Source organism: Pseudomonadota bacterium (assembly GCA_026388255.1).
GTDB lineage: Bacteria > Desulfobacterota > Syntrophorhabdia > Syntrophorhabdales > Syntrophorhabdaceae > JAPLKB01.
On sequence record JAPLKC010000010.1, the window covers coordinates 1 to 57,341 of the forward strand.

Here is a 57,341-nt window from a genome sequence, read left to right on the forward strand (position 1 = left end):
ACACCGGATGGTATATCAGTTTATATTAAGATTACCGGTTTTACCGATGGGCGGCCACCCGTAATTCAGTTTAAGAAAAAGTGAGGTATTAAAATGGAATGTCCAAGCTGTGGTTATGCAGAAATAGAAACAAGAACTCAGGATGAAAAACTTTCCTTCGGAAACCAGTCGTTGACCCTTCATGGGATGAAAGGTGAGTTCTGTCCCCGATGCAATGAAGGTATATGGGATGAGGAAAGTTACCGGCGTTATACGGAAGCACAGGCGGCATTGGTGCGTGCAGTGAAAGGAGATGTGAGCGCGGATATCAGGCGCATTCGAAAAAAACTGAAGCTTACGCAGGCCGAGCTATCTGAAGTTTTTGGTGTAGGCAAGCTTGCATTTTCACGTTATGAGAGGGGGGAAACGCGCCCTTCGGTACCGTTAATAAAACTTCTCAAGCTGGTAGAACGGCATCCCGAACTAATGATTGAAATCCGTGCATCTAACCAAGCTGTATCCTCAGCCACAAAATAGCACCAAAATATCTTCCAGAAAAACAAAGGCCCTCAAACCATTGCTGGTTAAGGGCCTTATAGAAAAAAACTTATAGGGTCAGGTCTTGTTTTTTGCAGGCACCTTGAATCTAAGCGCGCGTTCATCGCTCTCCATATAAAATCAATTGTGTTCCAATTCCTTTAAAGCTTCAAGCAAAAACTTTTCGGCAGCGCCATCGAATACTGTTTAAAACATGGTATGCTACTGATGAGGGCCGAAGGTAGATAGCAGGAAGGAGTCCTTGATTGCTACTCTTATTCACAGTATGGGATTATGCTTATCACGTCTGATGGACATGTTGACGCACATAATCCGCAGCCTGTGCAGATGTCTTCATTTATATGTGCCATAGGTATGTCAGAGGATGTTTGCGGTCCGAATATTGATATAGTCTTTTTTTGTATATTAATTTCTATTGCATTTTGTGGACATGCAGATTTACAGGAGCCGCAGCCACTGCAACGTTCTTCATTTACTTCAGGCAATACGCGTTCTTCTTCCACATCGAGGAGCATCTCCCCGAGGGCTCCAAGTATCTCACGTGACTCCCACCTTTCTGCGCGAGGGTGTCTGATAAAACCTACATGATATCGCTTTCTTCCCCACTTGGTAGGCGACCACCTGAGCTGAGGCTCAGATCTGTATAGGGAGAGGAATTCCCGGTTTTTAAACAGGTCTTTGTAGTCGTCAAAACGTATAATCTTGTCGGCGTCTATGGTCAGTTCTCTCTTGAGGCCAGTAATGGCGGCCCTGCCCTCTTCAAAGGAAACTGCCTCCCCTTCTTCAAGATGAATGAATATAATGCCTTCACGCCTTGCCTTTTCATAAATCAACTCACCATACGAAGGCATAACCATGTTTTTCGTCAGCACATAGACTTTTTTTCCATCTTTTCTGAGATCCCGCGCCATATCTAAAAATTTAGCGGAAACATACTCATAGAACATTGCTGAGCCTGCATCTTCCGTTCCAAGGTAAAAGAGGCATGTTGAAAACTCATTATCAATATCGGCAAAAACAGGTTCGGATTCTTTATATATCTTTTCTTGATTCCTTACGATTTCCGACGGGAAATCCTCACCCCTGAGTGTAAGTATGCCTGCGCCGAATCCCGTAAGAATAGCATCTTTAATATTCATAGGCTCAAGGGCGCCTCCGGATACATAGACCCCTTCCACATCCGTTGTTAATGGTGTCTCTTCCTTTACAAATCCATACTCGTTGAGGGAAAAGCCGAATAATTTACCCAAGGTCACAAGCTGTGGATTTGGACGTAGACCAATCCCGAGGACCACGTAATTAAAACGCTCCTCTTTGAGATCATCTCCGGTGAAATACCGGATCGTAACACCCTCTTCATCCTCTTCGAAGTATCTTGAATTTGCTCTTATGAATGTAACACCTGCGTCCCTGTATGCCTTTTCCATATAAAATTCCTGGCCGAAAAACCGGAGGTCATTGTAAAAGACCTTGATCTCGGGTTTTGTCCTCTGGAGGGTCCATTTAATCTCGCGTATGGTGTAAGAACAACATACCGATGAACAAAGGGGGTACTCCTTTGAACGGGAGCCCACGCAGAGTACAAAGCCGATCTTGTTAAAATCATCGGGAAGCTCCCCGTTGCGCTGGTCTATAAGGGCGTCGTATTCAAGGCTTGTAAGCACCCTCTTCCCTTTATATTCAACCGGATCATAGGGGATGAGACCTGCGGTTATAATTATCTTATCTGCTTTTATTACTCTATCATTATAGGTTGTTACAACATATATTTCATCTAATTTATCAACAGTCTTAATGTTAGTACCTGTTATTACATCAATATTATTGTTATCTCTGATCTCATCAAAAAATGTCTTAAACCCTACCCGGCAGTTCGCGATGCGCGCCATGAGGCCACCCGGCTCAGGAGCACATTCGAGTATGGTAACATGATGACCTTCTTTTAAAATAACCTTTGCCGCTGATATGCCGCTTATACCGCCGCCTACTATCAATACATTCATAACGCGTTATTATCTCCCGTCAAATAGAGTAGAAGGTCTGTGAGATAGATGATTTTCCTTTTTGTTGAAAAGGTTTTAAGGGCCATATGACATAGGGGGCAGAATACCACCATGACCCCTCTGGATTTTTCCAGGATCAACGTAGAAAGCTTCTCTGTGGCCCATTTGTTGGCAAAGAACTGGTTGCCTCCGCAGCACCGGTCTTTAATCTTCTCACCTTCGATCTCTCCGCCAAAAAATGTTATCAGATCTTCCATAACGGTTTTGTTCCTTATGGCCGTCTCTTCCGGACGCAAAAGCACGCATCCGTAATAAGGCGTAAAAACCTTTCCCTTCAGGTCCCGCATGGCATTCAGCGATACCAGCGCTTCCTTGTCGAGAAGTTCTAAGGGGTTCAATATTTCAAAATTGGCATCTGAATTAGCTTCTTTCAAGTTTTTGTAACAGGCAGGGCACGGCGCTACGATCTCCCTGCACATGCCTTCAGCTTTTTTCAGGTTTTCCCTGGATAGCCCGATAAGCTCATTACGGTCGCCGTATTCCAGGGCGCCACAGCAATTCCAATCAGGAATCTCATTAAGACTGTGACCGAGCTTTCTAAATATAGCCCGTACTCCCTTATCGAGCTTACGGGCGGAACCGGTCAGGGAACATCCGGGATAATATCCGTAATTCATCACATCCTGCCTTTATTGCCGTTCAAATCGTTTGAGCCGTTCAACCCATGCGAATTGTTTAAGCTGTTTGATCGATTTAAGCGTTTTACCTTATGGGGCAAATGGATACTCATGTATTCTGTCCATTTTGCCATATGTTTAACATACCCCTCTTTGAGTAAAAAGGGTATTGCCATCAAAAACACGTAGGGCTCGTATACCCTGCCCCATATGTTGATGGACCCTTTGAATGCCTTTTCAAAGGGCGAGGCCACAGAAAGGCTTTCCCGCAAGGCCCGAACCACATCCGGTATTTTTATCCGCCACGGACACGCACTGGTACAGCGGTAACAGTTGGTGCAATAACGTACCAGTAGATGATCCCTGTCCACCTCTTGCTCAAGGAACAAACTGACGAGGAGGTCCTGGGGGTTTATGTTCATCTCAAGGTCATTGACCGTACAGACTGAAGCGCAAATCTTGCATCCGAGACAGACCGAGAAATCCTCTTTTTTATAGCCAGCTAACTCTATAATGTAATCAGTCTTCTGCATCTTTTAACTCGTCCTCAAGAAATGTAAGGTAAGGTATCTCCTCGTCGAAACTCTTCCCTGACATGTATGCGAACATGCCCTGTAGTCTTTCCGATATACCCTTGAAATATTTTGTTAAAGGGATGCCCTGAGGACAGGCCTCTTCACAGGCACCGCAGCCTACACAAGTCTGTGATACATGGAACATCCGTATTAAATGAAAAAGTTCCTTCCCCTGGGGCATGGCAGCAGAACCTGTCCGTAGAATCTTGTTCAGGAATGCATCGCCTTTTGGCAGATATTCGTCGCCGTTGAAGACACAATCGATGCAGTAGCAGACAGGACACATATCCCTGCAGTTTTTACACATAATGCATTTTAAAAAGTCTTTTGAAAACTCTTCCATATCGGTTCGGAACTTCTCTGTTTTTACGGTTGCGTTTATGGACATTTCAGCAGGGGCATCTCCAGCTTCGCCCTCTATAAGCGAAAGAAAGGTCTCACCCTTCTCAGTATAGGGGGATGCCCACATAAAACCGTTTTTGTCCAGCCTGATGCCTGCGTCTCCCACAACCCCTCTTCGTTCACTGCAAACCCTGCAAGCCCATCGCATTTTTTCAGGTTCCTTGAAATAATCCTTTATTTGTGCTACCTCTGTTGGTATATCGTCCGTCTTTTCTTTTGAAGATACAGCCCCGAAACAATCGACAGAAACGGCAATGATATCCTCACATTCAATCTGTGTCAGCTTGACCAGTTCAATATAAGCTCTGATTTCGCAAGGTCGAAGAATGAGCATGATCTTTGTACCCTTGGCGAATAAACGGCGCAGGTATAAAGCCCCGTTTATGCCGAATGATGTATTTATAAGCGAAAAATGATCGAGGTTGCCTTTAAATATCCGATGGCCGATGTCGTCCGCTCCCTTTTCAAAACCCAGGACCAGATGCTTTTCGACCTCCAGAAACCTGTTGAGGGCATTTTCGATTTTGCCGTTATTAATTTGTTTTCCCTGCATTTTTCTTTTCCTTTATTTCGTTATACATACCTGTAACTTTTTCCACGAAACGTCGCGCCTCGGCTGCGCTTACCCAGAACAGGCGTAGCTTGTCTTTCATCGAAAATGCGTCAAACATCTCTTTCAAGGCAGCTATTTTTCTCCGTGTAAAGTAATTGCCTTTTATAAAATGACAGTCACCCGGATGGCATCCGGCAACAAAAGCACCATCAGCACCTTCAAGGATAGATTTAATGACAAAGGCTGGATCCACCCTGCTTGAACAGGGAACCTGAACCAGCCTCACCCCATCGGGGTATTTCATCCTTAAACTTCCGGCCATCTCGGATGCCTTGAACGTGCAGAAAGAACAGGCGAAACCTATGATTTCCTGGTTCTTATCGGTTTTGTCTTCAGACATGATACCTCCCTTTAGTGAATAGCTTTCCCTATTGGCTTTGTTGCTTACTATTCACTGGCTTCCTGTTGTTCACGATTGCATTCCTTTTCTCTTGTTTCTCTCTATTCACTATTCACTGCTCTTACACTGCTTCCACCAAAGCGCTTATCTCGTCATCTATTACGTTGTCAAGGTACCCCCTCAATCCTATGGCCGATGAAGGACATGTTGCATTACAGAGCCCACAGCCCATGCATGCAGCCTCCTCCACGTGCACAAGCCTCTTTGTTTCATCAAACTTTATTGCCTTTGCAACACATGCCTTTTCACACATCCTGCAACCGCTGCATCTTTTCATATCAACAAAAGCAATAAAGGGCTCCACAAAGGCATAGCCAAGATTCAGAAAACCGTAGAGCTTTGTTGCCGATGCCCTGCCATGGTTGATCGATTCTTCAATATCCTTGGGCCCGGAACATGCCCCTGCAATAAAAATCCCTTTTACTGCCGTATCATAGGGTCTGAGTTTCACATGGGCCTCAAGGAAAAATTTGTCCTTATCAAGCGTGATCTTAAGTAGCGACGAGATCAACCGGTTGTCTTCAGGAGGCGACATACCGATGGAGAGCACCACAAGGTCAAACTCCCTCTCAAAGAGCTCATTAAATAGCGTATCCTCTCCCCTGACAAGTACACCCTTGGAACCTGGGATGATTTCAGCGATATTGCTTCTTGTGAACAAGACACCCTTTTCCTGCGTATCCTCAAAGAATTCTTCTCCGCCTCGCGGATGGGCCCTCACGTCCATATAAAATGACTCAACGTATGAATCCTTATATTTCTCTTTTACTGTGTCAGCGACGCGAAGCGCATTGATGCAACATACCCTTGAACAGTATGGTTTCCCTATCTGCTCATCCCTTGACCCCACACAGTGGAGTATGGCTATTCGCGGGTTCTCGGGAAGGGACAGGGCATCGATGCTTCTTTCAAAATCCATAGTGGTAATGATCCTTTTATCTATACCGTATGCCAATTCAGGCTTTATTTGGGGGTCAAAAGGTGAAAACCCTATGGCCACGATAACTCCGCCGGCGACTATCCTTTTTTCACCTGCCCGGGTTAAGAGCACTGCCTCGTAGTTCCCGAAGGAGCCTTCAAATGAGCTGATAGTCGTTGATGTAAAGATCTCCACATTCTCTCTGCCTTGAAGTTCCTTCTCCATTTCCTCAATAATTAACGTACCGTCTTCTCCAATGGGCCATATGTTTTTAAGATTCCTGGTGTGGCCGCCAAGTTCCGCCTCTTTTTCCACCAGATAGACCTGCATACCCATCTTTGAGAGAAAAACGGCTGCGCTTAAGCCTGAGACGCCTCCGCCAATGATAAGTGCCGACTTGGTCACATCTACCCGTTTTTCTTCAAGGGGAACATAGTGTGACGATGAATAAAGCCCGGCCTTTATAAGTCTTATTGCTTTTTCCGTATTCTTATCAACATCATCTCCAACCCAGGAACAATGCTCTCTGATGCCCACCCTCCTTAAGAGAAAAGGATTCAAATCGGACTTTTTCAAGAGGTCTTTAAAGAGTTCCTGATGGAGCGAAGGGGTGCATGAAGCAATAATAACACGGTCAAGGCCGTGTTTTTCGATGCTGTCCTTAATCATGTCCTGACCCGGCTCGGAGCATACAAAAGGGTAATCCTCTGATACAGTTACACTGGGGAACATCTTGAAATATGTACTCAGCTTTTTCACATCAACAGTATGTTTAATATTATGCCCGCAATGGCAGATAAATATACCGGTCTTCATGTCAAAAGTCTCTGAATTTTATAAGTCATATAGGACTTATAAAAATCTTTTTCTTTATTTTTTTCACTATTCACTGATTTATATACTCCAGGCATCGTGATGCCGCCTCTCCGCCGGAGGCAACTGTGTCGGGTACATCCTTAGGGCCTGAGGCCATACCGCAGACAAAGATACCATCCACATTTGTCTTTGAAGGGGCTATCGAGTTACACTTGATAAATCCGTACTCATCCCTCTCTATGTCCATCATGCTGCAAAGTCCCGCCGTTTCCTTCCGGGGCCTTACTCCTGTTGCCAGTATCACAATGTCCACCTCGATCTCACGCAGCTCGCCGCTTAACATGTCTTCTACCTTCACCAGGAGACCGTTTTTGCCCTGCGTTACTTCTCCGGGAATGCCTCTTATGTAAAAGGTACCACTCTCCTGGGTACTCTTGTAGAATTCTTCATAACTTTTACCATAGGCCCTCACATCGATATAGGAGACGTAAATCTCCGAATCCTTTATCCTGTCCTTCACTATACTGGCATGCTTTGCCGTGTACATACAGCACACCCTTGAACAGAAACGGGCATTGCTCTGCCTGTCTCTTGATCCAACACACTGTATAAAATAAAATCTCTTCGGGGTCTTTCCCTTTAAGAGAATCTCACCTTCTGTAGGTCCTGTAACCGAACAAATCCTCTCAAATTCTATTCCTGTCATAACACCTTCAAGCGTGCCGTAACCAAATTCCTTTTTTTCAGTCGGGTCATATAGGTCAAAGCCAGGCGCAAGGACAATGCTGTCAAACTGCATGTCCACAATTTCGTCTTTCATATCGTAGTCGATGGCCTTCACATCGCAACGCCTCTCACACTCCCCGCACTGGATACACCCCTCTATCTGACCGGCAAGACATCGAGAGGCCTCCGCTATTGCCTGGTCAGGATTATAGCCCAAAGCTACCTCGTTAAAATCAGCAATTCTCTGTTCCACCGGCCTCTCAGGCATGGGGATCCGCTCAATTTTTTTGATTCTTCCGGCAAGCTCTGCCACCTCATTTCCGGATAATTTCTCCGGTTCTTTTTTCACCTTGTATGTTGTTAATTCTTCTCCTCTCAAATAACTGCTTATGGAGAGTGCAGCCTTCTGGCCTGCAGCGATAGCATCAACAACATAAGCCGGGCCTGTGACAACATCACCACCGGCAAAAATGCCTTTTATATTGGTAGCGCCTGTTGCAGGATCTATTTCTATGGTACGGCTTTTGCTTAAAGACACCCCGGTCTCTTCTGCGAAAGAGATTTGTGTTGTTTGTCCGAGAGCCGTAATTACCATATCCACTGGCACGGGAAACTCAGACCCATTTACGGGAATTGGACGTCGACGACCGCTCGCATCAGGTTCGCCAAGTTCCATACGAATACATTCCATTCTTGAGAGCGTTCCATTGTCGGCATAAAATCGTACAGGCGTCACAAGAAACTGTATCTCTATGCCCTCGTTCAAAAGGGCTTCTATCTCTTCATACGCTGCGGGCATTTCGTCGCGGGTCCGACGATAGATAATGCTCACGTTTTCACAACCAAGCCGTTTTGCTGTTCTCGCACAGTCAACGGCTGTATTGCCCCCGCCTATGACGGCAACACATTTACCTATTGTGAGCAAATGGTCTATATTTACAGCACGAAGGAATTGTATGCCATCAATAATGCCGGAAAATTCTTCTCCTTCCACGCCTGGAAGTAACCCTTCGGGAGCGCCGGTACTGATAAAAACAGCATCATAATCGTTTATCAATGAGTCGATGCCCTTGCTTTTTCCGACCTCAACACCACATTGAATTGTAACACCCAGCTTCTCGATATAGTCGATCTCTTTTTTCAGTTCCGCCTTCGGCAATCTGAATTCCGGTATGGCATACCGCAACATTCCGCCCGGTTCCGGGAGGGCTTCAAAAACAGTTACATCATGCCCTTCAAGAGCAAGATCATGGGCGCAGGCAAGCCCTGCCGGTCCGGCCCCTATGACAGCCACTTGTTTACCTGTCTTTTGAATCTGAGGCATCACAAGGGAATTTGGATCAAAGCAATCAACAGCAAAACGTTTCAGATCACGAACGGCCAGAGAAGAATCAAACTGTCCCCTGTTACACGCCTGTTCGCAGGGCGCATAGCATACCCTGCCGCATACCGAAGGAAAGGGGTTTGTCTGCCTGATAAGCATATAGGCATCTTCAAACCTCCCCTCACTGATATGTTTGATGTATCCAAGCACGTTTGTATGGATGGGACATGCATCCATACAGGCAGCCTTGCACGGCCGGTCTTCCCGTTTATCAACAGTAGCCTTATTTGGTATGGCTTGCGGGAAGGGGATATAAATTGCCTTCCTCTCGCCGGTCCCCATGTTGAATTCGCTCTTCATTACTACCGGACACCCCGGAAAGCATGTGCCGCAGGCGGTGCACTTTTTGATATCTACGTAACGGGATTTCTTTAAGACAATAACTTCAAATCCGTTCCCGCTTTTCTTCACAGCCACCGGCTTTGCCCACGAAAAAAGGTCTATATTCTGGTGGAGGGCCACCTCTACCATCTTTGGCGAAAGGGTGCATGTGGAACAATCCAGTGTAGGGAAGGTTTTATCGAGCTGAATCATCCGTCCCCCTATGGATGGACCTTCCTCGAGCATGGTCACTTGAACGCCGCAGGCCGCAAGCTCAAGGGCAGCAGTTATGCCGCCAATGCCCCCGCCAACAACAAGTACCCGTTTCTCTTGAGAATATGTATCATTCATTCCGCAATCCGAAGTCAGAAATCTGCAAATTCAAATTATCCTTTCACTATATCTTTCAACTTATCCCGGAGCTTGTTTGCATCGCCGATTACGCCATAATGGGCATACTGGAATATGGGCGCTTCCGGATCTTTATTAACTGCTATAATACAGTCAGAATCTTTCATACCGGCTATATGCTGGAATGCCCCGCTTATGCCCATGGCGAGATATACTTTGGGTTTAACTGTTTTGCCGGAAGTACCGACCTGTTGTGCCTTGGGAAGCCACATTTTATCAATAACAGGTCGCGAGCCGGACAAAGTTGCCCTCAGCAGTCCGGCAAGCTCCTGATAATCGTCTATCTCGTCCTTATTCCCAATCCCTCTTCCCACGGAAAGGAGGAACTCGGCTTTGGTGATATCTATCTCTCCCTTTTCTTCCTCAACATACTCGATGAAGGATCTCCCTTCTGCAAGGGTAATGTCCTCAAGCGCGACGGTTTCAGCAGGACCTTTTTCAACAGCATGTTCTTTAAAGCTGCCGCTTCGCACGGTGACAACACAGGGGCCGCTTCCTGCCTGCCGGAATTCACCGAATATTTTATCCGAATAGTAGCTTTTGTAGAAAACGTTCGTTTCTTTATCAAAGCCGCTTACATCCGTAATAAGAGGCATATCGAAATGCCCCGCCACATAGGACGCAAGCTCAGCGCCTGACGATGAGTGTGTGAAGACGATCACATCCGGTTTCCCACGAGAAGTCATCACTTTTTCTAAAATTGTAATGAAATTCAGTGGGTTGAGAAATATCTCCTCTTGCACGGTTGCCTTGATAGCAATATTTACAAGATTTCCCTTCATTTCATAGGCGCCATCGGGCATGAGAAGAACGATGCTCTTTTGCAGGAGGGCTGCAATACCTATGGAATCCAGGTTTCTTTCTTCAAAGACCCCACGTCTTACTTCAGCTACAACCAGTGTATAGCTCATTGGTATACCCCCTTTTCCTTAAGAATTCCGATAAGGTCTTTACATATACCATCCATCTCGCCAGTAAGCATAGTTGCCCCACCCTTCCTGGCCGGGTAAACCCATTTTACAACCTCTATGCCGGGGTTCAGGTTATCTTCATACTCCTTTCCTTTAAAGAACTTGCGTTCTACCTTGGATGCCTTCCTTACACCCATAATGGAAACATATCGGGGCTCGTTAATCCCTGTCTGAATTGATATAACACAAGGGAGCATAACCTTCACTCTCTCCTGGAGACCACCTTCGAGTTCTCTTCTTGCTATAACGTGGTCACTTTCAAAGGCGTCGATACCGATAACCATAGATACGAAGGGAAGCCCCAGTTTGGCCGCGAGAATACCACCCATTGCACCGAACTGATCGTCCTCGGACTGTACACCCGTAAAGATCGCATCAAAAGGAACATTTTCTTTCTTCAGGAAATTCTGTATCACGGTTGCTCTTGCGCCGGGGTCGTGAAGTATCTGATCAATCTCAATGAGAAAACCGTCTTTTGCCCCCATAGCAATGGCCCTTCGCAAGACCTCGTCGGATTCTGCATCGCCGATGGAGATTGCTGTCACAGTTCCACTGGTTTTCTCAACAATCCTTACCGCCTCTTCAACTGCGTAATTATCCCAATCATTCACCTTGAAAGGAACCTTTGAAAGGTCGACTGCCCTACCCTCGTCAACAATCCGCAGTTCTTCTTCCTGTGTTGCCGGTACTCTCTTTGTAAAAACCAATAGATTCATTTTATAAAACCTCCATCAATATCTCGGATATCTCTTTCACTGCCAACCCTTTTTCAGTTGCCGGGTCTTCAAGTGTCATTACACAGAAGGGACAGCTTGTTGCCATTACTTCTGCCCCTTTTTCTATTGCTTCCAAAACTCTTATTTCGCTATTCCGTTGACAGGTTGTCTCTGCCTCGTAAAACATCCTTCCGCCCCCGCCTTCACAACAGAGGGATGTTTCCCTGGACCTTGAAAACTCAAGTAGTTCCAGACCTTCTATACTTTTGAGTATATCCCTTGGTTCATCGAAGATGCCATTTTGTTTTCCGAGAAAACAAGGGTCATGGTAAATCACTTTCTTGTTATAAGGTATTTTGGGGGCAAGTCGCCCCTCTTTTACCATACTTGCCAGTACCTCCGTGTAATGGGATACCTTGATGCCCAGATTGCCGTATTCCTTCTTCAGCGTGTTCATACAATGATGGGAAAGGGTTATAATCTCCTTAACCCCGTATTCTTTAAAAGCGGCAATATTCTCTTCCTGAAGCTCCTCGAAAAGACCTGACTCGCCTATTCGCCGTATCTCGTTGCCGCAGCATGCTTCCTCTTCCCCAAGAACACCGAATTCCAGACCTCCTTTATTGAGCATCTTTGCTACATTTACCGGTATAACCATGCACCTGGGATCATATGCCTGAATACAACATGTGAAAAGAAGCCTCTTTGACACGGTTTCACTTACATGAGGGACCTCGATATCAAGTTTTTCGAACCAGGATCCCCTTTTAGCCCGGGAACGACCCCACGGGTTCCTCTGAACAAAGGTATTCTCAAGGGCTTTTTGAATGGTTGCCGGTATGTCCCCTTCTTCAACCATGACAGACCTTACATCAATAATCATTTCTGATGGTTTTACATCTCTGGGACACCTGATGGTACATGCGCCGCATGATGTACAGTACCAGGGGATCGACTCTTCTATATGATGCTGGAACTGCTTTTTTCTCACAAGCATACGTATGTTGAAGGGGGTTCTTCCTGCCTCAGGGCAGCTCCCCGTACATTTTCCGCATTGGATGCATGTTAAAACCCTTGTTTGAGTCTGGCTGATCATATTTTCATACCTCTGCGTTTCAAATCAAATCTTCTTTAAAGACTCCCTTATAGCTTTTTTCAAAATTTTCCCCTGCGGGCTCTTGGGCAACTCTTTCCAGAATTCAACAGATTTCGGTTTTTTGTATCCGGCCAGATGCTCTCCGCAAAATTTGATAATATCCTCTTTTGTTGCAACGACCTCCTGTCTCAGGACAACAACAGCCTTCGGCACTTCACCCCAGTGTTCATCGGGGACGCCGATCACCGATACCTCAAGCACAGCCGGGTGTTTATAGAGTATTTCCTCGATCTCTCTCGGATATATATTGACCCCGCCGCTTATTATCATGTCATTTTTTCTTTCCACTAAATAGACGTATCCATCCTCATCAAGTTTGCCGAGATCGCCTGTATGAAGCCAGCCGTTTTTCAGCTTTTTTTCCGTCTCCTCCGGCATCTGCCAGTATCCCTTCATAACTGCCTCGCTTCTGCCGATTATCTCCCCTACCTCGCCGACAGCCACGTCTTTATCATCCTCGTCTACGATTCTGATCTCGTAATTAAGCGCAGGCTTGCCGGAAGAAGCAAGCCTCTTGATCTTTTTCTCATTGCCGTCAAGGATATGATCTTCAGGCTTTAATACTGTTGTAAAGGGTCCGCTTTCAGTCTGCCCGTACAACTGGGCAAAACCGCATGGAAAAACCTCAAGAGCTTTCTTGAGAAGCTCTACATGCATAGGCGCACCGGCGTATAGGATGAGCCGTAAATTGCTCAAATCATATTTTTTTACATCCGGTACCTGGAGAAGGCTATGAATCATGGTAGGCACCATCTGGCACCTCGTAATCCGTTCTTTTGAAATATATTCCAGAACCTGTTCAGGATTGAATCCCCCTTCCCGCCGGATGTAGAATGTGTTTGGCATATAAGAATGCCTGACAATATTGTCTTCGCAGGCCACGTGATACATGGGAAAGGTGATCAACACACGCTCGTCATACTCAACCCGTAGCTCTATTACGCTTGCTACAGCATCAGACATGAGGTGTCTATGCGTTCTCATCGCACCCTTTGCCTTACCTGTTGTGCCTGCAGTAAAGATGATGCTGAGCACATCTTCTTCAGATATTTTAATGTTGGGCTCAGAACTATACCCAATGGTAAGAATGTTTTTGTAATCCTCCATATAAGGGAACGTCGGGGTTTGGAGGCATATATAATGATCCATAGGATTTACATCCGGCCTGAGCGTATCTATCATCTCACCGTAGTCCTCATCCAAAAAAAGGAATTTAGGAGCCGAATAATTCAATATATCAAAAAGCTCGCCTTTTGTGAGATGGTTGTTGTAAGGGCAAAAGATACCTCCTGTTTTTGCTGCTGCAAAATATATTTCCATAAATTGATGGCAGTTATGAACAAGTACCCCTATGCGGTCACCTTTATTTAGCCCCTTATCTAATAGAGCGTTTGCCAGGCAATTGACTCTTTCGTTCAAAGTTTTAAAGTCCGTTGTTGCCTCTTCCGAGACAATGGCAGTTTTTGCAGGAAATTTATTTGCATTTCTTACAAGCATATCACCGATGACCATTATGATTTACCTCCTCTTGTTGTATGTATAAATGTGGCATGTCTATCTTATTTCATAAGTAAATTAGGCAGCCAGGTCACCAGTTCCGGAAAAACGAACAGCAATGCCACACAAAGGACCATAGAAATGAGAAAAGGATAAACACCTTTGTAAATAATGCCCATTGGTACTTTGGTTATATTCTTAACAATAAAAACACAGATGGCCACAGGCGGAATCACTGAACCAATACATACTGTAAGAGCAATCATAATGCCGGCCCATAAAGGGTCATAACCAAGTTTTAATACAATAGGAAAAAAGATCGGTGTTGCAAGGATCATAAATGCAAGGTCATCTATAAAGGAACCGCCTATAAGATATACTAAGAAAATGATAATCATTATCCAGACACGGTGTATCGGCAGTGCGGTAATCGTGTCGGCTGCTACCTGGGGAATTTGGGTAATGGCGATAAAATGGCCCAGTATCGCTGATGAAGCAATAAGCATAAGAACCATACATGCGGTGCGCAAAGATTCCTCAATAGATTTGATAAAGCCTTTGAAATTAATATCCCTTTTTAGAACACACAGAACAAGCACAGCGAATGCTCCGATGCTGCCTGCTTCCGTGGGCGTGAAAATCCCGTACATAAGGCCGCCTATCAATATGAGAAATATGACAATAGGCCATATTACATTGGGAACGGTCTTCCATCTTGCCGGCCAGTCATATTTTTCGCTTTTTGGTCCAATAGACGGATTGATTCCGCACCATCCGCAAATTACTACCATAAAAAGGAAAGATAAAATAAGCCCCGGTATTACGCCGGCCATGAAAAGCTTGCCTATAGACTGTTGTGTTACGATACCGAAGACTATCAGGGTCACGCTTGGAGGGAGCAGGATGCCGAGCGTCCCCACTGAAGCAACTATTCCGGTCGAAAGTTTTTTGCTGTAACCATATCTGTCCATCTCCGGAACGGCAACGCTTGCAAATGTTGCGGCTGTGGCAGCCACGGAACCGCATATTGCCTTGAACACGGTTGCGCCTGCCACTGTTGCTACGGCAAGCCCCCCCGGGATATGTCCTATAAATTTATGTGTAGTATCGAATAAACGTCTTGCAATGCCTGCATTAAAGGCAATCTGGCCCATAAGCACAAAAAGGGGTATGGCAGTGAGGCTGTAAGACGCGAGAGCATCAAAATAATCATTTGCCAGGAGGCTTATGGCAGTTTCAAAGTCGTTAAGCATGGCAAACCCTATGAAACCAACAATAGCCATACCAAAAGCAAGTTCAATGCCTGTTAGAAATACACATAAAAGTAAAAATAGCGCTATCATGCCGAACGTAATCTCATTCATGTTTATCACCTCCAAAAATCGCCTTAAGGACATCGGACAGGAGTACCAGGGACTCTATAAGGCCGCAAAGTGATAACAAGTATGCTACAGGATAATAGGGGACGTGTAAGGTAAGCGAAACCTCATGCGTTTTATACAAATCGTTCCCCTTTAAAAAAAACGACCATGTAAGGAGTATAAAGAACACGAAGCCTAATAGTTTTGTAAAAATTATGAATATCCTTTTCCAGAAATCGGAGAGATACTCCGTAAGTATATCAACATTTACGTGCGCACCCTCCAATGATGACTGAGGAAGAGACATACCTATAATCAGGGCTCCGGCAAAGGCTACCAACTCAAATGTTCCCGTAATAGGTTTCCCAAGGTAACGCATAATAACATCAACTACCGTAAAAAACATCATCAGGGCAAGTATTATCCCTCCGACGGAATTTGTGACTTTGCTGATCTTTAAGGTGGCGCTGAGAAATTTTTGCATTCTTTTACCTTCCTTTTTATGGTATTCGGGCTTATATACCCGGGGAGTGTTGTACCTGAACTCCCCGGGGTGAATTTTTAGAGTATTAGTGGTACTTCTTGATAGAATCTAAAAGAAATTTCACCGCCTCATCACCAGGCAAGCCCTTTTCCTTCGCATCCTTTATATATGCATCAACAAGGGGTTTGGAGCCTTTTTCATACCAACGGGCTTGTTCTTCTTTGCTTAGAGAAATAATTTTGACGCCTCTCTTTACCAGCCAGTCCTTGCCGTCTTTTGTAATGTCTGCCCACAACTTGCCGTACTTGTCTATGTATTCAACACTCATTTTATCCACTATTGCCTGGACATCAGGAGGAAGTGAGGCAAATTTTTTCTTGTTCATCATTACAATAAATACTGCTGAATATGCGCTGGTTACGTTCTCTGTAGAGTATTTTACATGTTCCCCTGTCCTGAAATTATGCAGTGCCTCATAACTTGACATCAACCCGTCAACAACGCCTTTTGCAAGGGCATCATACACATCAGGCATAGGCATTGCTACAGGAGCTGCGCCTATCAAGCCGACAAACTTTGCATTTGACCCGAAGCACCGTAGCTTCAACCCCTTTGCATCTTCAAGCTTTTCAACAGGTCTTGTTTTTGTATGGAGAAAACCGCCTGGCTGTCCATGGAATAGCAATACCTTCACATCATCGAACTCTTTTGGATTAAATTTCTTATAAAAGTCGTTTGCAATCTTGGTTGCTTCAGGTCCCTGCGGCCACCCGATAGGAAGATCGAGTACCTGTGAAAATGGAAATCTGCCCATTGTGTATCCGAGAACATGGTTGCCCACATCGGCAATTCCCTTCACAACGGCATCGTATGACTGTGCAGCAGGAACAAGCGTGCCTGCAGCATAGTAATTGACTTTGACTTTGCCGCCCGCCCGTTTTTCAAGATCTTTACCCCATTCCTGCAAAATGAGATCGTGCTTGCTTCCCACAGGGAACCAGTTAGCAATTTTTATTGTTATTACCTTTTCCTGTGCAAAGCTGACCGTTGCAGCCATACATGTAACTACGAAAAAAACAAATACCAACAAATGAATAATGCGAATCCGTTTCATAATACCCCCTTCTAAGATTTTATTTACTATCTGAACCAAGCAATTTTAATGCCACATTGAAAAACAAGTTAATTCACAACACATAGACTGAACCTTTTTCTATATTGTACCAATAAGATACAGCCTGTATCATATTGGTACAATGCTTACCGTCCTAACAGTCTCCTGCCGATAATCAATTTCTCAACTTCTTTTGTTCCTTCAAAAATCTCAAGGACTTTTGCGTCGCGCCAGTAATGACCGACATCATATTCTTCCAGTATACCATATCCTCCGTGGAGTTGTATCGCTTCATCGGAAACTTTTACTGCTATCTCTGCGGCGTACCATTTCGTCATGGCAATAAGCGCATGGTCTAATTCACCTTTATCCAATTTTGCGCTGGTACAATAAAGGAAGCTTCTTCCGGCTTCGACTAAAGTGGCCATCTCGGCTATTTTTGACTGTACTATCGGTGAGTCGGCAAGGGGGGCCCCAAACTGTTTTCTTTTACGCACATGACTTATCGCTTTCTCTAATGCTCCCTGAGCTGTTCCTATCCCGAATCCTGCTGCTTCCAAGCGGGAACGATTGAGAAATTCCATAATATTATAGAATCCCCTACCCTCCTTACCAAGTAGATTTTCCTTAGGAACTGTTACATCTTTGAAAGTAACCTCTCCTGTATCAGAGCAGCGTAGTGAAAGTTTATTTTTCAGTTTACTTGACTCGTAACCCGGCCTGTTAGTTTCTACAATAATAGTGCTGAAACGATCGTATTTTTTTTTCGCTTCAGGAGTAGTAATACAAAGAACGATAAGAAAATCTCCTCGATTAGCATTTGTTATGAATGTTTTGTTACCGGATATCACATATCCGCTGTCAGTTTTTCTTGCCATGGTTTTAACAGAAGACACGTCGCTTCCCGCATCTGGTTCCGTTATGGCAACACCCATCTTGGCTTCGCCTTTGCATACTAAAGGGAGATATTTTAGCTTTTGTTCTTCGCTTCCAATGAGGCTTATGAGTTGTGAACCGAAAAATGACGATGTTATCGAATGTGCAATGCCGCAGTCAATACGGGAAAACTCTTCACATATGAGGCTGTGATCTAAATACCCAAGGCCTGCTCCGCCGTATTTTTCATCTATAAAGACCCCAAGAAACCCTAAATCTGCAGCCTTTTTCCAGAGTTTTTCGTCGAACTCCTCCTTTTCATCCAGCTCCCGCGCCACTTCCATCAGTTCTCCTTCGGCGAACTCTCTTGCAGCTTTTCTTACGTCTTTCTGCTCTGGTGTCAGTTCGAACATCTGTCAGCCTCCCTTTTCTAAATGGTTTATAGAAAAAGTCAAAATGCAATAATCAGGCCATAAAACGAAATACCCCGCAATAATCTGCGGGGTATTGAACCTGATAAGGGATAGCTGTTATGATATATTACTCAATCAATCATGCTATAAAGTTTCCGGCGGCTTATACCAAGGAGTCTGGCAGCTTTGCTCTTATTACCATTGGTATGCTTAAGCACGTTTTCTATATGTTCTCTTTCTATATTATCCAGCCGCAGTATACCTCTACTCAATGCTTGTCTTTCCTTTCCGGCAGTAGCGGACAGAGTGTTCACAATACTTTGTGGAAAGTCATCACTGACAATCTCGCTTCTGCCCCCTGAAATCAATATTGCCCGCTCCAGCACGTTTGCAAGCTCTCTAACATTGCCTGGCCAGTGATAATCTATCAGAAGGTCCATGGCCTGGTTCGAGATCATCTTTTTTTTACCTCCTCTGGCATGTTTTTCCAAAAAATATTTAGTCAAAACAAGCAGATCGCTTTTTCGTTTACGAAGGGGCGGCACTTCAATAATAAAAGTATTAAGCCGGTAAAAAAGGTCTTTACGAAATCTGTTTGTTTCAATTTCTTCCTCAAGACTCTTATTTGTGGCAAAAATAAAGCGTACGTCTACTTTAGTCTCTTTTGTATCGCCAAGTTTCCTGAATGCTGAAGTCTCAAGGACCCTGAGAAGCTTTGCCTGGATTGCCGGGTTCATATCCGCCACTTCATCAACAAAAAATGTACCTTTATCAGCTATCTGAAGCAGGCCCACTTTGTCTGTTTGTGCTCCTGTAAATGCACCTTTTTTATACCCGAAGAGCTCACTTTCAAGAATGTTTTCCTGAAGGCAGCTTGAATTAATTGCTACAAAAGGATTTGAAGAACGTATAGAGAGGGTATGGATAGCCCTTGCTACAAGCTCTTTTCCTGTGCCTGTTTCTCCAAGCACCAAAACGGGCGCCGTAGAGGTGCTTACTAAGGAGATAAATTTTTTAACCTCCTTAATTTCTTTACTATCACCTATAAACCTGTCATGTAGTTCAACCCTTTGTAAATGCTCCTCGAGGACAATATTTTTTTCTTTCAGTTGTTTCTTTTCATATGCTTTAAGTATCACGGTATGCAACTCTGAAAGCTTACAAGGCTTTGTGAGGTAATCGTATGCACCGAGCTTCATTGATCGTATAGCTGTATCAACCGATGCATTGCCCGTAAGCATGATTACTTCTGTGGTAGGTTGCATCTCCCTTAACCTGCCCAGAAGTTCAACACCATCCATGTCAGGAAGCATTATATCAAAAAGTCCAATGTCTAAAATTTCCTGCTTCATTATAGGAAGAGCCTCGTGGCCGTTTAATGCGGTGAAGACCTCCATTCCTTCCTTGGAAAGCTTTTTTTTGAATGCTTCTACAAGCTGATGTTCATCATCAACAATAAGAATGCGTATCATCAGGCTATTTTTCTCCTCTATGTATAAAATATCCAGGCAATGTGACTTTGAAGAAGCTCCCCCTTCCAAGTTTGCTCTCTACCTCAATATTTCCACCCATCCTGTTTAAAAATTCATAACACAACGTGAGGCCCAGCCCAACACCTTTGCCCGCGTCTTTAGTCGAGAAAAAAGGCTCAAAAATCTTGTCTATGAGGTCATCATGAATACCAACACCGTTATCTTCAATTTCTACCTTTACTGTGTTGTCAATCGGATAAGCTTTTACCCGTATCACTCCACCATCTCTTCTTCCAACAGCATCCACTGCATTTTGAAAAATATTCATAAAAGACTGCTTCACGGCATTTAAATCTCCTTTGACATGAAGTATGCATGGGGCAATATCTTTGTACAGGCGAATGTTTAATTTTTTAAAGTTTATTTGCTTCAGGAGATCGTTCAAACATACATTCAAATCTATTTCCTGAACTTCAAAATCTTTTTTCTTCGTCAGATCGATCATATCTTTTATGATATTTTTGCACCGGAATGCCTGTTCCTGTATGACATCCAAATATTCACGAAGTTCAGTCATTTCGTCTTCTTTTGCATTACCGCCCTTGAAGCCCTGGAACAATTCGCAGGCAAGCTCAGAATTGGCAGCAATTGTAGCAAGAGGATTGTTAAGCTCATGGGCAACGCCTGTCATAAGTCTTCCTATGACCGATGTCTTTACATCCTGAATTGACTGGATTTTTGCCTTCACTTTCTCGGTGTTATCCTCTATTATACACAAAAGTCCCTCTACTTTCCCATTTTTGCTTTTCAGAGGCACTCCACGGAAGTGAATATATTGACCCTGATCACCCCGATAGGTCGTAAAGGGAAAATCCTGCAGCTCAAAAGGTTCACCATTGAGCCCCTTCTTTATGTGCTCAGCAAGACCGCATCTAACCGTGTAAGTGTTTTGAAGCCAGTTAAAACGTAAGAGTTTCTCTTCAGCCTCAGCGCCTAAACCGGAAAGGGCAGCTAATGCAGGATTTACACTCATAAATTTTCCATCCCTGTCTATCGTAAAAATGGCTACAGGTGCATTATCAATAATGGCTTTATTAAAATCGTTCAGACTCCGCAATGCTTCTTCTGTCTTTTTTTGATCGGTAATATCCTGAACAGTCTCAATGATAAGAGTCTCGTCCTCCACTCTACCCTTCCTGAGAGGTGCAGTGGTAATAAGGTAATGCCTTGATTTTCCTTTATGCTTACTCTTTATTTCCGTATGTTCCAAGCGGCCGCTCTTAAGTGTTCTCAAAGCCGGACAGTTGCTGCATGGTACTCTCCTTTTGAATATCTCTCTGTAGCAGGATGTCTTTCCGGATTGAAAAATACCCTCTTCTTGAGACCAAATCGCTATTCTTTCGTTTTTCCACTGAATTTTCCGTCCTCGGTCAAGAACGTAAACTTCCATTGGCAAGGAATCAAGAATGGACTGTACGATATTGAAATCTATGTTAGGATCAAATTTCATGCTTGATTCACATTAATGTATGGTATTTTTCATTTACATAAGCCATGGCTTCGCCTATTGCTTGCGCCGTTTTGTCCAGATCTTCTTCAGTGTGTCTGTAGCTGATATACGCATGATGGTGCGGGGTGAAAAAGAAACCCCTGCGGATAAGTTGGGTGTAAAAATCATCGCGTCTGGCTTTCTGAGTATTTGCCTCATCTTTCTTGAAGGTTATTAAAAACATCGGAGCAACACCGGACAACTCTGCCCCGACATCATACTTGTCAATAATGTCCTGGATTTTTTTCAGAAGACGGCCGCCTTTTTCCCATATGTTTTCAAGGACTTTGTCACGTTCCAGAATTTCGATGGTTTTTAGCGCGGCGATATAACCGTCACTGTTCGGAAAGAAGGTGGAAGAAATAAAAAGCTTGGATTCTGCTGCCATCATCACGTTTTTCTTTCCGGTAACAACGCTAATTGCATATCCGTTGGCCATACCCTTTCCAAGTACCGTTAAATCAGGCGTTACTCCATAAAGTTCCTGCGCTCCACCCATTCTAAGCCTGAAACAGGTACGCACTTCATCGAAAACCAGAACAGAGCCATACTTGTCGGAAAGTTCTCTTACACCTTCGAGAAATCCGGGTGCCGGTACCTGCATCTTCTGATGGAGAGGATGTCCAAAAGGGGTCATAATTATGGCGGCTGTCTCATCGCCATGTTTTTTCATGAGGTCTTTAAGCTGGTCAAGATCATTATAATGGAATTCATATACATCCTCATAGAATTTTTCAGGGATGCCCCCTTTCATCTCTACGCACCAGTCATGCCAGCCGTGGTAGCCACATCGCATGACTTTGGTCCGGTTTGTGTGCGCCCTTGCGATACGGATACTTGCCGAAGTAGCATCGGAGCCGGTCTTTAAAAAGATGCTCATCTCAGAGCTGGGGATCAGTACGTTCAACTTTTTAGCAAGTTCATTCTGATAAGATTGTGTGAGCGAAAAGCAGAAACCTTTATCTTTTATCTGTTTTATCACTGCATCATCAACCTCTTCTTCCCTGTAACCCAGGATAATAGGTCCGTAGCCACATAGAAAGTCAATAAACTCATTTCCATCAACATCGGTTAATCTACATCCCTTGCCGTACTCGAGGAAAATAGGATACTCTCCTATAATAAAATCCCCAGGTTTTCTTGCACCCAGAACCCCACCAGGAATCAACGTTTTTGCCTCTTCAAAAAATTCCTGACTTTTTGTTATATTGAGTTTTTGAATATCTTTCATATATCCTCCTGTTGTAACCGTAACAGTCAGTTATTATTGATACTTTCAATAAACATTTAAAGTGTTAAAAATGTTTTAACACTTTAAATAGCTTAAATATTTTCTAAAGTGTCAAAATGGATGTTATCGTTTCTGTTTGATGTATCCTGGCACCTCTTTGTAGCAATGCTGAGAGGAATTTTTCCGGATCTATGCAACCCTCAGGGGCTACTACTCCTTTTACCTTCACATCACCGGCAAACATCATCAACGCAGCGATCGAAGCGGGAAGTCCTGTTCCTGGCGCCATCCTGCCCACTATATCGGCTGTATATGTTACCTGTTTTCCTTTTCTCTCACCCTTTACAATCACTTTCAAGCCGGAAGCAAGGGGTCCCTTATCTCTGTTATTAGGAATTGTTTCCCAAAGCTTCAAAGTCAGATCATAAGGTACTACCCTTGTTCCCCTAACCTCTACCGGTTCCGTACCGAGAAAACCTGTCTCTTTCTGCTCTTTAATCAGCTCATCTACCCATGCCGGTATCAACGCACCTTTAATAACTACCTTCTTCAAGCCTTCAATGTAACGGGGTATTGTTATTGGCTGTGGATGACCCACATAGCGAACCTTGCATGTACCAAGAGGTTCAAGGAACGTAGCTATCTCTTCGCCGGTACCACCATCTACATATTCCAGCTTCCCATCCAGAAATTGAGGAATTTTACCTGTAACCATATGGAGACTATGATCCCAGGCTGCGCCTGCAAGTTCGGCGATACTTACGACCCAGAATAAGTGAATCTCGTCAACACGATCCAGTTGGTTTGCGTACCATTTAACTATTACATTGTTTGTTCCTGGATCCGATCCCATTCCAGTCAGGACGGTTATCCCCGCTTCCTTGGCGGCATTGTCTATGTCAGAAGAGGAAAAAAGAATAGGGACAGCCTCATAGTCATCACAAATATCAATATAGTTGACCTTTGCTTCGACGGCTGCCCTGGCAACCGCAACCGCCGTTTTATAAAATGGTCCTGCGCAGTTGATAACTACATCGGTATCCTTAATTGCTGCAACCATGCCTTTATGATCATTTACATCAATCCTGATTAGTGATACTTTTTTACTGGCGCGCAACTTATCATTTACTCTATGCGGGTCTATATTTATGTCACCAAGAATTACTTCGTTGATCTGCTCCTGTTTAATAAGATCCCGGGCAACTCCCTGTCCCATGCCACCTGTTCCACCTATTACTAATGCTCGCATTCTCATTCCCACCTTTAAATTATAATTTTATATATCCAAATATATACTATCGCTTATTTATATCGAAATCCCCTTCGAGAAGTTCGGTAAGCACACCGTGGAGCTTGCTTGGATGATGTACGAAGGCATATCTATTTCCAAAAAGCTCTCTTGGTTCATCATCAATAAGCTCTTTGCCTTTTTTTCTCAGTTCCTCTAATGCATTATCAAGATTATCTACTTTATACGATATAAGAAATGCACCCTCCCCTTTGCTATCTATGAACTTTGCAACGTCTCCATCAGGTGAAGTAGATTCCATAAACTCTATAGCCACCTCACCTATATAATACCGTGCTACTTTTATCTTTTCTGATTCTGCAATATATTCAAATGCCGGTATTAACCCAAAATCTTCTTTATATACCGTTTTTGTTTCTTCAAGGTCTTTTACTGCAAAACATATATGGTCAATCTTTTCTATCTTCATTCCTTCATCTTTTTCCTTTTAAGCCTGTATCTCGTTAATTGTATCTTGTATTTCTACGTTTCACGCTTCACGAATGACGCTTCATGGATTTTGTTCACCTTTTTTCTTTTCCTCAATAGCCTTTAATATTTTGTCGGGCGTAAGCGGAAAATCTTTTATATTCACACCAATGGCATTACAGATAGCGCCACAGTAGGCCTGGGCCGCACTCATAGCAACTGACATACCTGCTTCTTTTGCTCCATAAGGTCCATTTGGATCAATTGTTTCAACTATTATATCATTTATTTTTGGCATATCGGTTGCCAGAGGCACCATATAATCAAGCTGGTTCGGGTTTAATACCCTGCCGTTATACCAGAGTATGTATTCGCTAAGCATACCTCCCTGACCACCCATCGCTACCCCGCCTTCAAACTGACCTTCAATGACTTTCGGGTTAAGGGCATACCCTACATCCTGTGCTGCCGTTACTTCGAGTACATCAACCTTGCCTGTCTCCGGGTCTACCTTTACTTCCGCAATAACTGAACCAAAAGAAAATGTTTCCGAAAGCTGACCGGATGGATTTTCCACCCATTCACGTCTGCTATCTACCTTCGGCCAGTAAGTGCCTTCTCCGCTTATAGACTCACCTCTACCCAGAGCCATCCTGACTACTTTAGACATTGAGATTGATTGCTCCGGATTATTAATTACAAAGATCTTTTTATCTCGCAAGTCAAGTTGATCTGCACTAACTTTCAGTACCTCTGAGGCAATCTTCAGAAGCTTCTTCTTTGCATCCTGAGCAGCAAGCCTTACAGCGTTTCCACCGATAAATGTCTCACACATTGAATAAGATCCAGGGTCGCTTGGTGTAACCTCTGTGTCAGCACTTATTAGCTGAACATTATCCAAGGCAAGTCCCAGCTCTTCGGCAGCAATTTGCACTATCATACTGTCGTTTCCCTGACCGTTGTCAACTATGCCGGTTATTACACTGATACCCCCTTCTTCATTAAATTTAATAAATGCCTGAGAACCTCCCCTTATCCCCATAGGAAATCCTGTTTGAACAGAATTACAACCTATGCCTATCCCATGATAGGGGAGTAGCTTTCCCCACTTTTCTTTCCATTTTGCCTTTTCTGATGTTTTAAGTATTGCCTCTGTCATACCACAACTTGCTATATATGACTTTGTTGAGGTATATTCGCCTGTCTTCCTTACGTTGTTAAGGCGCATTTGAACCGGATCAAGCCCAAGTTCCTGACCTATCATATCAAGCTGTAAGTCAATTCCGCAAGCAAAGGCCCTGCCGTGGGTGCGGAACATCCCCCTGATAGGTTTGTTTGTAAAAATTCTGTATCCATTATAGCGCACATTATCCATACGATATGCCTGTTCCATACATAAAAAGGGAACGCTGACAGCAATTGGGCCTGTGCTGCTGTATGCCCCGCCATCCATATGACAGATAATATCCCTCGATAATACCCTACCTTCTTTGTCGACACCGGTTTTAATTGTAGCAACCATGGAGTGAGCCTGCCGGGTCGCTATCGAGTTTTCTTCGCGGGTATAAACAATTTTTACAGGTCGTTGAGCCTTTTTTGCAAGAAGTGCACATATTACATCGGCAGGAGAAATCTCCGAACGGCCCCCAAAGGCACCGCCAATCCTTATTTTACGAACTCTTACTTTATTAAGAGGAATTTTCAGCACATTTGACAGTGGTTTGGCTTTTAGATGAGGTCCTGCATTGGGCATCCATATCTCAAGATTGCCTGACTGGTCAAAATGTGCTGCTACAGCGTATGGTTCACCCTGAAAGTACGAATCTTCAGGGGCCATAAATGTATCTTCGCGAAGATAATAAGATTCTTTGAATCCTTTTTCTATATCACCAATATCAATATTTACATGTATATTTATATTACCGGGATTGTTTTCATGGATCAGAGGAGCGCCCGGCTTTAGAGCAGATTCAATATCAAACACAGCCGGAAGCTCTTCATATTCTACCTTGATAAGTTTTAAAGCCTCAATAGCAGTGTCTTCATCAATGGCAGCAACTGCAGCTACTTCTTCGCCGACATACCTGACTTTATCTGTCGGCAGGAACTGCTGATCTTGCGTGTAACGAAAAACACCCCATTTGTCACCGGATGTGTCCCCTGAAGTAACAACGGCTTTTACACCAGAGAGATTTTCAGCGTTGGATGTATCAATGCGGATGATCCTGGCATGCGGGTATGGTGATCTCAATATCTTTCCGACAAGCATCCGGGAAAGTTTTATATCTGCCGAAAAAATTGCCTCTCCAGTTGCTTTTGAGGTTACATCAACCCTTTTTATACTTTTTCCAATGAGAGAATACTTTTCCATATCTTTAGCTCCCTTCTGTAGACATAGCTTTTACAGCTTCAACAATCTTTGCATATCCTGTGCAGCGACAGATATTGCCGGATATAGCATGTCGTATTTCTTCTTCATCAGGGTTAGGGTTATTCTTCAAAAGTGAGTATGCAGTCAATATCATTCCCGGGCTGCAAAAACCACATTGTATAGCGTGATGTTCAATAAAAGATTCCTGAATAGGGTCAAGCTTTTCACTACCTGATAAACCTTCAATTGTTGTGATTTCTTTGCCTTCAGTCTCTGTCACAAGGAGTATGCATGACCGTACAGGGAGTCCATCCAACAGAACCGTGCAAGCGCCGCATACACCCTCTCCACAGCTTTCCTTTGTTCCAGTAAGACACAGATCATCTCTTAGAATTTCAAGCAACGTGCGGTTCGGGTAAGTTGTTATGCTATGTTCTTCATTATTTATTTTCAATAGAATGGTCTTTTTGTCCATAACTAATACCCCCTTTTTAAATCTTGAAAGGCATTCTTAAGGGATCTCTTTGTTACAACCTTTACCATTTTTCGTCGATATGTTGCCGGAACAGATAAGTTATTTATCATTTCTGACAAATTGTCAGCAAGATTTGCAACCTCATCCATATCTTCAGCAGAAGGATTTCTACTTTTCAGGCATGATGATGCATTTTCAATTATTTTTGGAGCAGAAGCAGCAGCACCGATAACAATTCTCGCATTGTCTAAATTGCCATCTTTATCTTCTGAAAGAAATACAGCCGTTGAAACCAGAGGATATTCCAAACCCTTTCTGATTCTCAATTTTTCATATGAAGAGCCGTATTTTGCATCAGGCAGAGGTATGATAAATTCAGTCAGCAGTTCGTTATCTTCAATTAAAAAGGGGTTCTCACCTTTACCTGTAAAGAAATCTGATAGTAAAATAGTACGAGAAGAGTTATTTTTCTCCAATTTCACCTTTGAACCTAAGGAAATTAATGAAGGCGCCATATCGCCCTGATATACGCTGAAACAACGCTTTCCGCCCCTGGCTGCATGACAAATGTTGCCTCCGGCCTTGAAACATGGCTTAAGGCCATTTCTGAAAAGCTCTGACTGATTGTAATATAAGCAACGTGTATTTTGAAGTATGTTTCCCCCAATAGTAGCTCTGTTCTGTATTGGAGGGGCTGCCAATAATTGAGCTGCCTGTGTAATGCCTTTAAACTTTTCATTCATTAAAGGAGATTGCAGAATCTCTTTTATGGTAGTTGAACTTTTAATAATCACTTCATTTTTTCTTTTTTCAATACCCTTTAATCCTTTGATTTTATTCAAACTCATCAAATATGAAGGTGCTGAAAGACCAAGCTTCATCATAACAACAACTTCAGTCCCCCCTGCAACAACTTTTAATTTATTTCTATATTTATCAAGTGTCAATAATGCCTTTTTCTTAGAACCTGGCTCTAAAATATTAAAAGTTGGCATTCTCATAAGGGACCTCCTGTTTTGACTACTTTACAATCATTTTTATAACTTCTTGACAGTAGCCACTGATATCTAATATACTTAAATCAAAAAAATTAACGTATATCGTATACAATATGTCTAAAACTATATTTTATTATTTTTTTTGTCAACTAAATATTTTTAATCAAATTATTTATGATAAATAATGCTATTAATAATGATATTGAGAAGTTGTACAATCTATTTGAGGTAAAACTTGAATTTATAGCAGATAACCTCTTACTATCAAAAACAAATAATAATGACAACATATTGTTAAACGTACAGGCAGTTATAGAAAAAGTATTTATAATTTCCGCCATGAAAATTTCGAATGGCAACATCTCAAAGGCTTCTAAACTCCTTGGAATAAACAGAAATACACTAAGCAAAAAACTCAAAGAACTTAAAGCTGCAACCAATATATAACCAGCCCATCACCAACTATAGCCAGTGGTTTCCAACGTGTTAAACATAGGTTGTTTAATAAATTTGACCGCAGCAGTCCACAAAAACTGGAGAAATCTTTGCCTTTTTCTATTCTTTTGTATATTTTGAGATAAGATCTCCTAATTCTTTTGTTCCCATACCCATTTTACCAGCATCAAGAGATTTTATATTATTTTTTAAAGCCCTTTGGACCGATATATCTATTAATTTTGCACCTTCCTCTTCCCCAATAAATTCAAGCATCATGCCACCAGAAAGTATGGCAGCAAAAGGATTAATTATATTCTTACCTGTATATTTTGGAGCGGAACCGCCCATAGGCTCAAACATTGATACACCTTCAGGATTTATATTTCCGCCGCAGGCTATGCCTAATCCACCCTGAATAATTGCACCAAGATCTGTTATTATATCTCCAAACATATTATCGGTAACAATAACATCGAACCATTCGGGATTTTTAACCATCCACATACATGTAGCATCTACATGGGCATAGTCTGTTTTTATGTAGGGATATTCCTCTGCTACTTCATTAAATGCCCTTTCCCACAGATTGAATGCATATGTAAGCACGTTTGTTTTACCACATAAAGTCAATTTATTATTTTTATTACGTTTTTTTGTATATGCAAAGGCAAATCTGATGCATCTTTCTACCCCTTTTCTTGTGTTTATAGATTCCTGTATTGCAACCTCATCTTTTGTACCTTTTTTCAAAACACCGCCTGCCCCGGTATACAGCCCCTCTGTATTCTCTCTGACGACAACAAAATCAATTTCTTTTGGTCCTTTGTTTTTTAACGGTGTATCAACACCTTCATATAATTTTACAGGTCGAAGGTTAATGTACTGATCAAGTTCAAATCTTATTTTTAAAAGGATATCTTTTTCTAATATTCCCGGTTTTACATCCGGGTGTCCCACAGCTCCAAGATACAGGGCATCATGCTGCTTCATTTCACTGAGGATGCTATCAGGCAGGGTTTCACCTGTTTTTAGATACCTTTCTCCACCGATATCATAATAACTGTATTTCAATGAAAATCCCAGCTTGTCTGACACGGCATTTAAAACTTTGACACCTTCTGCCACTACCTCAGGGCCTGTTCCATCGCCCGGTATTACACCAATATTATATGTTTTAGACATCTTTCCCTCCTGATTTATTGATTATGAATTAAAATGAAAAGATATGAATAAGTATTTTTTACTTTTCATTTATTTATCAAAGCTTTCCTGCCAATATCTCTTCGATATTGCATACCTTCAAAATTTATGCATGATACAGCTTCATATACTTTTTTTATTGCATCTTCATATGTATTGCCAATAACAGTAACTCCTAAAACTCTGCCCCCTGATGTAAAAAACTCGCTTCCTACCTTTTTTGTCCCTGCGTGAAAAACCATAATATCTTCTTTGTTTTTCAGGTCTTCAAGTCCATTTATAATCTTCCCTTTCTCTGGATTTTCGGGATACCCCTCAGACGCCAATACTACACATATTGATACGCCATCTCTCCACTCAATATTTTTTATGGTATCCAATTTGCCTTCTGTACATGCAAGAAGGATCGGAACAATGTCACTCTTCATTTTAAAAAGTATGGGCTGTGTTTCCGGGTCTCCCATCCTTACATTGAATTCAAGGACATTTGGGTTGCTGTTCTCTGACAACATGAGACCGCCATACAACACACCCTTATAGATTATGCCTTCGTTCCTCAACGCATTAACTGTTTTACTCATGACTTCTTTATCTATTTTTTCTTCAAGGCTCCGGTTTATAAAGGGAATAGGTGTATAAGCGCCCATACCGCCTGTGTTAGGCCCTTTATCATCATCAAATAAGGATTTATGGTCTTGAGAAGGCAGCATTGAAAGAATAGAATTGCCGTCAGTAAAGGAAATGTATGAAGCTTCAACACCAGGCAAAAACTCCTCAATAACAACTTTAGACCCTGCATCCCCATGGATACGTTCGACCATTAAATCTTTTAATACCTTCTGTGCTTCCTCTTTATTTGTTATGACATAAGCCCCCTTCCCTGCACATAATCCGTCTGCTTTTATCACAAAAGGTGGCGTCAAGCTATCAAGGTATGTCCGTGCATCGGTATAGTTTAAAAATACTCTGAAGGAAGCGGTTGATACTTTGTATTTATCCATCAAGCCTTTTGCAAAAACCTTGCTTGTTTCAAGCAGCGCCCCTTTTTGGCAAGGGCCGAATATGGGGATACCGCTTTTTTCGAAGGCATCCACAATGCCCATGGCTAAGGCATTTTCAGGCCCAACAACAACAAGCCCGATTTCTTCTTTTTTTGCAAAAGCTATGACATTCTCTGCATTGGTTATGTCCATCTCAATACAATCGGCAATTTCAGAAATCCCACCATTTCCGGGAATGCAAAAAATAGCGTCTACATATTGTGACTGTGATAACTTCCAAACAAGGGCATGCTCCCTACCGCCGCTGCCTATTACAAGAACTTTCATAAATATTTTTCCTTCACGTTATAGAGTGTGATCTATTTTATTCCAGACAAATATGTATAGATAGCGCTGTCATAATCAGATGTAAAGAAAAAAACTTTCTTTGCCAGATAAAACCTTAAATCTTCTGTTGTCTCACCGTTATTTTGATTCATATTTTCTATTATTTTTGGATAATCTTCAGGATCAACAACAACAGTAACGTATTTGTAATTCTTTGCCGCTGCTCTTATCATAGAAGGACCGCCTATATCAATATTCTCTATGGCTTCTTCGAAAGTACAACCCTTACTTACAACCTCCTTAAAAGGGTACAGATTTACGACTATCATATCTATATGTTTTATGCCAAGAGACTCCATCGCATTTTGATGTTCATCGTTATCCCTGATATTTAGAATTCCTCCATGGACTTTCGGATGCAGTGTTTTTACCCTACCGTCCATAATTTCAGGGAATCCGGTATATGCACTGATTTCTATGGGATTAATGCCGATTCCATCGAGATATTTTTTTGTGCCACCAGTTGAAAGTATCTCTATACCGTAGCTTTTTAAAAAAGGTGTTAACTCCGACAGACCGGATTTGTTGGATACACTAATAACCGCTCTTTTTATTTTCATAAATCCCTCCCTTATACTTTCTTGGTTAGCCGTGCTTTCGTCTATATTTCCAAAATAGTTGTAAATATTTATTATTAATCATTTATCATGTAAAATATGTTGTCTTCAAAGTGAAACTGTTTTATTTTTCCTTCGACTTCCATAAGACTGAGACTGCTTTTTACCCTGTGCTCCGGTATGCCTGTAATTTTCACTATATCATTCAGTGTTAACGGTCTTCTTTTTAGTATATCCAAAACCATTTCCGACCAGTTGTCCTCCACGTTCTTTTTAACTTCTTTTTCGAAATTGCATATGACTTCACATCCATAGCCAAAATATTTACTGATTCTATCAAGTTCTGCATGATTGATCCCATCTATCGTGTTGTCAGTCGGGGGTCTGATAACGGTATTTAGTTGCACTTTTTCAACACCAAGGTATTCAACAATCTTTTTTAGTCTTCCCAGCTCTTCAATACTGTCGTTTACATTTTTAATCAGCATAATTTCAAGCCAGATATTGCCTGTATAAGTATCCCTGAATTTTTTCATACCTTCAATGATTGTACTAAGTTCAATCAAGGTATGAGGTCTGTTGATATATCGGAATATGTCTTCGCTTGCTGCATCAAGTGATGGCAAAACAACGTCTGCCATACTAAGGTTATCCCTTATCTCTTTATCATTCAAAAGTGATCCGTTTGTTATAACTGCTACAGGAACATCTAAGTTTTTCTTAATCTCCCTAATCATCCACCCGATATCTGAGTTTAGAGTAGGCTCTCCAGACCCGGAAAACGTTATATGATCAATATGGCTTAGCTGTTTTGCCTTATTGATTATTTCCTCAACTATTTCATAGGCATCAAAGAAGCTTCCTCTCTTAATTTCCTGATTTGTTGTTTTTCCAATCTGGCAATATATGCAGTCAAATGTGCAAATTTTTCTTGGAATTATATCTACACCCAACGAAAATCCAAGCCTCCTGGAAGGAACTGGTCCAAAAGTAAATTTACCCATGCAATGATAATAAACGATTGGTAGAAAAATTTAAATATAATTTATACATTCCATGATGAAAAACGTTTCAAATTAATAGAGACCTGTGCTAAAAAATATAGGCAAGATTGACTTTATTTTTGCAAATATAGTATCATTAAAAAATGGGCGGTTAGCTCAGGTGGTTAGAGCGCTGGTCTCACATACCAGAGGTCGTAGGTTCGAATCCTATACTGCCCACCATTTAACAACCAGGGGGCACAATGTCCGGACATAGCAAATGGAGTTCAATTAAGCATAAAAAAGGCGCAGCCGACGCAAAACGTGGAAAAATATTCACAAAACTTATCAAAGAAATTACTACAGCAGCAAGGATTGGTGGTGGTGACCCTGAATCAAATGCGAGACTTCGAACTGCCGTTTCTCAGGCAAAAATTGAAAATATGCCAAGAGATAACATTGAAAGGGCAATAAAGAAAGGAGCTGGCGCCCTTGAAGGTGGTGAGAGTTATGAAGAGTATACATATGAAGGGTATGGCCCCAGTGGTGTAGCCATCCTTGTCGAAGTGTTAACTGATAACAAAAAGAGGACAACTGCAGATGTTCGTCATGTTCTCACGAAGTATAATGGAAACCTTGGTGAATCAGGTTGTGTGTCTTGGCTGTTCGATAAAAAGGGATATATATCCTTTGATAAAAATAATGTGGATGAAGATAGAATTATTGAACTTGCCCTTGAGACGGGTGCAGAAGATGTTGCCTCAAATGATAACGAAATAGAAGTAATAACAGATGTTACAAATTTTGAAACCATAAGAAAGATGTTTGAATCAAACAATATAAAATATACTGTTGCAGAAATCAGCATGGTACCTCAAACGTCCGTAAAGCTTGAAGGAAAAAATGCCGATTCAATGTTAAAATTGTTGGAAATGCTTGAAGATTCTGATGATGTACAAAAGGTATATGCTAACTTCGATATCTCTTTTGAAGAAATGGAAAGATTAGCTGGCGGCAAGTAGCTTAAGTGATCATCCTTGGCATAGACCCAGGTTTAGCAAGTACAGGTTTTGGCGCGATAAATTGCAGTAGTCAATCCACTTCCCTTTTGAAATGTGGATCTATAAAAACATCTCAGAATATACACATTTCAAACAGGCTGTTTCAGATATACAACGACATGAGCTATCTCATCGATACTATAAGTCCTGATATTATTGCCATCGAGAATGCCTTTTCTCTTATAAGATATCCCCGGGCCGGTATTTTGTTGGGAAGTGTACTGGGTATTATATATTTGCTGGTTTCACAAAAAAAGCTAAAGATAGTTGAGATTACACCAAAAGAGGTAAAAAACGCCTTAGTTGGATATGGTAGTGCAAACAAAAAACAGGTCAGCGAAACAATTCAAAAAATACTACATATAGGCGAAATTAAGTCTTTCCATGCTTCAGATGCCTTGGCAATTGCATTAACTGCATTTTACAGAGAAAGTCCCTTGAGGCTTCGATGATATCATATCTTGAAGGAAAACTGAAAAGGGTATACGATGATCGCCTTATTCTCCTTGTTGACGGTATCGGATATGACATCATGGTTCCCATTTATGTACTGAATGAAATAAAAAAAACCACTAAAACAGATGATGAGCTAAACCTTTATATTTCTTATAATCAAACAGAGAGGCAGCCAAAACCAATCCTTGTAGGCTTTAAAAACGAACTGGATAAAGAATTTTTTGAGTTATTTATCTCTGTGGAAGATATAGGCCCTGCTGCTGCCATAAAGGCAATTGCAAGACCTGTAAGGGAAATTGCTCGTGCTATTGAGGATAAGGATGTAAAAACCTTAAAACAATTAAAAGGCATAGGCGAAAGGAAAGCTGATAAAATTGTAGCCACCCTTAAAGGAAAAACTGCCAAGTACGCACTAATACCGGAAACAAGATTGCCTGCCGATATCAAAGAAGATTTCAGAAAAGAGGTCGAAAGCGTACTTGTTTCTCAATTAGGACATAAATTAACAGAGGCACGTAAAATGATTGACGAGGCTATGAAAATAAATCCATCCATAGGTTCTTCCGAAGAATTATTTGAAGAAGTGTATAGGGGCCAAAGACGTTGATTAACGAGGAAATTAATAACTATTCAGAGGTAATGCGCGAAGACAATGCGCTGGATAATGAACAAAATATTAACTTAAGGCCCAGGCTGCTTTCAGAATATGTAGGCCAGGAAATAATTGTTGAAACACTCAAAATTGCTATAGAGGCAGCATTAAAAAGAAATGAACCTTTAGAGCATATCCTCTTTAACGGTCCACCGGGATTGGGAAAAACTACACTTTCACATATAGTTGCAAATGAAATGGGTGCGAGAATCATAACATCTTCGGGGCCGGCACTTGAAAAAGGTGGGGATTTGATGGGGCTTCTTACCCATTTAGAGAATGGCGATGTCTTTTTTATTGACGAAATTCATAGAATACCCAAGGTTGTGGAAGAATTTCTCTATCCGGCTATGGAGGATTTTGCAGTAGATTTTATATTTGACAAAGGTGTGCATGCAAGGACTCACCGATACAAACTTGAATATTTTACCTTAATTGGAGCGACGACAAGGGCAGGACTCTTGTCTTCTCCGTTAAGGGAACGTTTTGGCATTACAAGAGATCTTGATTTCTATAATGAAAGAGATCTTGTACATATTGTTAAGCGTTCTGCTTCAATATTAAAAATTTCCATAGATGATGATGGAGCTTTTGAAACGGCAAAAAGATCGAGAGGAACACCAAGGGTTGCCAATAGACTTCTGAAAAGGATTCGTGATTATGCACAAGTCAGGGCAGACGGAAATATAACAAAAAATGTTGCAGTAAATGCATTAGCCTTAGAAGGTATAGATGAATGCGGACTTGGAAAATTGGATAGAAAACTATTGCGGACAATTATTTTAAACTATAAAGGTGGTCCTGCAGGGATTGAAGCGCTTGCTGCAACGCTTCAAATTGAAACAGATGTTCTGATAGAAGTAATTGAACCATACTTGTTAAAAACCGGTTTTATAATAAGAACTTCACAGGGGAGAAAAGCTACAGAAAAAGCATACCTTCATCTTAACGTTCCATATAAAGGCAAGTCAGAAGTTTCTTTATTTTAGCTATGAAATGGAGCATGAACCATGAATGTGTACAAAATTAAGGTAGGATTACCCTCTTTACCTGACCGTTTTCACCTGTAAAACCAATGTCTTTTCCATTAAGTATAAGCTTTACACCACCAGCATTTCCTATAAGTAGATCAAATTTTTCTTTTGCATTAAACATTACTACTTCTTGAGGCTTCAGCATAAACTCTTTTTTTTCTGTATCATCAATTATTACGTTTATCCATGTTCTTTCATTACAAGTAATCATAAGTTTTTTTGTGTCAATAAAATCAGGAATATTTCTTTTACTATTGCCATCATTTATGTTGTTAGAAACCTGCACTGCAGTTTCAAGTTTTGATATTTCCGATCTATCCTTTTGCGTTTTATCAAAAATAAAAAATCCTAAAATCAAAATAATAATGGCTGAATATATATATATGGTCTTTGATGTTCTTTTATGTGTAGAAAAATGTTTTATATCTTTTTCAATTTTATCGTTTTTCTTATTATTTAACTTCTCATTATCCTTTTCTAATTGATTTTCATTGATATATGGCAGTATTTGATCATAATTTCCCAATAGTTCAGCATATTTCCTTACGTAACCTTTTACATATACTATATGAGGCAGATCCCCCCAATTTCCGTGTTCTATAGATTCGATAATGGATCTTTGCAGGCAAAGGTTTCTTGATATATATTCAACAGACAATAGCTTTTCTTCCCTTTTATCTTTAAGCAATTGTCCAACTACGCTTAATTCTAAAGAATGTACCTGATTTGTCAAGTTTTGTTTGACTACTTTGTTTTCTTTGGTTTTATGGCTAATGGGTTCAATTATTGCATCATCTATTATTTTTTTTATGTCTGTATTTATTGATAATTGTGTTTGTGCAATAATTTCAGATAATGATTTACCTAAAGGGTTTTTCTTCTTCATTGTTTATCAAATCCGTTTTTTGTCAGTTATGCCAACTATTTATATATTATTATAGTTATTTATAAACATTTTCAATAGAAAATTATAATTATTGTGGTACATATTATCAATATTATTAAAGAAAGCCAGCATCATGCCGATATGTTTGCAGTATAAATGCTTTATTATCAAATAGTTACAGTAAAAACTCAAAATCAATCAAGAGGTATTTTAAAAGACATAATTTCTTTTTCCTTTAAAAATCTGTATGACCCTGCGCTTAGACTACCCAGCTTAATATGCCCGACTCTTACTCTTTTGATTTTTAAAATTCGGTGGCCGATAGCTTCGCCCATTTTTCTTAAAATCCTGTTTCTGCCTTCGTGAAGTGTAATACTGTACCAGTGATTATTAAATGCCGTGCTGACATGAGTAATGCTTATTGCGCGAGCAGGGGCATCTTCTATCATAATTCCTTTTTTTATGGACCAAATATCATCATCACTCAACATGCCTTTCAATTTAACAAGGTATTCTTTTTCAACACCATATCTGGGGTGCATAATTTTATTCGCAAGCTCACCATCGTTTGTAAATATGATTAATCCTTCAGAGTTATAATCAAGCCTGCCTATGGGAAAAAGTTTACCATCCAGATCAATGAGATCCCTGGCAAGCTTTCTGCCCCTCACATCCTTTAAATCAGATATATAACCAACAGGTTTATATAGAGCTATATAAGTTTTGGAGTTATTATTCGTAATTGCCTTATTATCTAATTTTATAGTGTCTGTATTTGGATCTACCCGATATTGAGGTTCTAATACATTGATGTTATTTACGAATACTCTTCCAGCCCTGATTATTTCCTCAGATTTTCGCCTTGAATCTATACCTGAATTTGAAAGAAACTTCGATAGCCTTTGTAAAACTGCAGACATCCTTATCTTTTGTAAACATCCATACTTGATTTGGCAGGCGGTCTTAATTGGTCTGCTGCCCTGAATGCCCTAACTGATTCTCTGTCTGTTTGTGCAGAATAACCTTTATTAATATATGACATTCTTGTGTCATAAGTTTCTTTATATCTTCCTTCCCATGCCCTTTGATTTGCAATGCTTGCTTCCCTTTCCTCAAATGCTATACTTTCACTTAGTTTTCTGTATTTTGTGTCTCTATCTTCTTTATAATCTGCAAATTCCCTTTTTCTGTCAGATGTTCTCATTTCACTTAAAAAAGATTTATATTTATCAGCCTCAACCTCACTTAAAAATTTCTCGTCAACTTGATGTTGAACGATAGCTACTTTTTTTTGACATAAGGCATTTGCAGGAAAGATTATTAAAAAAAACAAAATGAAAATAAAGTATCTCATTATACACCCCCTTTAATCCTGATAAAGCTCAATAGCCGGTTTTCTATCTGTTTCTGAAGTAACCGATTTTAATATGATAGGCTCTTTTACTTTTTTTCTTACAATCTTTATATCTATTTTTTCTTTTTCATACGTAGCATCAAGCTTCATTTCAATACTTATGTTATCTTCATCCTTTAGATCCAATATAATTTCTTTTTTTATTTCTTTCTTTAATTGTATGATTTCATCTTCATTGTAACTTAAAGTTGGAACAAACGATACAAATATTCTTTTTTTCCCTTTTTCAAAATATTTTTCTAACTCAACTCCTTTTTGTATGCCACCTATATCTTCTCTGTTTACTTTAAGAGTTAAATCACCTGGATTTATCCTGTTAAATTTTGACTTACCATCCTCAAATTTATATTTAAATTTCAATTCTTTTTCCGATTCATATTTAATTATTGCTCTTTGTTCGTCTTTATCCGGAAGACAGTCTTTCTCGTAAAGCATGATGCTGTATTTAACAAGTTCCTTTTCTTTAAAAGGTTCATATGGAATAATTGTTTCTGCTAAAGCATTTAAATAACCTTGTGCATTCAAAATTGAGTATGTTGTTCTATCTTGCCACTTTCTGTCTACTATATAAAATTTTAGATATATTTTATCGTTTTTTTTGGTATAAACCCCTGTTATTAAAACATCAATATCAAATCTTTTCATGCTATTCTTTAATATATCAATACTTTCTTTTTTAGGTTTATCTGTATCTGAATTGAAATAGTGATCCTGGTAATTTATATAATTTATCAAACTTGCTGTATCAACTGTCATCCTTTTTTTTTGTTTAAAAACGGATGCAATCTCTTCTTTTATCTTTTCTGAGAATTTTGTAATATTATTCTTTTCATCATATATGTTATGGATGTAAACTCTGATATTTTTCTGAGGTTCGTAAGGAGCAATGATCTCATTTAATAGCCTAAAAGATACCGGATAAATCTGATGGTCTTCATATTCTAATTTATTTATATAAACATAATCGCCCTTACCCGCCTCAGCGCTTAATTTTATAACCTCACACACACTTGTTGAATCTTCAGTTTTTATTACAGCGCACTTTCCAATGTTACCTATCAATATGTCATCGTCGCTCTCGACTATTTTTAATATATCGCCTATAATTAAGCCATCTTTCTTTCCAAGGTTTGTAATTATTTTTTCTCCCGTCCCTACGCTGAGCACATCCTGAGGTGTTGCTATGATGGCTCCCTTAACAAGTTCTTCGCTAAATGTCCGGTTGGTAAAAATCAAGATTATTAAAAAAAATAATAAAAATAGATAAATATGTTTAATCTTCATTTATCCCTCATCTTTATAAATAGTTTTTAGAATCGTGGGTGTTACGAATATGAGAAGTTCGTTTTTTGTGTCCTTTTTGTGCTGATTTTTAAAGAGCCAGCCAAGAATAGGTATTTTCATAAGCAGCGGTATACCTGTTTCAGTATCATCGTTGGTTGTCTCATAAATACCCCCTATAACAACTGTTTCCCCGTCCTTGATTATAACGTCTGTGGATGCCTCTTTTGTTGACATTGCTATGGTGGTTGGATTCCAGTTATATGGATCATTTTTAGTTGCCTTGATTTTCATTTTTATTCTGCCGTCTTTTGTTGCATGTGGAGTGACCTCAAGGCTTAATTCTGCTTTTTTATATTCAATAGTTGGTGAAGCGCCTGCCATTGCAACAGTCTGATATGGTATTTCATTACCTTTTGATATTTTTGCAGTGATATTATCAGATGTTATAACTTTAGGATTAGCTATTGTTTTCACAATACCGTCTGTTTCTGCTGCAGCAATGGTTGCATCAAGAAAAAAACTTGCTGCGGCATCGCCTACAAGAAGTTGCAGCGCTCCGGCTTGAGCAGCAGGCATGGAGTTAATGCCTGGCTTGACAGACATGTCCCTGTTTAATAAATTACTTGTCCCTTGCATGGCAACGTTCCATTTAATACCCAGATCTCGTTGAAAATTAGTGTCTGCTATTACAATTCTTGCGTGGATCTGAATCTGTACAGGAGGGAAATCATGTTTACTAACAATCTCCTTAATCACTGCAACCTTTTCTTTTGTGTCTTTAACAATTATCGCATTTGTCCATTCCACCTCTGTGACTGTGCCGTATTCAGATAAAAGACCTTTCGCTCCGGCAGTTGCTGCACCAGTTGTTGATGTAGTGGCCTCGCCTTTTATTACTCTTGCAACTTTATTTGCGGTTGTGTAATTCACGAAGATTGTCTCTGTAACAAACTCCTCCCCTTGCTTGAGTTTTTCAAGTTTTTCCCTTTGTAAAGCTGCCTTATCAGCACTTTCACGATTCTTTTCATCAAGAAACTTTTTTAATGTAATCACTCTGATGATATTCCCTTCTTCAAATTTTGACAGGTCCTTACTTTTGATTATAATATCCAGTGCTTCTTCCATAGAGACGTTATCGAGCTTCATAGTTACTGTCTTATCTTTCAGTTCTTTTAAATCATCTCCTATTATTATGCTTCTCTCCATTACATCGGCCAGCCCTCGAAGGACGTTTCGAACATCTGCGTCTACAAAATCAAAGGACATCTTTTGGGGCTTTTTCACAGGTGCTTGACTGAAACAAAGAAACGGGATTGTAAATATTAAAAATAATATAATCAGTATTTTTTTAATCATAATCACATCCCTTCCTTTTTTCTTGGGATTTCTATTGAAAATGTTTTGGTCTCCCCTTTTATTTTATAGCCGAATTCAACTTTATCTGCAAAAATATCAGTAATCCAAAGGTTTTTGTTCAAATAATCATTCTTCTTAAAAAGTATACCCTTACTCTGCATATCTTCCATCATAGCAAGGTTCCTACTACCGGCCTTCATAATTCCAACAAGTTTTAGCTCTTCAAGCTCATAACCCTTTTTTAAAACGGAAGCCTTTCCTGCTTGTTGTTTAATATCTTTCAGGAATGATGTTTCAAAAGGATCTCTCCTGTTGGCAGATGTATAGGTAAACTCACCTACGTTAAATTTTGGCGGTGCAGGCTCAGCTTTCTTGGCTTCCGCCTTTACTGCCCCAACCTTTGGCTGGGCTAAAGCTATATCCTGCACTGCAATAATCAATAGAAATATTACTAAAATACTTACAATATAAGCTTTAAACTCGCGAGCATTAATTCTGATAGAATCGGGACAACTCAAAACAGACAAACCAAAGTCCTGGTCAAGACCTACCGAATGGTGAGGAAGGTCTATGGCTCCCTTCCAACTCACTACTTCCAATTCATAAATTCTTTTACTTCTTCGGTGTTTCACCTTTGCCATCCTTTTTCTCGTCCTTCTTTTCTACTTTCTTTTCATCTTTAGGCTGCTGCTTTAAATATACATATGTTTTTGCTGTACATTCACCTGTAAGGTTTAATTTTCCTGGTTCTTTTTTACTATCCGGGGAAATAGAAAAACTTGTTACATTTATGATTCTTTCTAATTTTCTGATACCATCGAAAAAATATCCTATATGGTGAAAAGGACCAATATATCGGATACTAAATGGTAATTCTGAATAGTATTCTTTATTTTGTACAGGCCTTGGTTCAAAATAAGTTATTTTTAATCGGGTTTCCGTGCCAACAGTTGATATATTTCTCAGTAAATTAGGGATGTCTTTTGTCTCAGGCAACTGCTTAAGCATTTGCTGCAGAAGTTCCTGTAATTGCGCATATTCCTTACGGAATTTGGGCATGTTGTTTTTGATGGCTACCATGTTATCAAGCTCTCTTTTAATATTGCTATATTCTTGGGCAAATTGTCTTTTGGTTTCAAGCTGTGGACTTAATACAAGGTAATAAAGCAAAGCAAAAAGTAATACATTAAGCCCAATACTAAAAAGCAGTTTATATATTCTTTTTATCTTTGCAATCTTTTTGCTTATTCCTTTAAAATCCATCTCTAATTTTTTCATAAAACCAGATCACCGGAAATGCTAAATTGTTTTACTGTAATTCCTTCCTCAATGATATCCTGTACATTTTTTAATTCTATATTTTTTATATATGGAATTTTTGATAAACTCTCAACAAGAGCTGAAATAGATTCGTTTTCTAATGAACGTCCATCCAGTTCAAATTTATCATCTGTTTTTCTAAAACTTTTCAGCCATACGTTGTCCTTAATAACTGAGGTAAGATCGTACAAAATCCTTGGAGAGAGCGCCCTACCCTCTTTTATGCCGTCAATTGCTTTAATTCTTCTCTGTATCTCTTTCTTCTCCTGCTCCATTGCAAGATATTCTTTATAAACGCTTTGAAGGTTTGCGATCTCTTTTTTAGCATTCTCGATTTGTGCTTTATAGTTTGATATATCCTTTGCGTTAATGTAATAAATTCCGCCAAAAATCATAAAATTTATTATCATTACAGAAAAAAACAGGTATATGTCAATCTTTAGTAAATCTTTTTTTGCTTTACCGGGTAAAAGGTTTATTTTAATCATTGTCCTAAATCCGTAACCCTTGAAGATAAATAAAGCGCTATACTCATGAAAGTACTGTATTCTTCATAAGCACGATGTTTAGCTTGATCCAGATTTAAAAGTAATAATGGGTCTATATATTCTATTTCTATCCGGGAATCTTCCTCTATTTTTTCCCTTAGCCCTTTCAGTAAAGATGAGCCGCCTGTCAGGTATATTTTCCCAATGGTGTCATTAGGTTTTGTGGCAGTGTAAAAATTGATTGTTTTTGTAATTTCAGACGAGATGTTGAATATATAATCTTCAAATAAATATGCAACCTCGCTATCAGCTATTATTTTCTTTTCTTCAGCCTCAATATGGCTAAGTTTGGTAGATTTTTCTATTTGGTTGGTTAAGTATTTCCCCCCCAGTAATATTTCCCTTGTAAATTCAACACTGTTGTTTTTGATTATTGCAATATTTGTTATAGATGCACCTATATCTACAGCAACTACTGAAAAATCTTTCGGGTTGTATATCTGCTCAATAATATTTGTAACAGCAAAAATATCCACATCCAGAATTTGCAAATTTAAGCCTGCTAAATTGAATGCAGTTGTATATCCATCAACAATTTCTTTTTTTGCTGCAACAATCTGAATGTTCATCATATCTTCTTTTTCTTCATCCACTCCAAGCACATGGTAACTATAGTATATGTCCTTTAAAGGAAAAGGAATAACCGCCTCCACTTCGAGTCTTATACTATTTTCAAGCTCTTCTTCCTCAAGAAAAGGAACCATAACCTTTTTCGTGATTATTGTATAGCTTGACAATGCACAGGCCACATCCTTGCATTTGATATTATTCTCCGCTATTAATTTTTTCAGCTCCTGCGCAACAAACACCTGGTCTATTATGTTTCCGTCACTCAGGATATCCTCTTCGTATGACTTTTTGGCTATGTTCTGTATTTGGAAACCGTCATTGGTTTTCTTTAAAGTACATATTTTTATCGAAACGCTTCCAATATCTAAACCTATTAATTCATTTATTGTTCTTAGTCCTATTTTACTAAGAATGTCTAAGCCTGGTAAAAAACCTGCCTTAGTTGATTTAGCATTCTTTTCTTTTCTTTTTTCAGCTTTTTTATTTATCTTATTTTCTTCATAATCTTTATTTTTAGTTATTGTATCCGTATATATACTGCTATCATGCCCATCCTGTTCCTGCTCATTCAAATCTTTGTTTTCGCTTATTGTATCGGGAAGTATATATCCGGATGGGCTGGAATTATCGAAAGCCATAATAAATACAGTTATATAAAAAAACAATGATCCTATGCCGTACAACCAATAACTCTTTCCAAGTCGCTGCGCGATACTTCCCCATATATGAATAGCAAAATAAATATTTACAATGGGTACCATAAGTCCCAGTACATTCCATGGTGAAATATTACCGCACCTGCACATCAGAACCATATTATATAACGGTATACAATATTCCAGAAAAGAGCCTGTTACAAACTTCCTGCCGATCCGGTACATGACATAGGAGAAGAAGAAATATACCCCAGCAGCAACAATAATTGAAATCAACATTGGTATTATTTGTCTCATAACCCCATAAACCTTTTACTATATTAGTATTTGTTACATATTATTTAATAAAAAGACAAGTCTTTTCTTCATAAAATCCAATGAAATATATAAAAACAGACTTTTTTATTGCTTTTGAAGCTTTGATTCATAAAAATCAACCCTATCTTTTAAGTATTTGACAAAAGAATCTTTTTCAATGTACTCTCTTGCAAGTATATTTCCAGCTACATTTTTATCCTTCTCTGCATCTTCCAGGTTTCTTTTTGCCAGTTTAAAGGCGTTTTGAATATTCCCGTCCAGATACTCAATATTTGATTCCAGGTCTCTCATCTTATATACATAAAGTCCATGCATTTCAGAGCCTGTGTGTCTATCAGCATAAGTTTTCATGCGTTGAATTAACATTTTAGCCTTCTCCAGGTTACCGTTTATTAAATAAAAGTTAGCTGTTTCATACATATAAAACCCTGAAGAGGGGTGATATTGTAATGCTTTTTTAAAATAATCTTCTGCTTTTTCAATATTTCCCAGTAGCGAATTAATGCTGCCTGCAACAAAGAATAATTCTGAGTATTTATCCGGGTTATGTTCTATCTGTGGTAAGAATTGAACGATTATGTTCTTAATCTTTATTTTTTCATATGCATTCTGTTCAACCTTATAATATCTTAGCAGAACATTCATCATCCCGATATATCCATAATTATTTATCGGCATAGTGTTTATAGATTCCCCATAGGAGACAAAGGCCTCTTGTAATAACCCGTTTTCCGTAAATATTGCCCCCTCTTCATTCATTTTTACAGAAATATTTGCCCTTTCAGTGAAGAAAAAGGAGCCCATCAGCGTAATGGCTACAAGTAAAAATATCATTACAGCCAATGCTCCATGCCTTTGCCTCACTCTATCTACGTTTTCTGTCCCCCGTTCCCCTGCGAAAAAAACAGATGATAGGATAAAAAATGTAATAGCATAAGCAGGCATTTCGAAAGTAACATTGGAAACAGCGAAAAGGAATCCGGATATGGCCGATATTGCAATAAAAAAATATTTTGTATCGTTATTTCCCGTATCCCGAATCATCCTTATTACACCAATTATAAAACCAAAAAGGTAAATTAAAAAAGATATAAGCCCGAGCAAGCCAAGCTCAACCATGATTTTTATAAAAACATTGTGAGCATATTTTGTATATAGAGTAGCGTTATAATATTTTCTATATGCATGTTCAAATGTCCCGGCGCCATAACCTAATAGGGGTTTATCCAAAAATGCATTGATGCCTATTTTCCATGTCACTGTTCGATAAGTAAGGGTTGTAATATGTGTGGTCGTTTTATTTAATCTATCAATTGCTCTGTCCTGAAAAGCATCACTTTTTCCTTTTCCGCCAATATAGACGACAGATATGAGTATAGTTAAGGCAAGTAAAACGATCAATATGAGGAATACCGCCTTTTTAAACCTCTTTTTCATGATTAGCAATACAAAGCCAGCTATTATCGAAAGAGCACCTATAAACATGCCCATTCTCGAAAGAGAAAATAGAAGGCCAAATATAATAATAGAAGACATTACCATATACAGGATTTTCTTTTGAATGAGGCCAAAATAGATGCTTAAGGGGATCAAAAACAGAAAATATCCGCCAAGTGTGGCTTCGTTTAAAAACGATGAAAACGGCACAACCTTCCCTTTAATAACAGAGCTATACATCCCGTCTTTATAGAACTCTAACAATTTTGGTAATAAAACTTTATATTGTATAATCATACATAGCACGGATAGCACGGTTCCAAAAATAAGTGCTTTTAAAAGCGCATCCTTGTTTTCCGATATCATATAAAGGTAAACGCACCCTACTATCCATACAATTATATTCAACTCGCATAAGGTGTTAAACCTGTTCCATGTGTAAAGAATGGACGCGACATTTATTAAAACAAATGGCATGAAATATAGCATGAATCTCAAAAAACCTGAAGGGATACTCCTTATTTTATAAAAATTAAAAGAAACGGCAACTAACAATGCAAGCACAAAATTAGTTTCGATCCAGAATTTGTCAATAGTGAAATAAAAGAAGGAAAGGTGGTTGCCGCCAAGAAATGGTATGATGAAGAAGGGTATGCATTGCAAGAGTTTAAGATACAAGCTATATCCAGATTGTATTTATAAGATGCCCGATTTTCTTAAATTCTGGGTCACTTGTGGCTATGGTTGTCTTATGCTCAACAGAAGATGCAAGAATAAAATAATCCTCATTGGAATTACTGTATTGTGGTTTGTATTCTGCCCCTTTAAAAATAATCTCTCCGACATTAATTGCATAAACATATTTAGAAGCACAGGAACTTTCGATATCTTTTAAAAGTTGCAAAATCTGCGGATGCCCCTCTTTCTGCAGATTATTATTAAGTATGTGCATGAGGCAAAGAAAAGAGATATATTAGTATTGCCATTCAGCGTTCCGCAACAATGTTAAGAAACTCATATATGATTTTATCCCCGAGGAACATAAATATTAATGCACCAAGAGATAGAAAAGGTCCAAAAGGGATTGCATATTTAGCATCCTCACCTTTTATAAGCATCATAGGTATGCCAACCAAAGTCCCCAACAATGAACCAGCCATAAGGCTGAATATTACCCCTTTTATCCCGCAAAAAGCTCCTATCATTGCAAGGAGCTTTATATCACCGCCACCCATGCCCTCTCTTTTTCTTAATAGCTGATAGCCGTAGGCAATGACGAAGAGGATTCCACCGCCAAGAAATATTCCATAAAGTGCATCAAGATAAAAGAAAAAGGGTTTTCTGAAAAAAGCCAGAATAAAACCGGCAATCAGACCCCCTATGCTTAAAACATCGGGGATGATTTTAAAATCAAGATCTATAAAGGATATGGCAATAAGCAGTGAAATAAAGAGCATACTAACAAACAACTCAAAGGAAAGGCCGCATTTTTTAAAAAGCATAAAGAAAAGAAAGGCGGTTATAAACTCCACTATGGGATATCTTATCGATATATGAGCGCTGCATTGCCTGCATTTGCCCCTTAACAACAGATAACTTATTATAGGGATATTGTCGTAGAGCTTTATAGGTTTTTCACAGGTAGGGCAGAATGATGAAGGAACTACGATTGACTTGATTCTCGGCAATCTATAAATACAAACATTAAGAAAACTTCCGACTATTGCCCCAAAAATAAACAATATATAATTCATAACTTCTTATAAACCAATATTTAAAATAATTCTATGATAATTATCACACAGCAAGCAGTGGGGTAGCTTGCTGAAGGTAATAAAAAAAGGGGGGCAGGTAATGCCCCCTTTTTTTATGCTGAAATTAACTTCCTTTCGGTATGTATGAGTTAGCTACTGTCCCGGACCATGTCCATAAACCTGTTGTCCAGTCTGGTGTCAGCACTAAGGTCCCTGTCAAACCACCGATAGTTGAGGTAGCAGTTATTGCACCGGCGGTAGATGTGGCAAATGTTGCATACTGTGTAGGAGGTTGTACACCATAAGCTGATCCAATACCTGCGGCGTTGGTCTGGGCTATGAAAGTGGTACTACCAGTTTCAGTATAGTATGCCATAATGGCATTTTTAACAGCGCCCATAGCACTAACAACACCGGCTAATTTTGATTTTTTGGTGTATCCTGAATATGCTGGAATTGCAATTGCAGCGAGGATACCGATGATCGCGATAACAATCAAAAGCTCAATCAACGTAAAACCTTTACTATTTCTGTTAACTTTAATCATAAAAACCTCCTCAAATAAATTTATTTATTAATACAACATTTATTCTATCATAATTTTATTTTTTGTAAATGATTTTTATCACTTTTTTTAAACAGATAGACTAATTATTGCAGTCTTTAATTACATACCTTGTGAAGTATGACTGGAGGCCCCTCACTCAGCAACTTTAGCAAGATAAATACTTAACGGATAAATAACTTCGCTCCCGTTAGCACTCGCTATCCTGACTTTTATGTCCTGCTTGCCGTAGTTTTCGTTTTTAACCTGCCAACGAATCATTCCCGTCTTGTTGTCGATTGTCATGCCCTTTGGAGGATCAATCAAAAAGTATTTAAGTGCATTTCCGTCCGGATCAATAGCTCTTACCTGATAGGACAATTCATTTCCATCAAAACTTATTTCTTTATTCTCAACTATTTTTGGTGTAACGCGCGATATCTCGATACTCAATAGTCTTGGCCGCCCATATCTTTTATCATCAAATGGTGTAACTTTAAGATCGATTTTATCATTCTTTTTAAACCCGGTAATGTTATCGGTATTATTGCCAAAGGGCTCACCATTTTTAAACCATTCATAATTATATCTTATGCTTTTTTTATTACTATCCGTTTCTTCTATGATAATTCTCAATTTGTCAATATTATCTGCTGATTCAAGCTGAAACTTTGCTTTTTTAATTACAGGAAGGAGACTCTCGTCTTCCTCAATTTCCGGTTTTGTCTGTATACCAGCGATTGAATGAGAATCCGATTTATCAGTTTTAATTGAATACTTATTTCCTTTATAAAATAAATATCCGATTATTAATAAAATTATCAATACAGGGAAAAGCAGATATATCTTTTTTTTTATTGAAACATTCTTTTTTGCAACAAAAATGGGTTTTTTCTTCCTTTTAATAGGCATAGAGGACTTCATAACTTGCTCTTTCAGATGGAGTTTGCTGCCTTTCGCCTTGAACTTCCATCCGATACATGTAAGGAAAATGTTGAGTAGCTACCATGCCTCCTGACGATTCTGCAGCCCCCGCCCCTTCCAGTGTTACACCGCTCGTATTTGTATTACCGCTAATCGTGTCAACAATCTTTGTATAAACGTCGAAAGGTACGGCAGAAGTACCCGAGAGAGTAAATCTAATATCCGGCAAGGTCTTCGGATCTGATGTGCTGCTGCAACCTGTTGCCCAACTTGCTGTTGATTTTAGCAATTTATCGCTGAAGCAGGCGTTTGTTGCAACGGCTGTCACTGTGGCGCTTGTTATGGTATTGAAATTTGCGAGGGCAGTTGTTAAAGAGGCGGTTGGCGCGGTGCTTGCTGTAACAATAGCCAATGGAATAATCTCCTTGGTAAATACATCTATTGCTCCAAGCGAGGCTTCTTTTGCAGTTTCATATTTTTTTTCAAGCGCTGAAATTTCTGTTCCCTTTTGAATAAAATATAAAACTACTGCAACCATGGCAGTGGTTATGGCGACTATCATCAATACCATTACAAGGGCCACGCCTTTTTTACCAGATAGGCATTTCATTAAAATCCTCTTATTATTGATATAATTCCTTTGGCTTTATTGCAAGCGTATGAACTTTCCACCTGTAATTCTGCCAGCCTGTACCGATAATTGTTGCCAGATTAAAATCTCTTCCCAGTCCAAATTCCCCTATAGTGATTATTGAGGGTGAATGCGTGTAAGACGTATCTCTTTGTCCTTCCTGAACCAGTAAATACACCCTTACCTCTTTTACCCGTTCCCTTATTTGTTTGGCACTAAGCGTTGAAATATTATTACTTTGAGAATCAACAACACCGTCGTTGTTTGTGTCTAATTGGAAAACCACCTGCATGTCGGCAACACAATCGATAAGAGGCATCTCAGTGAGCAGGCCGTCTGCGTGATTAACGGTGGCTTTATATAAAATGCCTGTATTTGCAGCACAGGAGGCCGGCATATTAGTGGTAGGTCGTGCAATAAAATAATCAGCCCTGTTGAATGGCATCCTTAAGTCTGTATCAAGATCAACACCATATATAAGGAATCTCTCTGAAGTTTTCGTGGGAGAAAATGCTGCGGCGAAAGTGGCGCTGTTATATTGCGTAAAAAAGGTTGTACCGTTCATGACTAATTCGTTATCAGAGTTATCGTCTACCTTCGGTTTAATAACTATAACCCTGGCTCCGTTTGTAAGATCAAGTTTGGTGGAGTTCCATACTTTGGGGGTACTGCCTTTAATAATATAAGTCCATCTCTGGGCAGTATCGCTTGTACCGGCCAATGTAGATTTAATTACAAGGTAGTCGGAACTGTTATAGCCCGTATCGTTCCCCGTTAAGACAGCGCGCGGCAGATTGGGCGGCAAATCGTTATATGTGCTGGCGGTTATTGCGGTGGCAGCTTCGTAATTGGTAGTTGAAGGGGTGGTTTGAAACTTCCAGGGCAATCCGTAACCGGCATGCTCGATGTCGGAGCGTAATACGTTAATGCCGATAATGCTGTCTATCTGCGAGCCTACAACCTTGACCTGCTGTCCTGATTGTTTCAAAATAATTGTAAATGTATCTGAGCTTATAATGATAACAATTGAAATAATTGCAGTAACTATGAGTAGCTCGATAAGGCTGAAACCGCTCTGTCTTTTATATATAATCTGTCTTTTATACATAATTATGCATACCTTCAAACGCCTCTGCTTACTATTGATGTTATGCTGTGAGAATATGTTTTACTTATTATCGTCCAACTAACCACTACCTGAATGGCAACGCTGTTTGTCGTCAGAGCAGTCACAGTCCAGGATACGCTGAAATTCTTTGTAAAATTTTTAAAACTTCTTGTTACAATAGAATTACCGTTTGCAAGGGAAGTAAAACCTGAATTTCTTAACTCATTCATTCTTTGTTCTGCAATCCTGACGGATTCATCCCTTGAGAAGTTGTTGAGATTTTGCTGCATTGAAAACGTAATGGTTTGAAGTACGCCCAGCATGCTGATTGTTAATATAATACTGGCAACCAGAACTTCAATCAGTGTAAAACCTTTATTATTTGGACACACAGTTGGCGGCACTGCAAACTCCTTGAGTTGTCAATTTTCCCAGACGTATCCTTGAAACTGAAATTTCTATGCAATCATAAAGCGGTTGAACAGTTGAATATACACAAACTGTATTCAGTGTTGTAGCAAGTCCCCTTGAGTTAAATACAACCTGAGGGGTACCCCCGCTCCAGGCAATTGAATAAAATTCCTGAGATCTCACTGTGCTCAGATTTAATGCCTGATTGCTCCTCAGTACAACTGCATCCGATCCTACTGTGAGCGCCCCATCGCCGTCCGGTGCAGGACTGTTATCGTCATATACCGTGTAACCGGTCGCAGTAAGTGCGACAAAATGCGTTCTGTTTTTGTTCATTGCCATAATCCTTGCACTTGCTAAATCCGAATACATCCTCCTTACTTCATTATCCACATTATATTTTCTTGACAATCCTGCGAAATTTGCAACCCCCAGTCCTGCCAGAATACCGATTATGGCTATAACAACAAGCAGTTCGATTAATGAAAACCCGTTATGTTTCATTTTTCCCTTATGTGCAAAATTCTTTTTAAAGGGCGCGGGCCAACCAGCACTGATAAACCCTGCCCTTTTGGGGGCATACCCAGAATTGACGCAGTTCTTCTGTTTTCTTTTCCTGTAAATATTGATGACAAAGACAATTGTTGAATCGATCCGGTGGACACCTGGGTGATTGCCTGGCCTGTCAGACCTCCGGCCTGGTTGCCCGCGTCATATTTTACAGCCCAGACATACGTGTTACCGCCCAATGTACACATATCGCTTGAGGGGACATATGTGGTAAAGAAAACTACCCCTGAAAATACAGCGAGAGGGTCTGTAACCAACCTTTCTGCTCCATTAACGGTTTCTGCATCGGTTGTGGCTGCTGTTGTCCCGTCACTTTGGGTTGCTGCATCGAGAGTTATATACCAGCCCGTTGCTCCCGTAGCCAGAGTTGCGCTTGGGGATGTAGTCTGATTATCAAGTCCTGAACTTATTGAACTTGTACAAGTTTTATCAATAGTATTTGATGTTGTGTAGCAGGGTTCCTTTAGCCCGTAAAGGGCCCTTTGACCTCTTGGATCATCCATTGTAGTACCGTACCGGTAATAAAATCTGCCTGATCCGAAATAGAGCCATAAATTCGTGTTTTTTCTGTCCTGAAGTTTTGTGACAGCACTTGTAACAGGACCGATATTGTTAATCACGGTGCTTACAACCCAGTTTGCAGGATTCATGCTTTCCTTTGTTGTGACCCTCAACACCCCTCCCTTTGTCCAGGTTGATGTGGATGTATCCTTCTGTGTATAACCAAGGTATAATGCATCGTCGCTGTACCTGCCGGCAGAAGCAATATCACCCTTTTCAGCATCAAATGCTGCATTGTAGAGAGAACCGCCAAAGGCGTTGGTAATGCCTGTGTCAATCACAGTCGCAGAACCTGAATACAAGTCAAGGACAAAAAGCTTCAGGTTTTGATCCGAAGTGGCCAAAAACTGGTGGTTTGTGGCATCAATCGGGCCCGTAGGGCCTGATGCAAAAACGGCAAACCATTTTCCATTGCTGAAGGGTCCTGTCTCTTCCCAGTAGGCAGTATCAATACCCGGTTCCTTGGCGGGCGGATAGTCATATGCCTGTGTGCAGCGATAAAATTTATCGTTGTATTTTACATATTGATCTGCTGTATAGCTTACGGTACTGCTCCACACATTTTCAGCGCCGATGCGTATAATAGTAGGGCCGGATGTGGAAAAACCGAGTGCAGTATTTGAGTATTCCCATAACAATGAAGGACTGTTCGGGTCGGTAATGTTAAGGGCAAAGTAAGAAGAATATCCCAAACCCTTTGTTGAATCCGACGGGTCTGTAATCGGGGTTTTAACACAGGTGCCGGATGAGCCGGTGGTACAGGAATCGCTTGTAATTCTGCTTGCTCCTCCTAATCCCATACCGCCAATCAGGATTGTCTTCCAACTGCTTTTTGTTTTTGTAGCGGACTCGCTTCCTGTTCCTGCAACAACGCTTGCATCAACCACTAAGGGAGGCAAGTCTATGAAATACAGGTGGCAGTAATTTGTATCAGCCATGTATTTAAGATATGGCAGGGAATTCTTTGGTATAAACGACCAGACTTCTGACCCGAGAGCGGTAGTAGTATCAAGGTTTGTGAGTTTGGCTTTATCGTTAGTCCCCTGTCCGCTCCATGTCTGTTCGAGCTTGCCGAGTTTGAAGGCATGGATCATGCCGTCGTTCGCTCCGGCGTATACCATTCCTCTGCTCAGGTAACTACTGTCCTGAATGTATTCAAGGTACGTGGAATCCGAATAGCCGTCAGGCGATTTTAAATGGTAGCTGTTCGACGGTATTGAAGATTGAAGGCGCGGGGTTGAAGCTACTATGTCCCCCAGCTTCCATACCCCTGATGTTCCCGATATTGTCACAGTTCTGTTTCGATATCCTGTCTGATCAGTGCCATGCACAAAATTTATAATCTTCTCGGCTTCAGTAGCATCGGCAGCCTGCAAGTATGAACTCAAGGTGGTTTTATTTGTAGTTGAAAAGTTATTTGCCAAAAAGGAGCTTCCACTTGTAGTTGTATATATTGTTCTGGGAGAGGTTGAGAGATTTCTTTGAAAGAGCAATGTGCCTGCCTCCCAGAGGTTTTTTATATCCTCAAGAGCCACAGTATCAACATATGTTTCACTTGAGCCGTCGGCAGCGCTTGAATATCTCTTTGCTTTTGTCTTGTTATCGGCGGTGTCAAAATAAAATTTTATCACATAGTCATCAGTGAGATTGAGTATGCTGGCGCCGCTCGTGCCGGCAAGATTTGTATCCTCCCGTATGGATGTACTCTGAAGGTAGGGGTCGATATAGTACCAGAGATTCTGTATTTCCCCTGTCCAGTCAATTTCAGTATCTGTGAACAACCTTTTTGGATAAAAAACAGACTGTAAAATATTTGCGCCGCTGCCTTCGCTCGAAGCAAGGACTGATGCCGCTGTTCCCGATGACGCCCTGCGCAGCATGTCGTTTAAGGCATTCAGTATCGCCGTTTCCAATGCATCGCCGTCATCGGCTTCAAAAAAATTATAGGGCAAACCGGTTCTGTTTTTATCCCATTCTTTACAACTCGCATTCCATGTGTTGGCCGGATCACATTGGGTTCTCGGGTAGGTTACGGTTTTACTGCTGGAAGGATAGCCTGTGAAGGGGTAAGGCCATCCGTTAGAATCGGTGTCGTCGAAACCCCCGAATATGGCAGTTGTTATCATTGCCCGTTGTCCCTGGAGTTTCGTCGTCGGATCCTTGTCTCCGAAGGCATAGACTACATACGTTGTAACGTTTTGTGTTCCCGTGAGGGTCCTCAGATCAGTCGTGCGCATCGTCTTCGCAGGTTCCACAGGGTCAACGCTATCGTTCCAGACGCCGTCGGATATGAGTAAAACAAAACATTTCCTGCATGGAACAGCCGTGTTGCTGGAGCCGGTTCCATCGTAATAAGGGTCTTTGACTCCGCTACCGGCACTAATATCGCTTGTGTTTGCATAATAACTATGATCGCTGCTCTGCTTAAAAAAATCGTAGGCTTCCCAGAGTCCTTCACCTGTAGGGGTTCCGTCATATGGTTGCTCATTGGTTAATGCGGCAATCAGTGAGCTTTGCGTTGCATCTTTAGCAGAGAGCAATTTCCCCTTATATGCTGTATTGAAAATCATGAATTCAAAGGTAGCTTTGTCGTAAAAATCCTGAATCAGCCCTTTATCGGTGCTCGGGCTTAGCGGTTCTACATCAATATCGCTGGCGCTTAAGGTACCTAATGGGCATGTATAGCCGCTTCGATTAGCGATTGCAAGCGTCCTCGCCTTGGTGCTCCCGGCGCCTGAAGTGCTTGTGGTAGTAATAGTAAATGTGCAGTTCAGACTGCCGCTGTTATCCGTATAAACCACCCTCGCACCTTCACTCTGATAAATGTCCGAACTGCCGGTGCTTGTTCTGCCGCCTGTTAATATCTTTCTCGAAACATCTACCCTTGTCATGGTAATCCAGTTCAAAACATTACCGGATATACAGGTGTTACTGCTTCCGATCTTGTTGGTATCAGTGCAGGTGGTATTAACCTGAAACTTGCTCGATGCATATTTATAGTATTTGGATGTATCAAAATACCCGTAGTAGGTCTTTGTTGTACTGTAGTTATCCGTGGCGGACGAACTGGGCGTCCTGCACTGAACAACCTGGCCGTCATAGGGATCGCTTGTGTCATAATTGCATGTTATGTAAGCCGGAAACTGCATACTTCCGGAATAGTCCATGAGGATCAATATATTCGGTTTTGTAGAAGTTGAGCTTGTAGCAGGGGTAACACAATAGTCATTCATCGCTGCCCCTGCAACACCTATTAGGCCGGTAAAAATTAAGAGAAAAAGCAAAACTGTTTTTTTCATGGTACGATAACCACCCTTTTTATTATCTTCTTGATATAAAGTGAAGAAAGCCATATATAAACCTATCTCCCATAAACAAATAAAATAAAGCCCCCAGGGACAAAAAAGGACCGAATGGAATGGCGTACTTTGTATCTTTCCCTTTTATCAGCATTAACGGTATACCGATTAGAGTACCTATAAAAGAACCGGACAAAAAACTGAATACAGCCCCCTTAAGTCCATAAAAAGCGCCTATCATTCCAAGGAGCTTTATATCACCGCCGCCCATGCCCTCTTTTTTTGTAAAAAACTTATAAACATAGGCAATAATAAAAAGAATACCTCCGCCTATTAAGATACCATAAACAGCATCCTTATAAAAGAAAAAGGGTTTTCTGAAAAAAGCCAGAATAAAACCGGCAATCAGACCCCCCATGCTTAAAACATCGGGAATGACTTTAAAATCAAGGTCTATAAAGGATATGGCAATAAGCAGGGAAACAAATAGCATACTGATAAACAATTCAAGGGAAAGGCCATATTTTTTAAAAAGCATAAAGAAAAGAAAGGCGGTTATAAACTCCACTATGGGATATCTTATCGATATATGAGCGTTGCATTGCCTGCATTTGCCTCTCAACAACAGATAACTTATTATAGGAATATTGTCGTAAAGCTTTATAGGTTTTTCACAGGTAGGGCAGAATGAATTAGGCATGACTATTGACCTGTTTCGAGGGAGCCTGTAGATACATACATTAAGAAAACTACCGACAATTGAACCAAATATGGGAACAAGAACGTTGATCATATTCATTATTGGCCTCTTTCATTGCATTATATTTTATAGTCTCAGTTTATTTTCTTGTCAATGATATTTGTCACGCTTATCACATCCTTTCATTGTTTAGATGAATCCCCTTGAAGATATTTAAATTTACTTATAAGTGAGGATTCCTGTTTTATAGGGAGCAACACCCTTAAAAATATATTGCACACAACCTTACATTTAAAATTATTTTATGTTATCTTTGACAAATACAAAAACTGCCGCTCAGGTGCAAGCCGTGGTTCAGGCAGGCTAGAAACCCTGGATATAAAGGTGCTTATGCCATGCTGAAAAATATAGATAGAAAAGACTTATACGCTATTTTAACCAAAAATAATCTTATCTCTGAAAAGCAAATCATTGAAGTTGAGCAAACCAGAGCCTCTTCTAAAAAGGAGATAGAAGATATAATACCGGATATGCATATTGTACAGGAAGAGGTATTCCTAAAGGTTTTAGCAGAATATATGGGGATTGAATTTGTCAAAATTGATCCTTTGGAACTTGATTCGCGGGCAATCATAGAAATGATACCCGGTAAATTTGCCAAAGCCTATGGGCTAATCCCTATAAAAAAACAGAACGATACCCTGACCCTTGCCATTTCTAACCCGTTTTTGCATTATCCTTTTGATGATATTGCAAAAATGACAGGATTAAAGGTTGAAATAGTGCTTTGTACAAAAAAGAACATAAACAGTGTCTTTAATATGACTTATGGCCTGATGGACTCATTATCCGCTGCAGAACAGGAAATGATTCTTCATGGAAAAATCAGCACTGTAGACCTGGGCAATTTAGAGCGCTTGCATAAGGGCCTGCAAATTTCAGGTTCTCAGGATCATGCCTCGAGGCCGATTGTTCAATCGGTAAATAATCTTTTTTACTATGCATTTGAACAAAGGGCAAGCGACATTCACCTTGAGCCGAAAAGGGATATCAGTATTGTTCGTTTCAGAATAGACGGAATTTTACATAATGTATA

Annotated in this window: 54 protein-coding genes and 1 tRNA gene; 8 read left to right on the plus strand and 47 right to left on the minus strand. The window is 40.3% G+C overall.

From position 1 onward, the window contains the following. The first annotated feature begins 93 nt into the window (after window positions 1-93). On the plus strand, window positions 94-516 hold the full coding sequence (locus NT178_00320) for a type II toxin-antitoxin system MqsA family antitoxin (GenBank protein ID MCX5810982.1): 423 nt from the start codon (window positions 94-96) through the stop codon (window positions 514-516). 275 nt (window positions 517-791) lie between these two features. Here NT178_00320 and NT178_00325 read toward each other — a convergent pair whose 3' ends face one another. The 23 genes from NT178_00325 to NT178_00435 form a co-directional block, all read right to left on the minus strand. Continuing rightward, a complete protein-coding gene (locus NT178_00325; GenBank protein ID MCX5810983.1) occupies window positions 792-2,540 on the minus strand; it encodes an FAD-dependent oxidoreductase in 1,749 nt (582 codons plus the stop codon). Further along, window positions 2,537-3,217 (minus strand): heterodisulfide reductase-related iron-sulfur binding cluster, encoded by a 681-nt coding sequence (locus tag NT178_00330; GenBank protein ID MCX5810984.1) that lies wholly within the window; start codon window positions 3,215-3,217, stop codon window positions 2,537-2,539. Before NT178_00330 ends, NT178_00325 begins: the two co-directional genes overlap by 4 nt. Next, window positions 3,217-3,750, minus strand: coding sequence for a (Fe-S)-binding protein (locus tag NT178_00335; GenBank protein MCX5810985.1), 534 nt, complete (start codon window positions 3,748-3,750; stop codon window positions 3,217-3,219). Before NT178_00335 ends, NT178_00330 begins: the two co-directional genes overlap by 1 nt. Then, entirely contained in the window at window positions 3,737-4,747 is a 1,011-nt protein-coding gene (locus NT178_00340; GenBank protein MCX5810986.1) for a 4Fe-4S dicluster domain-containing protein, read from the minus strand. Before NT178_00340 ends, NT178_00335 begins: the two co-directional genes overlap by 14 nt. Then, on the minus strand, window positions 4,728-5,147 hold the full coding sequence (locus tag NT178_00345) for a hydrogenase iron-sulfur subunit (GenBank protein MCX5810987.1): 420 nt from the start codon (window positions 5,145-5,147) through the stop codon (window positions 4,728-4,730). The genes NT178_00340 and NT178_00345 overlap by 20 nt, the downstream gene beginning before the upstream one ends. Window positions 5,148-5,268: 121 nt before the next feature. Continuing rightward, a complete protein-coding gene (locus NT178_00350) occupies window positions 5,269-6,942 on the minus strand; it encodes a CoB--CoM heterodisulfide reductase iron-sulfur subunit A family protein (GenBank protein MCX5810988.1) in 1,674 nt (557 codons plus the stop codon). A gap of 70 nt (window positions 6,943-7,012) precedes the next feature. Beyond that, the gene (locus NT178_00355) at window positions 7,013-9,724 is read right to left on the minus strand and encodes an FAD-dependent oxidoreductase (GenBank protein MCX5810989.1); all 2,712 of its coding nucleotides are present in this window, start codon (window positions 9,722-9,724) and stop codon (window positions 7,013-7,015) included. 35 nt (window positions 9,725-9,759) lie between these two features. Beyond that, window positions 9,760-10,695: an electron transfer flavoprotein subunit alpha/FixB family protein gene (locus NT178_00360; protein ID MCX5810990.1), complete on the minus strand. Its 936-nt coding sequence runs from the start codon at window positions 10,693-10,695 to the stop codon at window positions 9,760-9,762. Beyond that, on the minus strand, window positions 10,692-11,471 hold the full coding sequence (locus NT178_00365) for an electron transfer flavoprotein subunit beta/FixA family protein (protein ID MCX5810991.1): 780 nt from the start codon (window positions 11,469-11,471) through the stop codon (window positions 10,692-10,694). The genes NT178_00360 and NT178_00365 overlap by 4 nt, the downstream gene beginning before the upstream one ends. A 1-nt stretch (window position 11,472) precedes the next feature. Further along, window positions 11,473-12,567, minus strand: coding sequence for a (Fe-S)-binding protein (locus NT178_00370; protein ID MCX5810992.1), 1,095 nt, complete (start codon window positions 12,565-12,567; stop codon window positions 11,473-11,475). A 24-nt stretch (window positions 12,568-12,591) separates the two neighbouring features. Then, window positions 12,592-14,139: a long-chain-fatty-acid--CoA ligase gene (locus NT178_00375; GenBank protein MCX5810993.1), complete on the minus strand. Its 1,548-nt coding sequence runs from the start codon at window positions 14,137-14,139 to the stop codon at window positions 12,592-12,594. A 47-nt stretch (window positions 14,140-14,186) separates the two neighbouring features. Next, a complete protein-coding gene (locus NT178_00380) occupies window positions 14,187-15,488 on the minus strand; it encodes a TRAP transporter large permease (GenBank protein MCX5810994.1) in 1,302 nt (433 codons plus the stop codon). Further along, complete coding sequence (locus tag NT178_00385; protein MCX5810995.1) at window positions 15,481-15,969, minus strand: TRAP transporter small permease; 489 nt, start codon at window positions 15,967-15,969, stop codon at window positions 15,481-15,483. The genes NT178_00380 and NT178_00385 overlap by 8 nt, the downstream gene beginning before the upstream one ends. 85 nt (window positions 15,970-16,054) lie before the next feature. Beyond that, the gene (locus NT178_00390) at window positions 16,055-17,083 is read right to left on the minus strand and encodes a TRAP transporter substrate-binding protein (GenBank protein ID MCX5810996.1); all 1,029 of its coding nucleotides are present in this window, start codon (window positions 17,081-17,083) and stop codon (window positions 16,055-16,057) included. Window positions 17,084-17,229: 146 nt separating this feature from the next. Further along, complete coding sequence (locus NT178_00395) at window positions 17,230-18,372, minus strand: acyl-CoA/acyl-ACP dehydrogenase (GenBank protein MCX5810997.1); 1,143 nt, start codon at window positions 18,370-18,372, stop codon at window positions 17,230-17,232. Window positions 18,373-18,503: 131 nt separating this feature from the next. Next, window positions 18,504-19,844 carry a sigma-54 dependent transcriptional regulator gene (locus NT178_00400; protein ID MCX5810998.1) on the minus strand — a complete coding sequence of 447 codons (1,341 nt, stop codon included), beginning with the start codon at window positions 19,842-19,844 and terminating at the stop codon, window positions 18,504-18,506. Window positions 19,845-19,848: 4 nt separating this feature from the next. Next, window positions 19,849-21,354, minus strand: coding sequence for an ATP-binding protein (locus NT178_00405; protein MCX5810999.1), 1,506 nt, complete (start codon window positions 21,352-21,354; stop codon window positions 19,849-19,851). A gap of 7 nt (window positions 21,355-21,361) precedes the next feature. Then, a complete protein-coding gene (locus NT178_00410; protein MCX5811000.1) occupies window positions 21,362-22,624 on the minus strand; it encodes an aminotransferase class III-fold pyridoxal phosphate-dependent enzyme in 1,263 nt (420 codons plus the stop codon). Window positions 22,625-22,727: 103 nt separating this feature from the next. After that, window positions 22,728-23,873 (minus strand): saccharopine dehydrogenase NADP-binding domain-containing protein, encoded by a 1,146-nt coding sequence (locus NT178_00415; GenBank protein MCX5811001.1) that lies wholly within the window; start codon window positions 23,871-23,873, stop codon window positions 22,728-22,730. Window positions 23,874-23,919: 46 nt separating this feature from the next. Further along, window positions 23,920-24,342: a VOC family protein gene (locus NT178_00420; protein MCX5811002.1), complete on the minus strand. Its 423-nt coding sequence runs from the start codon at window positions 24,340-24,342 to the stop codon at window positions 23,920-23,922. A gap of 81 nt (window positions 24,343-24,423) precedes the next feature. Then, on the minus strand, window positions 24,424-26,712 hold the full coding sequence (locus tag NT178_00425; protein MCX5811003.1) for a xanthine dehydrogenase family protein molybdopterin-binding subunit: 2,289 nt from the start codon (window positions 26,710-26,712) through the stop codon (window positions 24,424-24,426). A 4-nt stretch (window positions 26,713-26,716) separates the two neighbouring features. After that, window positions 26,717-27,187, minus strand: coding sequence for a (2Fe-2S)-binding protein (locus NT178_00430; protein ID MCX5811004.1), 471 nt, complete (start codon window positions 27,185-27,187; stop codon window positions 26,717-26,719). A gap of 2 nt (window positions 27,188-27,189) precedes the next feature. Next, window positions 27,190-28,188, minus strand: a complete 999-nt coding sequence (locus tag NT178_00435; protein ID MCX5811005.1) for an FAD binding domain-containing protein — start codon at window positions 28,186-28,188, stop codon at window positions 27,190-27,192. A 171-nt stretch (window positions 28,189-28,359) separates the two neighbouring features. Between NT178_00435 and NT178_00440 the strand changes: the two genes are divergently transcribed. Next, window positions 28,360-28,632 carry a hypothetical protein gene (locus NT178_00440; GenBank protein ID MCX5811006.1) on the plus strand — a complete coding sequence of 91 codons (273 nt, stop codon included), beginning with the start codon at window positions 28,360-28,362 and terminating at the stop codon, window positions 28,630-28,632. A 108-nt stretch (window positions 28,633-28,740) separates the two neighbouring features. On the opposite strand, the gene NT178_00445 is transcribed toward NT178_00440, so the two are convergent. The 4 genes from NT178_00445 to NT178_00460 all read right to left on the minus strand — a co-directional run bounded on the left by NT178_00445 (window position 28,741) and on the right by NT178_00460 (window position 32,772). Further along, window positions 28,741-29,805, minus strand: coding sequence for a 3-isopropylmalate dehydrogenase (locus tag NT178_00445; GenBank protein ID MCX5811007.1), 1,065 nt, complete (start codon window positions 29,803-29,805; stop codon window positions 28,741-28,743). 65 nt (window positions 29,806-29,870) lie between these two features. After that, complete coding sequence (purD, locus tag NT178_00450; protein MCX5811008.1) at window positions 29,871-31,151, minus strand: phosphoribosylamine--glycine ligase; 1,281 nt, start codon at window positions 31,149-31,151, stop codon at window positions 29,871-29,873. Window positions 31,152-31,183: 32 nt separating this feature from the next. Then, window positions 31,184-31,771, minus strand: coding sequence for an IMP cyclohydrolase (locus NT178_00455; GenBank protein MCX5811009.1), 588 nt, complete (start codon window positions 31,769-31,771; stop codon window positions 31,184-31,186). A gap of 74 nt (window positions 31,772-31,845) precedes the next feature. Next, window positions 31,846-32,772 carry a radical SAM protein gene (locus NT178_00460; protein ID MCX5811010.1) on the minus strand — a complete coding sequence of 309 codons (927 nt, stop codon included), beginning with the start codon at window positions 32,770-32,772 and terminating at the stop codon, window positions 31,846-31,848. Between the two features lie 145 nt (window positions 32,773-32,917). Here NT178_00460 and NT178_00465 point away from each other — a divergent pair. From NT178_00465 to ruvB, 5 genes are all read left to right on the plus strand, one after another. Beyond that, window positions 32,918-32,994 (plus strand) — tRNA-Val (locus NT178_00465). Window positions 32,995-33,014: 20 nt separating this feature from the next. Continuing rightward, entirely contained in the window at window positions 33,015-33,773 is a 759-nt protein-coding gene (locus NT178_00470) for a YebC/PmpR family DNA-binding transcriptional regulator (GenBank protein MCX5811011.1), read from the plus strand. Between the two features lie 5 nt (window positions 33,774-33,778). Then, entirely contained in the window at window positions 33,779-34,264 is a 486-nt protein-coding gene (locus NT178_00475) for a crossover junction endodeoxyribonuclease RuvC (protein ID MCX5811012.1), read from the plus strand. Beyond that, window positions 34,261-34,875: a helix-hairpin-helix domain-containing protein gene (locus NT178_00480; protein MCX5811013.1), complete on the plus strand. Its 615-nt coding sequence runs from the start codon at window positions 34,261-34,263 to the stop codon at window positions 34,873-34,875. Before NT178_00475 ends, NT178_00480 begins: the two co-directional genes overlap by 4 nt. 32 nt (window positions 34,876-34,907) lie before the next feature. Next, entirely contained in the window at window positions 34,908-35,909 is a 1,002-nt protein-coding gene (gene ruvB / locus NT178_00485) for a Holliday junction branch migration DNA helicase RuvB (GenBank protein MCX5811014.1), read from the plus strand. Window positions 35,910-35,946: 37 nt separating this feature from the next. Here ruvB and NT178_00490 read toward each other — a convergent pair whose 3' ends face one another. From NT178_00490 to NT178_00585, 20 genes are all read right to left on the minus strand, one after another. Beyond that, window positions 35,947-36,840 carry a DUF4115 domain-containing protein gene (locus NT178_00490; protein ID MCX5811015.1) on the minus strand — a complete coding sequence of 298 codons (894 nt, stop codon included), beginning with the start codon at window positions 36,838-36,840 and terminating at the stop codon, window positions 35,947-35,949. 194 nt (window positions 36,841-37,034) lie between these two features. Beyond that, a complete protein-coding gene (locus tag NT178_00495; GenBank protein ID MCX5811016.1) occupies window positions 37,035-37,760 on the minus strand; it encodes a pseudouridine synthase in 726 nt (241 codons plus the stop codon). A gap of 2 nt (window positions 37,761-37,762) precedes the next feature. Further along, complete coding sequence (locus NT178_00500) at window positions 37,763-38,194, minus strand: hypothetical protein (protein ID MCX5811017.1); 432 nt, start codon at window positions 38,192-38,194, stop codon at window positions 37,763-37,765. A 12-nt stretch (window positions 38,195-38,206) separates the two neighbouring features. Beyond that, the gene (locus NT178_00505; GenBank protein ID MCX5811018.1) at window positions 38,207-39,538 is read right to left on the minus strand and encodes a hypothetical protein; all 1,332 of its coding nucleotides are present in this window, start codon (window positions 39,536-39,538) and stop codon (window positions 38,207-38,209) included. Beyond that, window positions 39,539-40,822: a type IV pilus secretin PilQ gene (gene pilQ / locus NT178_00510; GenBank protein MCX5811019.1), complete on the minus strand. Its 1,284-nt coding sequence runs from the start codon at window positions 40,820-40,822 to the stop codon at window positions 39,539-39,541. A gap of 74 nt (window positions 40,823-40,896) precedes the next feature. After that, a complete protein-coding gene (locus tag NT178_00515; protein ID MCX5811020.1) occupies window positions 40,897-41,526 on the minus strand; it encodes a pilus assembly protein PilP in 630 nt (209 codons plus the stop codon). Beyond that, a complete protein-coding gene (gene pilO / locus NT178_00520) occupies window positions 41,507-42,172 on the minus strand; it encodes a type 4a pilus biogenesis protein PilO (GenBank protein ID MCX5811021.1) in 666 nt (221 codons plus the stop codon). The genes NT178_00515 and pilO overlap by 20 nt, the downstream gene beginning before the upstream one ends. Then, window positions 42,169-42,702, minus strand: a complete 534-nt coding sequence (locus NT178_00525; protein MCX5811022.1) for a PilN domain-containing protein — start codon at window positions 42,700-42,702, stop codon at window positions 42,169-42,171. Before NT178_00525 ends, pilO begins: the two co-directional genes overlap by 4 nt. Then, the gene (pilM, locus tag NT178_00530; protein MCX5811023.1) at window positions 42,699-44,285 is read right to left on the minus strand and encodes a type IV pilus assembly protein PilM; all 1,587 of its coding nucleotides are present in this window, start codon (window positions 44,283-44,285) and stop codon (window positions 42,699-42,701) included. Before pilM ends, NT178_00525 begins: the two co-directional genes overlap by 4 nt. Before the next feature lie 105 nt (window positions 44,286-44,390). Further along, window positions 44,391-45,842: an O-antigen ligase family protein gene (locus tag NT178_00535; GenBank protein ID MCX5811024.1), complete on the minus strand. Its 1,452-nt coding sequence runs from the start codon at window positions 45,840-45,842 to the stop codon at window positions 44,391-44,393. 580 nt (window positions 45,843-46,422) lie between these two features. Beyond that, window positions 46,423-46,695, minus strand: coding sequence for a hypothetical protein (locus tag NT178_00540; GenBank protein ID MCX5811025.1), 273 nt, complete (start codon window positions 46,693-46,695; stop codon window positions 46,423-46,425). Window positions 46,696-46,729: 34 nt separating this feature from the next. Further along, window positions 46,730-47,497 (minus strand): prepilin peptidase, encoded by a 768-nt coding sequence (locus tag NT178_00545; protein ID MCX5811026.1) that lies wholly within the window; start codon window positions 47,495-47,497, stop codon window positions 46,730-46,732. A gap of 124 nt (window positions 47,498-47,621) precedes the next feature. Beyond that, window positions 47,622-48,044, minus strand: a complete 423-nt coding sequence (locus NT178_00550) for a pilin (GenBank protein MCX5811027.1) — start codon at window positions 48,042-48,044, stop codon at window positions 47,622-47,624. A gap of 153 nt (window positions 48,045-48,197) precedes the next feature. Continuing rightward, a complete protein-coding gene (locus NT178_00555) occupies window positions 48,198-48,953 on the minus strand; it encodes a hypothetical protein (protein ID MCX5811028.1) in 756 nt (251 codons plus the stop codon). Then, entirely contained in the window at window positions 48,943-49,575 is a 633-nt protein-coding gene (locus NT178_00560) for a hypothetical protein (protein MCX5811029.1), read from the minus strand. Before NT178_00560 ends, NT178_00555 begins: the two co-directional genes overlap by 11 nt. A gap of 13 nt (window positions 49,576-49,588) precedes the next feature. Then, on the minus strand, window positions 49,589-50,704 hold the full coding sequence (locus tag NT178_00565) for a PilW family protein (protein MCX5811030.1): 1,116 nt from the start codon (window positions 50,702-50,704) through the stop codon (window positions 49,589-49,591). Between the two features lie 14 nt (window positions 50,705-50,718). Continuing rightward, window positions 50,719-51,108 carry a prepilin-type N-terminal cleavage/methylation domain-containing protein gene (locus tag NT178_00570; protein MCX5811031.1) on the minus strand — a complete coding sequence of 130 codons (390 nt, stop codon included), beginning with the start codon at window positions 51,106-51,108 and terminating at the stop codon, window positions 50,719-50,721. Then, window positions 51,083-51,619: a GspH/FimT family pseudopilin gene (locus NT178_00575; GenBank protein MCX5811032.1), complete on the minus strand. Its 537-nt coding sequence runs from the start codon at window positions 51,617-51,619 to the stop codon at window positions 51,083-51,085. The genes NT178_00570 and NT178_00575 overlap by 26 nt, the downstream gene beginning before the upstream one ends. After that, the gene (locus NT178_00580) at window positions 51,616-55,545 is read right to left on the minus strand and encodes a hypothetical protein (protein ID MCX5811033.1); all 3,930 of its coding nucleotides are present in this window, start codon (window positions 55,543-55,545) and stop codon (window positions 51,616-51,618) included. The genes NT178_00575 and NT178_00580 overlap by 4 nt, the downstream gene beginning before the upstream one ends. Window positions 55,546-55,567: 22 nt before the next feature. Further along, entirely contained in the window at window positions 55,568-56,344 is a 777-nt protein-coding gene (locus NT178_00585; protein MCX5811034.1) for a prepilin peptidase, read from the minus strand. Between the two features lie 296 nt (window positions 56,345-56,640). On the opposite strand from NT178_00585, the gene NT178_00590 reads away from it, so the two are divergent. Then, window positions 56,641-57,341: hypothetical protein (locus NT178_00590; GenBank protein MCX5811035.1), on the plus strand; the 701-nt coding region annotated here is incomplete at its 3' end.

Excerpts from the sequence above, each read along its gene's own strand:
- NT178_00440 (MCX5811006.1), top strand. The coding sequence starts at position 28,360 with ATGATAAATAATGCTATTAATAATGATATTGAGAAGTTGTACAATCTA.
- purD (MCX5811008.1), bottom strand. The coding sequence starts at position 31,151 with ATGAAAGTTCTTGTAATAGGCAGCGGCGGTAGGGAGCATGCCCTTGTT.
- NT178_00410 (MCX5811000.1), bottom strand. The coding sequence starts at position 22,624 with ATGAAAGATATTCAAAAACTCAATATAACAAAAAGTCAGGAATTTTTT.
- NT178_00585 (MCX5811034.1), bottom strand. The coding sequence starts at position 56,344 with ATGAATATGATCAACGTTCTTGTTCCCATATTTGGTTCAATTGTCGGT.
- NT178_00445 (MCX5811007.1), bottom strand. The coding sequence starts at position 29,805 with ATGTCTAAAACATATAATATTGGTGTAATACCGGGCGATGGAACAGGC.
- NT178_00345 (MCX5810987.1), bottom strand. The coding sequence starts at position 5,147 with ATGTCTGAAGACAAAACCGATAAGAACCAGGAAATCATAGGTTTCGCC.
- NT178_00375 (MCX5810993.1), bottom strand. The coding sequence starts at position 14,139 with ATGGTCATCGGTGATATGCTTGTAAGAAATGCAAATAAATTTCCTGCA.
- NT178_00335 (MCX5810985.1), bottom strand. The coding sequence starts at position 3,750 with ATGCAGAAGACTGATTACATTATAGAGTTAGCTGGCTATAAAAAAGAG.
- NT178_00565 (MCX5811030.1), bottom strand. The coding sequence starts at position 50,704 with ATGTATAAAAGACAGATTATATATAAAAGACAGAGCGGTTTCAGCCTT.
- NT178_00435 (MCX5811005.1), bottom strand. The coding sequence starts at position 28,188 with ATGAGAATGCCAACTTTTAATATTTTAGAGCCAGGTTCTAAGAAAAAG.
- NT178_00550 (MCX5811027.1), bottom strand. The coding sequence starts at position 48,044 with ATGATTAAAGTTAACAGAAATAGTAAAGGTTTTACGTTGATTGAGCTT.
- NT178_00355 (MCX5810989.1), bottom strand. The coding sequence starts at position 9,724 with ATGAATGATACATATTCTCAAGAGAAACGGGTACTTGTTGTTGGCGGG.
- NT178_00325 (MCX5810983.1), bottom strand. The coding sequence starts at position 2,540 with ATGAATGTATTGATAGTAGGCGGCGGTATAAGCGGCATATCAGCGGCA.
- NT178_00480 (MCX5811013.1), top strand. The coding sequence starts at position 34,261 with ATGATATCATATCTTGAAGGAAAACTGAAAAGGGTATACGATGATCGC.
- NT178_00490 (MCX5811015.1), bottom strand. The coding sequence starts at position 36,840 with ATGAAGAAGAAAAACCCTTTAGGTAAATCATTATCTGAAATTATTGCA.
- NT178_00420 (MCX5811002.1), bottom strand. The coding sequence starts at position 24,342 with ATGAAGATAGAAAAGATTGACCATATATGTTTTGCAGTAAAAGACCTT.
- NT178_00370 (MCX5810992.1), bottom strand. The coding sequence starts at position 12,567 with ATGATCAGCCAGACTCAAACAAGGGTTTTAACATGCATCCAATGCGGA.
- NT178_00455 (MCX5811009.1), bottom strand. The coding sequence starts at position 31,771 with ATGAAAATAAAAAGAGCGGTTATTAGTGTATCCAACAAATCCGGTCTG.
- NT178_00535 (MCX5811024.1), bottom strand. The coding sequence starts at position 45,842 with ATGTCTTCTATTATTATATTTGGCCTTCTATTTTCTCTTTCGAGAATG.
- NT178_00360 (MCX5810990.1), bottom strand. The coding sequence starts at position 10,695 with ATGAGCTATACACTGGTTGTAGCTGAAGTAAGACGTGGGGTCTTTGAA.
- NT178_00470 (MCX5811011.1), top strand. The coding sequence starts at position 33,015 with ATGTCCGGACATAGCAAATGGAGTTCAATTAAGCATAAAAAAGGCGCA.
- NT178_00540 (MCX5811025.1), bottom strand. The coding sequence starts at position 46,695 with ATGCACATACTTAATAATAATCTGCAGAAAGAGGGGCATCCGCAGATT.
- NT178_00545 (MCX5811026.1), bottom strand. The coding sequence starts at position 47,497 with ATGAATTATATATTGTTTATTTTTGGGGCAATAGTCGGAAGTTTTCTT.
- NT178_00395 (MCX5810997.1), bottom strand. The coding sequence starts at position 18,372 with ATGTTCGAACTGACACCAGAGCAGAAAGACGTAAGAAAAGCTGCAAGA.
- pilM (MCX5811023.1), bottom strand. The coding sequence starts at position 44,285 with ATGAGACAAATAATACCAATGTTGATTTCAATTATTGTTGCTGCTGGG.
- NT178_00460 (MCX5811010.1), bottom strand. The coding sequence starts at position 32,772 with ATGGGTAAATTTACTTTTGGACCAGTTCCTTCCAGGAGGCTTGGATTT.
- NT178_00340 (MCX5810986.1), bottom strand. The coding sequence starts at position 4,747 with ATGCAGGGAAAACAAATTAATAACGGCAAAATCGAAAATGCCCTCAAC.
- NT178_00320 (MCX5810982.1), top strand. The coding sequence starts at position 94 with ATGGAATGTCCAAGCTGTGGTTATGCAGAAATAGAAACAAGAACTCAG.
- NT178_00495 (MCX5811016.1), bottom strand. The coding sequence starts at position 37,760 with ATGTCTGCAGTTTTACAAAGGCTATCGAAGTTTCTTTCAAATTCAGGT.
- NT178_00555 (MCX5811028.1), bottom strand. The coding sequence starts at position 48,953 with ATGCCTATTAAAAGGAAGAAAAAACCCATTTTTGTTGCAAAAAAGAAT.
- NT178_00350 (MCX5810988.1), bottom strand. The coding sequence starts at position 6,942 with ATGAAGACCGGTATATTTATCTGCCATTGCGGGCATAATATTAAACAT.
- NT178_00575 (MCX5811032.1), bottom strand. The coding sequence starts at position 51,619 with ATGAAACATAACGGGTTTTCATTAATCGAACTGCTTGTTGTTATAGCC.
- NT178_00380 (MCX5810994.1), bottom strand. The coding sequence starts at position 15,488 with ATGAATGAGATTACGTTCGGCATGATAGCGCTATTTTTACTTTTATGT.
- NT178_00500 (MCX5811017.1), bottom strand. The coding sequence starts at position 38,194 with ATGAGATACTTTATTTTCATTTTGTTTTTTTTAATAATCTTTCCTGCA.
- NT178_00365 (MCX5810991.1), bottom strand. The coding sequence starts at position 11,471 with ATGAATCTATTGGTTTTTACAAAGAGAGTACCGGCAACACAGGAAGAA.
- ruvB (MCX5811014.1), top strand. The coding sequence starts at position 34,908 with ATGCGCGAAGACAATGCGCTGGATAATGAACAAAATATTAACTTAAGG.
- NT178_00505 (MCX5811018.1), bottom strand. The coding sequence starts at position 39,538 with ATGAAGATTAAACATATTTATCTATTTTTATTATTTTTTTTAATAATC.
- NT178_00560 (MCX5811029.1), bottom strand. The coding sequence starts at position 49,575 with ATGAAATGCCTATCTGGTAAAAAAGGCGTGGCCCTTGTAATGGTATTG.
- NT178_00425 (MCX5811003.1), bottom strand. The coding sequence starts at position 26,712 with ATGGAAAAGTATTCTCTCATTGGAAAAAGTATAAAAAGGGTTGATGTA.
- NT178_00385 (MCX5810995.1), bottom strand. The coding sequence starts at position 15,969 with ATGCAAAAATTTCTCAGCGCCACCTTAAAGATCAGCAAAGTCACAAAT.
- NT178_00405 (MCX5810999.1), bottom strand. The coding sequence starts at position 21,354 with ATGAAATTTGATCCTAACATAGATTTCAATATCGTACAGTCCATTCTT.
- NT178_00400 (MCX5810998.1), bottom strand. The coding sequence starts at position 19,844 with ATGATACGCATTCTTATTGTTGATGATGAACATCAGCTTGTAGAAGCA.
- NT178_00430 (MCX5811004.1), bottom strand. The coding sequence starts at position 27,187 with ATGGACAAAAAGACCATTCTATTGAAAATAAATAATGAAGAACATAGC.
- pilO (MCX5811021.1), bottom strand. The coding sequence starts at position 42,172 with ATGAAAAAATTAGAGATGGATTTTAAAGGAATAAGCAAAAAGATTGCA.
- NT178_00525 (MCX5811022.1), bottom strand. The coding sequence starts at position 42,702 with ATGATTAAAATAAACCTTTTACCCGGTAAAGCAAAAAAAGATTTACTA.
- NT178_00330 (MCX5810984.1), bottom strand. The coding sequence starts at position 3,217 with ATGAATTACGGATATTATCCCGGATGTTCCCTGACCGGTTCCGCCCGT.
- NT178_00390 (MCX5810996.1), bottom strand. The coding sequence starts at position 17,083 with ATGAAACGGATTCGCATTATTCATTTGTTGGTATTTGTTTTTTTCGTA.
- NT178_00415 (MCX5811001.1), bottom strand. The coding sequence starts at position 23,873 with ATGCGAGCATTAGTAATAGGTGGAACAGGTGGCATGGGACAGGGAGTT.
- NT178_00580 (MCX5811033.1), bottom strand. The coding sequence starts at position 55,545 with ATGAAAAAAACAGTTTTGCTTTTTCTCTTAATTTTTACCGGCCTAATA.